Source organism: Erythrobacteraceae bacterium WH01K (assembly GCA_027941995.1).
Taxonomy (GTDB): domain Bacteria; phylum Pseudomonadota; class Alphaproteobacteria; order Sphingomonadales; family Sphingomonadaceae; genus CAJXSN01.
Genome location: CP115966.1, coordinates 1027594 through 1084176, shown reverse-complemented (window position 1 = coordinate 1084176; position 56583 = coordinate 1027594). Strand labels below are relative to the sequence as shown.

The window sequence follows — 56583 nt, the reverse complement described above, 5'->3', positions numbered from 1 at the left end:
TCGCCATGATGTCGTGCGCTTCCACGCCGGCTTCGGTATCGCGCCAGCTGTCGTAATCGGTCACCATCCCCAGCATCGCGTATGGCAGTTCCGCCTCGCGAGCGAGGCGTGCCTCGGGCATGCCGGTCATGCCGATGACATCGCCGCCCCATGCGCGGTACATCCGGCTTTCCGCGCGGGTCGAGAATTGCGGTCCCTCGATCGCGACATAGGTTCCGCTGCGATGGACCGCGCCGCCTGCCGCCTCGACCGCGTCGGCTGCCAAGGCGGAAAGGCGGGCGCAGACGGGATCGGCCAGACCTGCATGGGCCACCAGCCCCTCGCCGAAGAAACTGGCGGGCCGTGAACAGGTCCGGTCGATGAACTGGTCGACAGCCACCATCTGTCCGGGCGCCATTTCCTCTCGCAACGATCCGATGGCACTGATGGCGAGCAGGTCGGTCACGCCGCAGCGTTTCAGCACGTCGATATTGGCGCGGTAGTTCACGCTGTCGGGCGACAATCGGTGGCCCGCACCGTGCCGGGCAAGGAACGTCACCCGCACATCGCCTCCGGCGGTCCTGGCGCGCCCCGTAGTGACGGGGCCCGACGGCGCACCGAAGGGGGAGGCGACTTCGATTTCCTGGCTGTCTTCCAGCGCGATGCCTTCGTACAGGCCGCTGCCGCCCAGTACCCCGATATGCCAGTCGCTCATCCTGCAATGCTCACTTGTATTCCGCTTCTTCCCACCAGGGATAGAAGTCCGGCATATCGCCGCTGACCGTGTCGGGATAGTCGGGCGGACGCTTTTCCAGGAAACTGGCGATGCCTTCCTTCGCATCGCTGCTACGGCTAAGCCGATAGATGCTGCGGCTGTCGATCCTGTGGGCGTCCATCGGATGGTCGGCGGTCGACAGGCGGTATAGCATCGCGCGGGTCATCGCGACCGATACGGCAGAGGTGTTGTCTGCGATCTCGCGCCCCAGTGCGCGAGCCGCGCCCATCAGCTCGCCTGCAGGGTGGAGGGAGCGGACGAAGCCCGCCTCCTTTGCTTCTGCCGCATCGAATATCCTTCCGGTAAAGCACCATTCCAGCGATTGCTGAATGCCGACGATCTTCGGAAGAAACCAGCTGGAGGCCGCTTCGGGCACGATGCCGCGCCGCGCGAAGACGAAGCCGAAACGCGCATTGTCCGCCGCCAGCCGGATATCCATCGCGCACTGCATCGTAGCGCCCACGCCCACCGCGACGCCGTTGCACGCGCTGATCAGGGGCTTCTTCGATTCGAACAGACGCAGGGTCAGCAGGCCCCCGCCATCGCGCACGCGCGGGTCGGACAGGTCATCGACCTGGTTCGGGTCGGAAAAGACGTGCCCGCCGCCTTCGGGCGTCAGGTCGGCCCCGGCGCAAAACGCCCGTTCGCCGGCGCCGGTGAAGATCACCACACGCACGCTGTCGTCGGCATCGGTATCGTCCAGCGCCGCCATGATTTCCGCACCCATCGAGCGGGTATAGGCGTTCATCTTTTCCGGCCGGTTCAGCGTGATGGTTGCGATGCCATCGGCCTTGTCCAGCGTGATCTGCGCAAAATCTGTCATCCGTCTCTCTCCCGAAATGAAAAGGGCGGCTCGATGGCCGCCCTTCCCCTAGCTTTGCCGATCAGCGCGGCGCCATGCGGATGGCCCCGTCGAGGCGGACATCCTCGCCGTTGAAATAGCCCGTCTCGATCATGCACATGGCAAGTTTGGCATACTCGCCCGGATTGCCGAGCCGCTTGGGGAACGGCACGGACTGGGCAAGCGCTTCCTTCACCTGCGGCGGTGCAGCGTTCATCAGCGGGGTTTCGAAAATGCCCGGCAGGATGGTGTTTACGCGGATGCCTTCCTTCATCAGGTCGCGCGCGATGGGCAGGGTCATGCCGACGACGCCCCCCTTGGATGCGGAATAGGCTGCCTGCCCCATCTGGCCGTCTTCGGCCGCGACCGAAGCCGTGTTCACGATTGCGCCGCGGTCCCCTTCGTCGCTCATCGGGTCGAGGCTCATCATGCCTGCCGCCGACTTGGCAATGCAGCGGAACGTGCCGATCAGGTTGACCTGGATGACGAAGTCGAACGCGCTGATCGGGAAGTGCTTGATCTCGCCCGTCTGCTTGTCGCGGCTTGCCGTCTTGATCGCGTTGCCGATACCGGCGCAATTGACCAGGATGCGCTCCTGCCCATGGGCTTCGCGCGCCTTGGCAAAGCCAGCGTCCACGTCCTCGTCGCTGGTCACATTGACCTTGCAGAACACGCCGCCGATGTCCTTGGCGACCGCTTCGCCCTTTTCCTCGTTCATGTCGAAAATGGCGACCTTCGCGCCGTTCGCGGCGAGCGCACGGGCCGTCGCTTCGCCAAGACCCGATGCACCGCCGGTGACGACGGCGGGGGTGTTTGCAGATACTTCCATCACAAAATCCTCTCGTATTGGGGAGTGTTTCCTACAGGGCTTCGACGATGGTGACATTGGCGACGCCGCCGCCTTCGCACATCGTCTGCAGTCCGTATTTCTTGCCGCGCGTGCGCAGCGCGTGAACCAGCGTCGCCATCAGCTTCGTTCCGCTGGCACCCAGCGGATGGCCGAGCGCGATGGCGCCGCCATTGACGTTGAGCCGGTCGGGGTCGGCGCCCGTGTGCTTCAGCCATGCCATCGGCACGGGCGCAAACGCCTCGTTGACCTCGTAAAGGTCGATGTCGTCGATTTTCATGCCCGCCCTCTGAAGTGCGCGGTCGGTGGCGAACAGCGGCTCTTCCAGCATGATGACCGGATCGCCTGCGGTCACGGTCAGGTTGTGGATGCGGGCCATCGGCGTCAGGCCATGCGTTTTCAGCATTTCCTCGCTGACGACCAGGACAGCGCTCGACCCGTCGCAGATCTGGCTGGCGCTGGCGGCGGTAATCCTGCCTTCGGGGCTCAGCAGCTTGACCCCGGCGATGCTTTCCAGCGTTGCGTCGAAGCGGATGCCCTCGTCCACGACGTGCATTTCCGTGCCTTCGGGCGTCTCGATCTCGACCGGCACGATCTCGTCCTTGAACAGACCGGCCTCGGTTGCCTTAATGGCTTTCTGGTGGCTGCCGAGCGAGAAGCTGTCGAGCTGGTCCTTCGAGAAACCGTGCTTCTCCGCGATCATCTCGGCGCCCATGAACTGGGACCACTGGATGCCGGGATATTTCTCCTCGAGGCCCGGCGACTTGTAGTTGCCCAGCCCCTCTTTCATGTGGAACATCGCCGTGCTGCCCATCGGCACGCGGCTCATGCTTTCCACGCCGCTGGCGATGACGACGTCCTGTGTCCCCGACATGACAGCCTGCGCGGCGAACTGGATTGCCTGCTGGCTCGAGCCGCACTGGCGGTCGATGGTGACCGCAGGCGTGCTCTCGCCCAGGTGCTTCGTGGCGAGTACGGCATTGCGTCCGACCTGCATCGCCTGTTCGCCGCCCTGACTGACACAGCCCATGATCACGTCGTCGACGGCTGCGGGATCGATTCCCGAGCGTTCGACGATCGCATCGAGCGATTTGGCGGCGAGATCGACCGGATGCACCCCCGCCAGACGCCCGCCCCGGCGCCCCCCAGCGGTACGAACGGCGTCGACGATATAGGCAGTGGCCATGGCATCTCTCTCCAAAAGGTTTTTCTTCGAGACTGGGTAAGCGGGGCTTACGTTTGCGTCAACCGAGCATCGGCCCCCGAAAGGCACATGACGTGCCGCACGGGGCCCGTGTCAGAGGCGGTTGCGCGATGCCGCTCCCGGACCGGCTTGCCAGATCTCTCGTTTCGCGATTCGGCACGGTTTTCCGCGCAAAAATCCCTTGTGACAAAACTGCCACACAGTGTCATCGAACGTTAAAATCCGCGACAATTGCTTTGCATTGGTCACGCCGCCTCGTGCAAATGGAAGCATCCGCGGGGGGCGTACATCTATTGTCCGCAGCGGTCTTTACAGATCTGAGAGTGTTCGGAGCCGGGCGCGTTTCGGTTTCGAAATTGTACAAAGGACTGATCAAACATGAAAATGCAAAGCAAGCTCAAGCTGGCTACTGCACCGGTGGCGCTCGGCGTCGCACTGGTTGCACAGCCCGCTATGGCTCAGCAGCCCGCGGAAGCGCCGGCCGCTGAAGACGATCTCACCACGGGTGCCCCGATCGTCGTTACCGGTTCGCGCATCGTGCGTCCCGAAGTCGAGAGCGTGTCGCCGGTCACGACCGTCGGTGCAGAAGCAATCGACGAAACCGGTACGGTTCGCGTCGAAGACATCCTGAACGACCTGCCGCAGACCGTTGCCGGCCAGACTGCCTTCGTTTCGAACGGCGCATCGGGTACCGCAACCGTCAACCTGCGTAACCTCGGCTCGACCCGTACGCTGGTCCTGATCGACGGCCGTCGCATGCCGTCGGGTGACCCGTTCGCAACCGCTCCCGACCTCAACCAGATCCCCGCTCAGCTTGTCGAGCGCGTGGAAGTGGTGACCGGTGGTGCATCGTCCGTCTACGGCGCCGACGCCGTTGCCGGTGTTGTGAACTTCATCATGGACCGCGACTACGAAGGTTTCGGCCTCGAAGGCCAGGTCTCGTTCTACAACACGAGCAACAAGAACGACTCGCTGCAGGACCTGCTGCGTCGCAACAACGAGCCTGTTCCGAACGACTCGCAGAACGCCGGTTTCGCCTATGACATCAACGCCACTTTCGGCGCTGGTTTCGACGACGGTCGCGGCCACGTCACCGGTTATGTCGGCTATCGTGAGATCGATGCTATCGTGCAGGCCAATTACGACGAAAGCGCTTGCGCTCTCGCGTTCAGCCCAAGTGATCCGTCGGGCTTCCGCTGTGCCGGTTCGTCGACGACTCCGAACGGTACGTTCATTATCAATCGGGGCGGCGCGAATACCCCTCTGGATGATGATGAATTCCTCGATAATGGTGATCCGAACCCGTTCTTCGGCCTGCCGGATCCGACCCTTCTGCCTTTCGGCGACGTTCTGACGCTGAATGAGAATGGTCCGGGTAATACGTTCCGCAATTCGCCGATCTTCGTGACCGGTGCAGACACGTATAACTACGCACCCACGAACTATTATCAGCGTCCGGACGAGCGTTGGACGGCAGGTTTCTTCGCTGATTACGAAATCAACGACAACCTGAACCCCTACGCTGAATTTCAGTTCATGGACGACCGTTCGGTCGCGCAGATCGCTTTCTCCGGCACATTCTTTAACGGCCCGGGTGAACTTTCGTGCGGCAGCACTTTGCTGAGCGATCAGCAGCGTGGTGCGCTTGGCTGCGGAACCCTGGACGACGGTACCTTTGACCCGGACGATAGTGTCAACATTATTGTTGGTAAGCGTCTGGTAGAAGGTACGCCTCGTCAGAACGACCTGCGTCACACCAGCTACCGCGGTGTACTGGGTATGCGCGGCGACCTGTTCGGCGACTGGAGCTACGATGTCTACGCTCTGCGTGGCACGACGATCTACCAGAACACCTACCTGAACGACCTTTCGGTCAGCCGTATTAACGCGGCGATCAATGGTTGCCCGGGCGAAGGTGAGCCTGTTGGGTGTGTTCCGCTTGACGTTTTCCAGATCGGAGGCGTGACGCAAGAGCAGTTCAACTATATCGCTGTTCCCGCTCTACAGAACGCTGACCTGACCACTACGGTTGCTTCTGGTTACGTCACTGGTCCGCTGTTCGACCTGTTCGGCGCTGGCGATGCAGCCATCGTGCTTGGCACCGAGTACCGCCGAGAAGAATACGATCTTCGTGTCGACGAGAACTTCGCACAGGGTAACCTGTCGGGTCAGGGCGGTCCGCAGCCAGCAACGAATGGTAGCTTCAGCGTTCGCGAATTCTTCACTGAGCTCGTGGTTCCGATCATCGACGGCGGTTTCATCGACCGTTTTGAAATCGAGGGCGGCTTCCGTTACTCCGACTACAACACGTCGGGTGGCAACGAGACCTACAAGATCGGTGCAACGCTTGCTCCGACCCCGTGGCTTTCGTTCCGTGGTGTTTACAGTCGTGCCGTTCGTTCGCCGAACATCACGAGCTTGTTCGCTCCGCAGAGCATTGGTCTATTCTCGGGAACCGATCCCTGTAGCGGTGCTACGCCCGACAGGACGGCGGCTGAGTGTGCAAATACCGGTGTGTCCGCGGCCCAGTACGGCCGCATTCGTGGCAACCCTGCAGGTCAGTACAATCAACTTTCCGGCGGCAATCCTGATCTGGACGTCGAAAAGGCTGATAGTTACACCGCTGGTGTTGTGCTCGAAACTGATGCGCTGGGTCTCCGCGGCTTCGCCCTGACGGTCGACTACTTCAACATCTCTGTCGATGGTACGATCGGCGGTGTTGGTGCCCAGACCGCAATCGACAATTGCCTCGATACCGGTGCTGAAGAATTCTGTAGCTTGATTAATCGTAGCGCTGCTGGCGATCTCTTCCTCGGAAGCGGTCCGGGTGCGGGTTTTGTTACGAACACGCTGCAGAACATCGGTACGCTGGAAACCGAAGGTGTCGACGTCACGGCCGGGTTCAACTACCCGATCGCCGCTGGTGCCGCATACTTCAACTATGCCGGTACCTACACGATCAACAACCGGTTCCAGCCCCTTCCGGGTGAAGACTTCATCGAGTGCACCGGCTTCTACGGTTCCACCTGCGGTTCGCCGCAGCCGGATTACGCACACGTTGCCCGTGTCGGCTACCGTGCGGACAGCGGCTTCTCGGTGAACGTGAGCTGGCGTTACTTCGGTGCCGTCGAAGCAGACGCGCCGATCGCTACCAACGCTCAGGAACTGAACGAGATCGACAGCTACAGCTACTTCGATCTGTCCGGCTCGGTCACGGTCGCAGACACCGTCACCTTCACGGCCGGTGTCAACAACCTGTTCGACAAGGATCCGCCGATCATCGGTTCGGCTTACAGCCCGAGCAACGGCAACACCTTCCCGGGTATCTACGACCCGGTGGGCCGCAACATCTTCGTTCGCGCCGCGCTTGAATTCTAATCTCTGAATTCAAAGCATCGCGATAGCGACAACGGAAACGGCGGGCTTCGGCCCGCCGTTTTTGTTTGTGCGGTCCGCGAATATGCCTGCTTTGAATGCCGCGAGCAGACGCGCAGGTTTGCAGCCCCGTTCGCACGGGGCTTCAATCCATCAAGGGCTCACGAAACTATCGGCTAGAACGCGCTCGCCGCGGGGCCAGGCGCCCTGCCCTCGTTCATTCAGACGTAGGGCTTCAGCACCACGTCGAACGCGCAGGTCACACGTTCGCCATCGTCGAAGGGGCGCGTTCCGTGCCACATGGTCGAAGGGAACAGCGCCAGTCGCGCCTCCTTCGGACGGATCGTTCGAATAGGGCCGAGACCGGTGTCCAGCTCTGCCGCCGGCTCTCCCAGCGCAAGCCAGCCAGCTTCATGGTCGGCCCTGTCCTGGTCCGAAGCCGCTGACTCATCTCCGTCTTGCAACGACGGCGGCAGCGTCACGTAAAACGCCGAACTGATGTCGCCATGCGTATGGATATGGCTCGCATGGAAACCGCCACCAGTCAGCCGGATCGACCAGCTTCCCGAAAAGCGGAAGCCTTCGCGCGGCAGGCGCAGCAGCGGGTGCTTCGCATCGCGCGGTGGCAATCCGTCGATATAGTCGCGCACGCAGTCACGCAGGCTGGCTACCAGGTCCTGGATGACGGGGGACTGGTTGCGGAACAGGATATTGGCCGTCTGCGTCCCGCCCCTGACCGATTGTGCAATGGGCTGGTGGCGAAAGACGTGCAGCGCCTCCAGCTCATCGCGAAGTTCGGGCAGGCGGCTCTTGAAGTCGGTCAGGTCGAACGTCCGGATGAAGCTCTCCTGCCCCTCCAGCCACGCCCATCGTTCGTCGTCCAGCTTGCGCAGGGCTATCGCGCTGTAAGGCCACGTCTCGCCATCGGCGCGCCCTTCATCGCTCAAGGCCATGCCCAGGTCGCGCGCTTCCTCGAACCGCTTCGCCATCGTCAGGAACCGGAGATAGGCCTTTGCGTGGTCGAGATCGCCGCGCGGATCGAGCCGCGCAAAGGCGGCATCCGCTTCCGCAAACCGCCCGAGTTCGGACAGGCTGTTGGCCCTCGCCAGCAGCATGGCATCGGCGGACCCCAGCGCTTTTTCCGCCCGTTCGATAATGGACAGGGCCGCCTCGTGCCCTTCCACCCGCGCGACGAGAGAGGACCAGGTCGCCCACAGCGCCGGATTATCGTCGGCCTGCCGGACTGCATCTTCGTAATGCGCGGCAAAATCGGGATCGCCGGTATGCTGACGCTTCATGTCCGCCAGCGATCGGTGCCCTTCCAGCCATAGTGGATTGGCGGCGACGGCCTTTTCCAGAAGAGCAATACCCTCCTCGGCGCGCCCATCGTCCACGGCGACCTGTGCCAGCGAGGCCTGCAAGGACAGGTCGTCGGGCGCGAGCCTTGCGGCCTGTTGCAGCGCATCGCCCGCATCGCGTCCCGCCTCATGTCGGCACTGCGCAACGATCCGCGCTGCACGCGCATTCCCGGGATCGCGCTCGAGCACATCGGCTGCAACCTGTTCCGCCTCGTCCATTCGGTCATCTGCCCGCAGGAACAGCGCGAGATTATTGGCCGCACGCACCAGACCCGGATTACGCTCCACGAATGCGGCGAGATCAGTCAGCGCTTCATCGCGCCGCGCCGTGTGTGCCAGCGCAACGAGCCTGTCGATCTGCACTTCGGGCAGGTCCTGCCCGCTCGCGAGGATCGCGTCGTATTGTGCGGCAGCCGCCTCGTATTCACCCAGGTCGACAAGCCAGCTGGCATAGGGGCCGCGAATGGCCGGGCCTTCGGGCTGCAACGTGATGGCCTTTTCGAACGCTGCGCGCGCCTCCTCTCCGCGCCCCTGTGCCCGGTAGGTATAGGCCTGCATCAACACCACCATCGGATCGGCGGGCAGCATGGCGTGTAACGTAGCGAGGATGGGATGCGCGTCGTCGAAGCGCCCTTCCTGCATCGCTTGCTGGGCGCGCTGGGCGAGGACCTGCGGCGATTCGGTCATGGCGTCTGCGGCTCCCTATGCTTTCTTCGTGCCGTCCAGTTCCCAGCACAGGATTGCCCCGTCATCGGCGGAGCCGCTTCCCGCGTCGCTGCGAATGACGGCCGGTTCGTGCCAGTCCATGTCCGAGGCAGTTCTGCTGTGCAAGCGATCGATATCGCCAGCATCCATCGCGGCGTGGGCTAGAGCGCGAAGCAGCCCCGCCTCCCGCTGCATCCCGACCTCCAGAGCCTCGCACCGCCCTGCCCGCTCGGCATCGGGCAGGCGCAGGGCGTCACGGCACGCACTGGCAAGTTCGAGCAGCAGCGCGTGCTCCCCGAAATGGCGGACCAGCGGATCGAAAAGCGCCTGCAGGCGCTGCGCGTTGCGGGTGCGGGTGAAGGCGACGGCGTGACCGGACAGCAAGGCGGACAGGATGTCCGCGCGCACTGCATTTGCCGCAACCACCGCGCTGTCTCGATGATGCACCAGCAACCGGCAGGCCCCACCCGGCTTCAATATTCGGGCGAGCTCGCCAGCCGCCGCTTCTCCGGCATATTCGAACCCGAACTGGCTGATAGCGGCATCGATCGAGGTATCCGGCAGGGGAAGATCGGCGAGGTCGACCCCGCCCTCGACGGGGAAGGCGGCTGCACCTTCGTCCGGAATGTCGGCGTAGTCCACGCCTCGCATGGCAAGGTCCTCCCTCTCGGAGAGCATCGCCTCGCCTGCAGCACCGCGGCCGCAGGCGAGGTCCAGGACAGATGCCCCGTCCGACAGACGGGCTGCGAAATCCTGCCACCGGCCTGCGAGAACGCCTGCCGCATGGCCATCGGCACCGGGCAGGCATGCAGAGCCGGTATCCGCAGCGTTCCAGTAGCTGCTCCAGTCCTCGCGCGCGCCCATACCTTCCCTTTCGCCTGGCGCGCTGTCCGGCGACGATGCCGGTCAGCGCAGGCAGCCTGCTGCCATGCGGGCGCGCGCGTGTCGACCGTCAGGCGGCGATGGTCATTTGCAATTCGCCATCACCCTCGTCGATCCTGACCGTAGAACCGTCGGGCACTTCGCCCTGCAACAGCCTGTCGGCAAGCGGGTCCTGCAGGTAGCGCTGGACTGCGCGTTTCAGCGGCCGCGCGCCGTAGACCGGGTCGTAACCCACCCGTCCCAGCCAGCGCAGCGCGGCGTCGGTCAGGTCGAGCGTGATCTTCCGGTCCTTCAGCAGTTTCTGCACGCGGCCGACCTGGATTTCGACGATCGGCGCCATGTGCTCCATGCTCAGGCGGTGGAACAGGATGATCTCGTCCAGCCGGTTCAGGAATTCGGGGCGGAAATGTCCGCGTACCACGTCCATCACCTGCGGTTCGACATCCTCGACCTTCTGGTCGTCCGTCATGTTGGCGAGATGCGTGCTGCCGAGGTTCGAGGTGAGGATGATCAGCGTGTTGCTGAAGTCCACCACGCGGCCCTGCCCGTCGGTCAGGCGCCCGTCGTCCAGCACCTGCAGCAGCACGTTGAAGACGTCGTTATGCGCCTTTTCCACCTCGTCGAACAGCACGACCTGGTAGGGCCTGCGCCGCACCGCCTCGGTCAGCACGCCGCCTTCCTCGTAGCCGACATAGCCCGGAGGCGCGCCGATCAGCCGGGCGACCGCGTGCTTCTCCATGAACTCGCTCATGTCGATGCGGACCATCGCGCTGTCGTCGTCGAACAGGAAGCCGGCGAGCGCCTTGGTCAATTCGGTCTTCCCGACGCCGGTGGGACCGAGGAACAGGAAGCTGCCGAGCGGACGGTTCGGGTCCTTCAGCCCGGCGCGTGCACGGCGCACGGCCTTGCTGACGCTGACCACGGCCTTTTCCTGGCCGATCACTCGCTTGCCGAGGATCTGCTCCATCTGCAGCAGCTTCTCGCGCTCGCCTTCCAGCATGCGGTCGACCGGGATACCGGTCCAGCGGCTGATGACGCCGGCAATGTCGTCTTCGGTAACTTCCTCGCGCAGCAGCGCATTCTCGTTCGCCCCGGCGGCTTCTTCCAGTTGCTTCTCGAGCCCCGGGATCGTGCCGTAGGAAAGCTCGCCTGCCTTGGCGAGATCGCCTGCACGCTGCGCCTGTTCCAGCTCGATGCGCGCTGCATCCAGCTGCTCCTTGATGCGGCTCTCGGCATGGATCTTGTCGCGCTCGTTCTGCCAGCGCGTGGTCAGTTCGCTCGACTGCTGTTCCAGTTCGGCGAGGTCCTTGCGCAGGTTTTCCAGCCGGTCGCGACTGGCTGCGTCGCTTTCCTTGCCCAGCGCCGATTCCTCGATCTTCAGCTGGATGATCCGGCGGTCGAGATTCTCTATTTCCTCCGGCTTCGATTCCACTTCCATGCGGATACGGCTCGCCGCCTCGTCCATCAGGTCGATGGCCTTGTCGGGCAGGAAGCGGTTCTGGATGTAGCGATTGGAAAGCTGCGCCGCGGCGACGATCGCGCCGTCGGTGATGCGCACGCCGTGATGCAGCTCGTACTTGTCCTTGATCCCGCGCAGGATGGACACGGTATCTTCCACGCTGGGCTCGTCAATATAGACCGACTGGAACCGCCGCTGCAACGCGGGGTCCTTCTCGACATATTTCTGGTACTCATCCAGCGTGGTCGCGCCGATGCAGTGGAGTTCCCCGCGGCTGAGCGCAGGCTTCAGCAGGTTGGAGGCATCCATACTGCCCTCACTGGCGCCCGCGCCGATCAACGTGTGCATCTCGTCGATGAACAGGATGATCTGGCCATCGGCGCCCTTCACCTCGTCGAGCACGGCCTTCAGCCGCTCCTCGAATTCGCCGCGATATTTCGCGCCAGCAATCAGTGCGCCCATGTCCAGGCTCATCAATGTGCGGCCCTTCAGGCTGTCGGGCACGTCGCCATTGGCGATACGGAGGGCCAGCCCTTCGGCGATGGCGGTCTTGCCCGTGCCCGGTTCGCCGATCAGAGCGGGATTGTTCTTCGTGCGGCGGGCAAGGATCTGCACCGTGCGGCGGATTTCCTCGTCGCGGCCGATGACCGGATCCAGCTTGCCCTCGCGCGCGGCCTCGGTCAGGTCGCGGGCATATTTCTTCATCGCGTCATAGGCTTCTTCGGCATTCGCGCTGTCCGCCGTGCGTCCGCCGCGCAGTTCGGTGATGGCCGTCTCCAGCGCCTTCGGGTCGGCCCCAGCAGCGTCCAGCGCCTTGCCCGCGGCGGTCGTCGTGGCCAGCGCCAGCGCGACCAGCAGCCGTTCGACCGTGACATAGCTGTCGCCCGATTTTTCGGACACCTGTTCCGCCTGATCGAGCACGCGCACGGCATCATTGTCGAGGCCAGGCGTCGCCTGCGCCCCGCTGCCACTGACGGCCGGGATCTTCGCAAGCGCAGCGTCGACTTCGCTTTCGACCATGCGCGGATTGCCGCCGGCACGCGCAATCAGGCCGCTGGCCATGCCTTCGGAACCCTCGATCATCGCCTTCAGCAGGTGTGACGGCGTGATACGCTGGTGGTTCATGCGGATGGCAACCGTCTGCGCGGCCTGCAGGAAGCCCTTGGCGCGGTCGGTGAATTTTTCGAGATTCATGCGTTCAATTACCCCTCATTCGGTTACCGCCTGCATGTAGTGTTGCATTTTCGCAACACAAGGGCCCGGCGCATATTTGGCTCACGGCAGGTGTGTTAGTCACCTAATGGACCTCGATATAGGACCATTGGCGGTGGCTGCGAGGGGCAGCTTCCAAAAAATGTGACGTCGGCCCAGCCCCGTCCCTTCCCGCCTCCGGTCATGCGCGCTAGGCACCGGGCAGGGAGAGTTGTGAAATGAAATCCATTTGGGTCCGGATCGGCCTGGGCGCGCTCGTGCTGGTCCTGTGCGTATTGGTAGCGGGCATGGTGTGGGAACCCTTCGCCGCGCGCGAAGGGCAAGCGCCGGCATCGAGCCGCGTCTATACTGCCGAGATCATCCGCGACGATTTCGGCGTGCCTCACATCTATGGTGCGACCGATGCCGACGTCGCCTACGGGGTCGCCATCGCCCATGCAGAGGACGACTTCTTCACCCTTCAGGACGTCGCGGCCATGGCCCGCGGACGGTACGGCGCGATCGCCGGTCAGGAAGGCGCGCAGGTCGATTTCATGTATCACCTGCTGGGTAGCCGCGAGACGGCGGCGCGCGAATATCCGCGCCTGCCTGCCGATACGCGTGCGCTGTTCGATGCCTATGCCACCGGACTGAACGACTACGCTGCCGCCAATCCGGGCGAAGTCAAACTGGACCGTCTTTTCCCGCTCGACGGAGAGGACATTGCCGCCGGTTTCGCCCTGCGTCAGCCTTTCTTCTTCGGCCTTGCCAACGTCATAGGCCCGCTCGTCGCTGGCGAGCCGCTGAACCGCGAGCAGGGTCCGGCCATTCCGGGGGCGTCCCCTGACGGTGAAGCCTTGCCTTCCGACGACACTGTATCGCCGGTGGATGCCGCCGATCCGGGTACGGTCGCTTCCCTGCCGATTCCGATGGGCGAAGATGCGGCGCATGCAGGCTCCAACGCCTTTGCCGTCGCACCGGAGAAATCCGGCGGGCCGACCATCCTGATCAGCAATTCGCACCAGCCCTGGCGCGGGGGCGTCGCGTGGTACGAACTCGTCGTCGAGAGCGGTGAGGGATGGCATTATGCGGGGGCCAATTTCCCTGGCAGCCCGTTCCCCTTCCTCGGCCATAACGAGCATCTGGGCTGGACCAATACGGTCAACACGCCCGACATGGTCGACGTCTACCGGCTGGAAATGGACGAAAGCGGCACGCGCTATCGCCTCGACGGCGAATGGAGGGAGCTCGAAACACGCACGGTCACCCTGCCAGTGAAGCTGGGCCCGATCGTCCTGCCCGTCAGGCGCGACGTGCACCGCAGCGTCCATGGCCCGGTCATCGTCAACGATGAAGGCGCGTTCGCGGTCCGCTATGGCGGGATCGGGAATTTGGGCCAGCTCGACGCCTATTACCGGCTGAACAAGGCAACCAGCTTCGACGAGTGGCAGTCCATCCTCGCCCGGATGGATATCCCGTCGACCAATTTCATCTATGGCGACAAGTCCGGCAACATCGCGAACATCTACAACGCCGCGATCCCCGACCGCGTGGCCGAGCTGGACGGGAAACCGGTGAACTGGCGCGGTATCCTGCCGGGCGACGACAGCCGGCTGATCTGGCCCGGCCCGGTCGATTACGAGGCCCTGCCGCGCTACACCAATCCGGCCAGCGGCTGGGTGTTCGAGGCGAACAACAATCCGTTCATGGATGCAGGGCCCGGCAGCGACCTGTCGCAAGACGATTTCGCCCCCGAGCTGGGCATCGAGATCAAGGATACCAATCGCGGCAGTCGCGGCTGGCGCCTGATGAGCGAGGCGGAAAGGCTGGACCGTGCTGCGCTGGAGCGGATCAAGTACGATACCGGCTATGACCGCGGCGGTTATGTCGCGCGAATGCTGATGGAGGTCGCCCGGTCGAAACCGCGCAGTCCCGACGCCAAGAAGGCACGCCGGATGCTGTCGGAATGGGACTTCACCGCCGATGGCATCGGAGAAGCGGACGCGCTGGCCCTGTTGATGATCCGCCCGTTCATGGGGGCCGATTACCAGAACGGCGAATGGCCCGACGCGCAGGAGGAGCTGGAGCGAGCGACCGAGCATCTGATGGACCATTTCGGCCGGCTCGACCCGCCCATGTCCGACCTGCTCCGCCTGCGGCAGGGTGAGGGCGAGAACGGCGTAGACCTACCGCTGGACGGCGGTTCGGACACGCTGCGGGCCTCGACCCTGTGGGACGTGGACGACGATGGTCGCCTATCCGTGCGGCATGGCGACAGCTTCATCCAGTGGGTCGAATGGCTGCCGGGCGAACGCGTCTCCAGCCGTTCCATCCAGCCCTTCGGATCCGCCACCACCCGCCCGGACAGCCCGCATTACACGGACCAAGCCGCGCTGTTCGTCCAGCACAAGCTGAAGCCGGTGCATTTCTGGCGCGAGGACGTGCTGGCCCATGCTGCCAGTCGCAAGACTGTCACCAGCGCGCGCTAGATAAGGATGCCCGATGCGATCCGGCCATGCGGCGGAACATTGCCCACCGTCGCTTGTTGACACGAGTGTAAGCAGCGGCGAAAGCCGCGTTCAGTCAATACCGATACTACCCAAGGAGAATACCATGTCCGTTGCAGGTTCCTACGATACCGTCGTCAAAAGCCCGATGGGTGACCAGAAGGGCACTTTCACCGTCGTTCCCGGCGATGATGGCCAGACCTTCACCGGCTCGATGCAGGGCGGCATGGGTTCGATGGATGTCGAAAACGGCAAGATCGACGGCGACAAGCTGACGTGGGACATGAACATGACCGTCCCGATGCCGATGAAGCTGGAATGCGAAGCCACTGTGGCCGGCGACCAGCTGACCGGCAACGTCAATGCCGGCGCATTCGGCGCGATGCCGCTGACGGGCGAACGCCAGAGCTAAGCGCTCTCGATAGCAGATACGAAAAGGGCCGCCGGAGCGATCCGGCGGCCCTTTTTCATGTGCCTTACTCTGGGGCCCAGCATCCGCGCGGCACGTTCTTTCGGGTCAGGCGCCTTGCAGGGTCTTCACCTGCCCGGTCCATTCGTCGCGCTCGATCCGGCCGGCAAATTTCAGCTTCGTATCGAAGGCTGCGATATCATCCGCATCCCAATCCGCGATCTGGGTAAAGCTGGTAACGAAGTTATCGCGCAGCTTTCCAGCGAGGGCCGGTCCGATGCCGTCGATCCGGGTCAGGTCATCGTCGGGCGTGCCTGCGCCGGGATCGCCGTCATCGCCCGTTCCGGCTTTTTCCGCGCCACGCTGCCATAGAACGAAGGCCGCGCCTGCCGCTGCTGCCAGTATCAGGCTGCCGAGACCCGCGCCCAGTAAAGCGGTCTGGTCCCTGTTACCCGTATCCAGCAAATCGCGCATGGCGTCCCTTCTTCTATCCCAGCTTGTCCTTCAGGATCTGGTTGACGACGGCCGGGTTGGCCTTGCCCTGCATCGCCTTCATCGTCTGGCCGACGAAGAAGCCGAACAGCTTGTCCTTGCCCCCCTTGTACTGCTCGACCTTGTCCTGGTTGTTGGCCAGGATGTCGTCGATCGCGGCTTCGATGGCGCCGGTGTCGCTAACCTGTTTCAGGCCCTCGGCCTCCGCGATCTCGGCAGGCTCGCGGCCTTCCTTCAGGACGATCTCGAAAATTTCCTTCGCCTGTCCGCCGCTGATTTCGCCCGCATCCTGCATCTTCAGGATAGCGGCCTGACGCGCGGCCGTGGCGCGGATCGGATCGGCTTCGTCACCGAGCGACTTCATGACGCCGGGCGCGACGGAAAGCGACCAGTTGGCGACCTGCGTCGCAACCTTGCCTTCCGGTTTGCCGAGCGCGCTGGCGGTTTCGGCCAGCAGCGTCTCGAACCGGGCAAAGGTCTCTACCTCGGCGGTCAGTTCGCGTGCATTGTAGGGCGTCAGGCCCAGTTCGCCCTCGTAACGCTGGCGCTTGGCATCGGGCAGTTCGGGCAGGCTTTCGCGGCATTCGGCCAGGAACGCCTCGTCCAGTTCGACCGGCAGGAGGTCGGGATCGGGGAAGTAGCGGTAATCATGCGCGTCTTCCTTGCTCCGCATGGAGCGCGTCTCGTTGCGGTCGGGATCGTAGAGGCGCGTTTCCTGCACCACCGTGCCGCCATCCTCGATCAGGTCGACCTGCCGGCGCGCTTCGCCCTCGATCACCGCCATGACGAAGCGAACGGAGTTGACGTTCTTCGTTTCCGTGCGCGTACCCAGTTCCTCACCCGGACGGCGGACCGATACGTTGACGTCTGCGCGCATGGAGCCCTGTTCCATATTGCCGTCGCACGACCCGACATAGCGCAGGATCGAGCGCAGCTTGCGCACATACGCCCCAGCCTCTGCGGGACTGCGCATGTCGGCCTTGGAAACGATTTCCATCAGCGCGACGCCGCTGCGGTTGAGGTCGACATAGGACATGGTCGGGTGCTGGTCGTGCATCAGCTTGCCCGCGTCCTGCTCGACATGAATACGCTCGATCCCGATGACCTTATCCTCGGGAATGCCGGCCTTTTCGTCCGCCTCGATCAGCAGCTGCCCCTCGCCCACGATCGGGTGGTAGAGCTGGCTGATCTGGTAGCCCTGCGGCAGATCGGCGTAGAAGTAGTTCTTGCGGTCGAACCGGCTCCACGCATTGATCTGCGCCTCGATCGCCATGCCGGTGCGCACCGCCTGCCGGATGCACTCGCGGTTGGGAACGGGCAGCATGCCCGGCATCGCCGCATCGACCAGCGACACCTGCGTGTTCGGCTCGGCCCCGAATTCGGTGGAGGCGCCGCTGAACAGCTTGGCGTTGCTGGTGACCTGCGCATGAACCTCGAGGCCGATCACGACCTCCCACTCGCCCGTTACGCCCTGAATGCGGTAAGTGCTCATTTCTCGCCTCAGTCTTTTCGCTTCATCGGCACTTTAAACGTGACTCTGCTGACGGTCATATCTTCTTTGGCGACACTAGCGTCAGCATTGCCGCCGATGCCCGCTACAGATATCTTCAAGCCGCCACTTTTCCCCGATTTGCGGTTCATGTGAACGGCAATGTCAAATTCGATCTGCTCAGGTGCACCAAACTCAAACTGGTGAGCGAAGGGGACCCGTACCCCGGCAATGCGATCATCGTCGCCACGAACTGCTTCTAATTCTAGATTTGCATTTTCAGGGCGGGTGAAGCGATCCGCAGTTGAGATTCCAGAAAGCACTGCAGTCAGCGTCTTTGTGACGAAAACTTCAAGCTCGCTCTCATCCAGTTCAGGGAGTGACTTGGCCTTCTTGATAACAATAGTACTGCCACTCACCACCATTTCTCCGGTTTTGCGTCGAAGCCTGCGCGCTGCTCGATCGCCAGGCCTGCATTCAGCACGCCCTGCTCGTCGAATGGCTTGCCGACGATCTGGAGGCCGAGCGGCAACCCTTGCGAGTTCAGCCCCGCGGGCACGCTCATCGCCGGCAGCCCGGCGAGCGACGCGGGCACGGCGAACACGTCGTTCAGATACATCGCCAGCGGATCGGACTGCATCTCGCCGAGGCCGAACGCCGCGTTGGGCGTCGTCGGCGCGAGGATGACGTCGCATTCACCCCAGGCTTTCTCGAAGTCTTGCGCCACCAGCGTGCGGATTTTCTGCGCCTGCGTGTAATAGGCGTCGTAGAACCCAGCGCTCAGCACATAGGTCCCGATCAGGATGCGGCGCTTCACCTCGTCCCCGAAGCCGTCGGCGCGGGTCGCGGCATACATGTCCTGCAGCCCTGCCCCTTCGGGCAGTTCGCGCTGGCCGTAGCGCACGCCGTCATAGCGGGCGAGATTGGAAGAGGCCTCGGCGGGCGCGATGATGTAATAGGCGGGCAGCGCATATTTGGTGTGCGGCAGGCTGATCTCGACGATCTCGGCCCCTGCGTCCTTTAACCATTCCTCGCCGCGCTTCCAGCTGTCGAGGATATCCTGCGGCGTGCCGTCCATGCGGTATTCGCGGGGGATGCCGACTTTCTTCCCCTTGAGGTCTGCATTCAGGGCGTCTTCCCAATCGGGCACGGGCATGTCGAGCGAGGTCGAATCCTTCGGATCGAAACCGGCCATGGCGCCCAGCATGATCGCGCAATCTTCGACGCTGCGCGCCATCGGGCCCGCCTGGTCGAGGCTGCTGGCAAACGCCACCACGCCCCAGCGCGAACAGCGGCCATAGGTCGGCTTGATACCGACCGTGCCGGTAACGGCTGCAGGCTGGCGGATGGAGCCGCCCGTGTCGGTGCCTGTCGCAGCCGGGCACAGGCGCGCGGCAATCGCTGCGCTCGACCCGCCGGAAGAACCGCCTGCGGTCAGTGCCGCGTTGCCGCCGTCATTGCGGCGCCAAGGGCTTTTCACCGGGCCGAAATAGGACGTTTCGTTGGAGGAGCCCATCGCGAACTGGTCGAGATTGAGCTTGCCCAGCATACCTGCGCCCGCTTTCCACAGATTGGCGGAAACGGTGCTTTCATACTGGGGCACGAACCCTTCCAGCATGTGACTGGCAGCGGTGGTCTGCGTGCCGGTGGTGCAGAACAAATCCTTCATACCAATCGGCACGCCGGCCATCTTGCCAAGCGCCTCGCCCTTGGCGCGGGCGGCATCCACGGCATCGGCCGCGTCCAGCGCCTTGTCCGGCGTGGTGACGATGAAGGCATTGAGCTCGCCCGCAGCCTCGACCGCGATGTTGAACCCTTCGGCCACTTCGCGGGCGGTGAAGTCGCCTTTTGCGACACCGTCGCGGATTTCGCGAACACCCAGATCGGTAAAGTCAGTCACTCGAAACTCCGCTCGGCAAGAGCAATATTACATCGTGCAGGGCCAATCGCCGCCCCGCGCCTATTCGATCACCTTGGGGACGCCAAAAAAGCCGTGTTCGGCCGCCGGTGCATTGGCCAGCACCTTGTCGCGCACGCCGCCGCCTGTCAGCGGGTCGGCATCGATCTCGTCGTCGCGCAGGCGCTGGGCCATGGGCATGACGGCAGTCATCGGCTCGACGCCGGAGGTATCGACCTCGCCCAACTGCTCCACCCATTCGAGGATGTTGTTGAGTTCGGGCACCATGCGCTGCAGCTCCGCATCACCCATCTCGATCCGGGCGAGGCTGGCGATCTTCGCGACCTGTTCCTTCGTTACGGACATGGCGTGCCTCAGTTCTGCGGTGCGGGTCCGGCCGCGCCTTCCGCGCCCGGGCCTGCGCCCTGCTGCGCCTGCATCACCTGCTGCAATGCTTGCAGGCGGCGTTCGAAGTCCTGGCGGCTCATGAAATCGACGACCCGGATTTCGAAAGTCAGGTCGGCATCGGCGGGAATGGTTGAGCCGGCCGGCGGTTCGCTGCCATAGGCTTCGTCCGCCGGGATTTCGAAGACGTATTCGCCGCCCTTCTGGACCTGGCGCAGACCCTTCAGGAAGCCGGGAATGGCCGAACCTTCCTCGATCGGGAACGGAACGCCGTCGGGGAAGACGCCCTGCACCGGAGCGGCCTGTCCCTCGTTCTGGTCGAACACCGTGCCGTCGGCCAGCTTGCCGGTATATTCCACGAAGACCACATCGCCATCGCTGGCGACCGGGCCGCTGCCTGCCTCCACGGTGCGGACGGACGTCGTTTGCGGAACGGCCGCCCAGGCCACGCCGACGCCGATCAGGGCGGCGACGATCACGCCCAGCCACAGCTTCGTCAAAGAGCCCTTGGCGACAGGCTTGAGGGGGACACGGGTAATCTCGGTCATGTGGCGGGTATCCTGAGGGTTCGACCTGATAGCAAGAAGGCGCGGAATCGCTTCCACGCCCTCTTGGCTGTTCACGCTGTCTGCTTCAAGCGGCCATTCATCGCCAGCCTGCCCGAAGCCACCGGAATCTTACTTGATCCCGTCGCGCTCCATACGCTTGCGCTCCAGCTTGCGGGCGCGGCGAACGGCAGCAGCCTTTTCACGGGCGCGCTTCTCGCTCGGCTTTTCGTAGTGGCGACGCAGCTTCATTTCGCGATAGACGCCTTCACGCTGCAGCTTTTTCTTGAGCGCGCGGAGAGCCTGATCGACATTGTTATCGCGAACCATGATCTGCATTTAAATCAAAACCTTCCAAGCCATCGGCCAGAGCCCGCGTGCAGCGCGGGATTTGCCGCAAATTCAAATAGAAAAGCGCCGAATCCGCGTACGGACCGGCACACAACACGGCGCTCTATACCCAAAACAGGGTGCGGGGGCAAGGGTGCAGGAATTTCGGCCTAGAGACCTCAGCCACCCTTCCCGCTGGCATGTGACGCGAAATTCCATGGCCAGCAGGCCGCACAGACGTTAAGGGCCGTTGCACAAATGTCGACCCTTCCCACCCTTGCCGCAACTCTGCACGTCGCCCTTGGCGGGGCGGCGGGTGCTGTCCTTCGTTACATGACGGGGCGCTGGATGACCGGCGCGCTCGGTCCGCAGGCGATGGGTGTGTTCCCGTGGGCGACGCTGGCGGTGAACGCCGCCGGCAGCGTGGCGATGGGCCTGCTTGCAGGCTGGCTGGCCCGCAGCGGCGCGGGCGCTGGCGGGACGAATGCCGAGAATTTGCGCCTTTTGCTGGGCGTTGGATTGCTCGGCGGCTTCACGACTTTCAGCGCGTTCAGCCTGGAGATGGTCCTGTTGATAGAGCGCGGGCAGTTCGCCATCGCAGGGCTCTATGCCGTTCTGTCCTTCTCGCTCGGCATCAGCGGCCTGCTGTTCGGGCTGACCGTGATGAGGGCCGTATCGTGACACCCAAATCCTCCGACCAGGTCCGCCAGTTCACCGTTGGCGAAGACGATGACGGCATCCGTCTCGACCGTTGGTTCAAGCGCAACCTGCCGCAGGTCGGCTTCAACACCGTGTCGCGCTGGGCCCGCACCGGGCAGGTCCGCGTCGATGGAGCGCGGGCGAAACCCGACGACCGCCTGACCGCCGGGCAAGTCCTGCGCGTCCCCCCGGGCGGCGAGGATACAGGCCGCAAGCCGCGCGAAAAACGCCCCCTCTCCGCCGCCGACATCGAGCAGGCAAAAGCGATGGTCATCCGCGAGACGAAGACCGCCATCGTCCTGAACAAGCCGCCCGGCCTGGCGACGCAGGGCGGCAGCAAGACGACGCGGCACGTGGACGGCCTGCTGGATGCCTTTGCGCCCGAAGACGACGACATCCGCCCCCGCCTTGTCCACCGGCTGGACAAGGATACCAGCGGCGTCCTTCTGATCGCCCGCACACCGGGCGCGGCGGCGAGCTATTCCAAGCGGTTTTCGGGCCGCAGCGCGAAGAAGGTCTACTGGGCGCTGGTCGTCGGCGTGCCGGAACTCAAAGAAGGCGAGATCGACGCGCCACTGGCAAAGCAGCCGGGCACCGGCGGCGAGAAGATGCATGTGGACGAGGAAAACGGCCAGCCTGCCAAGACCCGGTACCGCGTCGTTGAGAAGGCCGGCAACAAGGCGTGCTGGGTCGAACTGGAACCGCTGACGGGCCGAACCCACCAGCTGCGCGTCCACATGGCGGCCATGGGCCATCCCATCGTGGGCGACGGCAAGTATGGCGGGCAGGATGCTTTCCTGACCGGCAGCGTCAGCCGCAAGATGCATCTCCATGCGCGCCGCCTGATCATTTCCGAACCGGGACAGGGCAGCGGCGGACAGAAGGGCGGACGCGGCGGCAAGCTGGATGTGACTGCCGACCTGCCGGAACATTTCGCCGCCACGATGGAGCAGCTGGGCTTCGACATCGCGCTGAGCGATGCGGCGCCTCTGCGCGAGGACATCACCGAACGCACCCCGGCAGAGAAGAAGCAGGCCGCCAAGGCCCATGCCAAGCAGTACCGCAAGAGCCAGCGCGGGGAACGCCGTGCCCGCAGAACCGGCAAGGATTCGGGCAAAGCAGCACCCCAGCGAAAACTCGGCAAGAAGAGCGGCGGCAGACCGGCGAAAGCGGGCGGCAAGCCCGGCGCGGGCCCGAAAGGTCGCAAGCGGTGAGCAGCGATGCGCCCGTCCGCCTCGCCGTGTTCGATTGCGACGGTACGCTGGTCGACGGGCAGGCCCCTGTCTGCGATGCGATGGAAGCCGCCTTCGGGGCCGCCGGGATCGCCCCGCCTTCCCGCCAGAGCATACGCCAGATCGTCGGGCTGAGCCTGCCCCATGCCGTGCGCCATCTTGCGCCCAGTCTGGCCGACAGCGAAGTCGCGGCCATCGTCGAAAGGTACAAGACGTCTTTCCGCGAAGCGCGCGAACGCGGTGAAGTGGCGGAGCCACTTTTTGCAGGCATCGCCGAACTGGTGGAGCGACTCAGGGCCGAGGGGTGGAGCCTGGCGGTCGCGACCGGCAAGTCCCGGCGCGGCCTGGAGCACTGCCTTCAGACGCACGGCCTGACAGACAGCTTCGACAGCCTGCAGACCGCAGACGGTCATCCGTCCAAGCCCGATCCCACCATGCTGCGCACGGCCATGGAGGAAACGCTTGCCGAGCCGGAAAACACGGTGATGATCGGCGACACGCTCTATGACATGGAGATGGCCTGCGCGGCCGATGTCCGGGCCATAGGCGTATCCTGGGGCTATCACGACACCGCCACTCTGCTGGACGCCGGCGCGTCGGACATCGCGGGGGACGCCGGTCAACTGTACCGACTGATTTGCGGAGCGGGGAAGTGACCGAGGACGAAGCCCGCCGCCGCCATTTCCAGCTGACCGGCATCCGCGTGATTGCGGTCGTCATGGTGCTGCTCGGCGTCACGATCGTATCGGGGCGCCTGATCGACGAACCATTGATCGGTTATGCGCTGGTGGTGCTTGGCGCTGCCGAGTTCTTCGCCCTGCCGTGGTTCCTGACGCGCCAGTGGAAGAAACTGGACTCATGAAACGTTTCTGGAGCGAGACGGATGTGCTGCAGGCCGAGGGCGGCTGGCAGGTCATCCTCGATGGCCGGGCCGTCAAGACACAGGCGCTCAATCCGCAGATCGTTCCGAGCCGGGCGCTGGCGGAGGCTATGGCGGCGGAATGGTCCGCACAGGGCGAGGACATCGACCCTCGCAGCTTTCCCCTTCGCGACCTGACCGATTTTTCCATCGACCGCGTGGCGAGCGGAGAGGAAGACGCCGTCTCGAAAGCACTGGCTTTCGCCGAGACGGATACGCTCTGCTATCGCTCCGCACCGGGCGAAGCGCTGGCCCGGCGGCAGGATACGATCTGGGAACCGCTGGTCACGGCGCTTGAGTCCAGGGAAAATATCGCATTCGAACGCGTGGCCGGCATCGTCCATGCCCGCCAGCCTGATGCGACGATGGCGGCGCTGCGCCGCCGGCTCGATGAACTGGACCCGTTCACGCTGGCTGCCACCCTCACCCTCGCATCGCTGGCCGCATCGCTGTGCGTGGCCCTGAATGCGCTGGAGGACGGGGCCGATCCGGCCGCGCTGTGGAATGCAGCCAATCTTGAAGAAGACATGCAGGCGGAAATCTGGGGCCGCGATGCAGAGGCAGAGGCAGTGCGCGAGGAAAAGAAACAGGCGTTTCTGACCGCCTTCCGCTTCCTCGAACTCCTGAAGGCATAAAGGCGACAAGCCCCGCCCTGTTCGCAGGAACCAGCCCGGCTTACGTCAGCCGATCCAGTCCGCCACCTCTTGTGCAACGCGGTTCGCAGCGCGGTTGAGCGCCGCCCCGGCGACGATGCCTCCCGGCTCCACATTCTGTTCCGTCGCGGTGAAGCGGCGGGTCTGCAGCGTGCCGTCCCGGGTCCGGCGCACTGCGTCGAAGGTAACGGTGACACTGCGGCCAGCGGCATCATATCCGAACTGGCGCAGCGTTCCGCGCAGCGTTTCGCCCGGGACAACAGAGGAATCGTCGCGCTCCATCACCAGCCTGCCCGAGCGTGCGCGCACGGTTTCCGCCAGCAGGCGGCGGAACAGCCGGGCAGGCCGCTCCACCCATTCCGCACCGGTCAGATAGGCGACGCTGGAGCCATCGACCTGCACGGGCACGCGGGTAACCGCGATGCGCTGCTCGGCATCGGGTTCCTCGATCAGGAGAGCGCTGGCCGCCTGCCCGCTGGGGCCGGGGCCCGCGGCAAGCGTGCTTTGCGGCGTCAGGGTCAGCAGCATTTCCGGCGCTTCCCCGCCGATGCTGATGCAGCCGGAGAGCGACAGGGCGGCGAGTCCCGCAAGAAGGGCGCGCGAGCCGCATACTGCCGAGCGCAAACCACGTTGCTGCTGCGTCTGGGTGGATGTCATGGTCACTCTCACGGTTCGTAATCCGGCAATTTGGGCGATCCGATAATGCTGGTCGCGCCTTCGCTTTCGATCCGTTCGGTCACCTGGCGCAGGGCGCGGCTGGTCGACTGGAGATCGCGCAAGGTGGCGTTGGCTGCCGGCAAGGTAGAGCTGTTGAGTTGCTCGATCGCGGGATTGGCCTGTTCCAGCGTGGACGCCAGGCTGTCCGCTGCCGTTCGAGCGCTGCCAAGCGTCGTGCGCAGGTCCTGCGCCAGCGCGGTGCCTTCCTGCCCCAGCAGGCTGTCCGCCGAAGCCAGCGTATTCTCGAACTGGGCGAGCGCGCCTTCCGCCTCCCGCAGCGTGCCCTGCATCTGGCGCAGCGTGCGCTGCAGTTCCGGCGCGCTGTCGGCGAGGTTGTTGGACAGGCGGCTGGTATTGTCGACCAAGCCCATGATCCGGTCCTGGTTCTCCACCGCCAGCAGCTGGTTCAGCCGCTCCACCGTGGTTTCCGTCTTGTCGAGGATGTCGGGCACGCTGGCCAGGATCGCTCCGATACCGCCTTCGCGCGCGATGATCTGCGGCGGTTCCTCGCTCTCTTCCGGGTTCAGGACATAGATCGCCGTAACCCCGGCATCACGCGCTTCCTCACGCGTCAGGCGTTCGAGCTGGATGGTCGATACGCCCGTCAGGCTGGCCCTGAGCGTGGCTGCCGTGTCGGAGAATATCCGCACGCTCTCGTTGATCTCGATCAAGACGCCCACACGGTCCCTGCGGTCGTCGGAGGCCGGTTCGAGATAGATGTCCCGCACCTGTCCCACCGGCACGCCGGCATATGTCACGGTTGAGCCCCTAGCGAGACCCTCGACCGATTGTTCGAACAGGATTTCATATTCCTGCCGGCTGGTTTCGTTCAGCCGCGCGAGCCAGACAATCCCCGCGGCGAGCGCGGCGAGGAGCAGCAAGGTAACCGCCCCGACCCACAGATGATTTGCCCGCGTTTCCATCGTTCCCTGCTATGCCCGTCGCTCGCCGGTCTGGCAATTGTGCTGTTTCATGATGTTAGTCACGATTTCTCGTACCCGCCCGCAGCTGCCCGGCCACGCGGTCCGTTGAAATATTCCTGGATCCACGGATGGTCGAGCGCCATCAGATTGGGGATCGAGTCCACCGCGATCACTTTCTTGTCCGCCAGCACGGCGACCCGGTCGCATATGGCGTGCAGCGTATCGAGGTCGTGGGTGATGAGGAACACCGTCAGGCCAAGCGTATCGGCCAGCTCGCGCGTCAAGCGGTCAAACTTTGCTGCGCCGACAGGATCGAGGCCGGCCGTAGGCTCGTCGAGGAAAAGGAGCTGCGGGTCGAGCGCCAGAGCCCGGGCCAGCCCGGCGCGCTTCTTCATCCCGCCGGACAGCTCGCTGGGATACTTGCTGGTGGCTTCTTCCGGCAATCCCGACAGCAGCACCTTGTAGCGGGCGATCTGCTTGCGAAGTTCGGGCCGCAATTCGGGATAGAACTGCTTCAGAGGAACCTCGACATTCTCGCCTACCGTAAGTGTGCTGAACAGCGCCCCGCCCTGGAACAGGACGCCCCAGCGGCTGCGGATATCGATATCCTCGTCGTCCTCTGCGGCGGTGACATCCGTCCCCAGCACCTCGATCCGCCCGGCGCGCGGGGTCTGCAACCCGATTATCGAGCGCATCAGGACAGACTTGCCCGTGCCCGATCCCCCAACGACGCCAAGGATTTCACCGCGATTGACCTTCAGGTCCAGCTCGTCGTGGATGCGGAAGTCGCCGAACTGGTTGACCAGCCCTTCGACGACGATGGGATGCTCGCCCTGGTAAAGCTCGGGAATGACGTCGAGGGCGGCTTCGTCCATTTCCTCGATGCTGCGTTCGTCCGACATCACGCCCAGCCCAGCTCGGTGAAGAAGACGGCGAAGAATGCATCGAGCACGATGACCGCGAAGATCGCCTGCACCACCGCCTTGGTCGTGCGGGTGCCGACTTCTTCCGAATTCCCTTCGACCTGCATGCCCTGGTAACAGCCTGCCATCGCCACGATCAGGCCGAAGACCGGAGCCTTTATCAGCGCAACCCACAGATCGTAGGTCGGCACGACTTCCTGGATCCTCTCAAGGAAGGTGAAGAACGGAATGCCCAGCGTCACGGAGGAGATGGTTGCACCGCCCACGATCACCAGGACGATGGAGAAGAAGCCCAGCAGCAGCATCATGAACACTGCGGCCAAGATACGCGGAATGACCAGCGCTTCTACCGGGTCGACCCCGATGGTGCGCATGGCGTCGATTTCTTCGGTCAGGTTCATCGTGCCGATCTGCGCGGCAAAGGCGCTGCCCGAGCGGCCCGCAACCATGATCGCGGTCATCAGCACACCCAGTTCGCGGGTGGCGAGGCGGCCCGTGAGGTTGATCGTCAGTGTTTCCGCCCCGAACTGGGCGAGCTGAGCGGCGCCCTGCTGGGCGACGACGATACCGATCAGGAAGCTCATCAACCCGATGATGGGGAGCGAGGATACGCCCACCAGTTCCAGCTGGTGCACCACCGCTTTCGTGCGAAAACGGCTGGGGTGGCGAAGGATGTCCTTCATCGCGATCAGGACCGCGCCAAGGAACCCGACGACCGACTTCGTGCCGGCCCACGCATTGCGCGTCTTGTCGCCCACTTCGACCAGCACCCGCTCCACCACTGGCAGGCGTTCCGGCGCCATGGGGGCGTCGCTGGCGGCGGAAGCCACCGTTTCGATGAGATTGCTTGCCTTGTCGCTGGGTCCGATGATTTCCGTTCCCAGCCGCTTGCACGCGCGGTGCACGGTCCAGGCACCGATCGTGTCCATATCGGTCACGCCGGACAGGTCGATGGAGGCGACGTCGCCTTCCAGAGCGCGGAACTGGCTGTCGATCAGGGCGATGGAGGAAATCGTCAGCGGGCCCGATACGGCCACGCGCTGCGCCCCGTCATCGCCCGTGTCGACCTGAAGTTGTGCCCATTCCCGCATCTTCGGGAATCTATGCTTCCATTCTTTCGCTGCCACAAGGGGAATTGACACAGAAAACCGTTGTGCTTGCACCCGTTATCGGGCGCTGGCAAAGCCGCGCCATCCAATTCCGGTTCCGGTCCCGACAGCGAGCATCAGCGAGCCCGACACACATGACTTCATCCTTGCCCACCACGTTCGATCCCGCCTCCATCGAGGCGCGCTGGTATTCCCATTGGGAAGAAAACGGCCTCTTCCGCCCGGACCGCCCGGACGCGGAACCCTATACGATCGTCAATCCTCCGCCGAACGTGACCGGCTCGCTCCATATCGGCCACGCGCTCGACAATACGTTGCAGGACATCGTGATCCGTTACGAACGGATGCGGGGCAAGGACGCGCTGTGGGTCGTGGGGACCGACCATGCCGGCATCGCCACGCAAATGGTGGTCGAGCGCCAGCTGGAGGCCAAAGGGGACAAGCGCACGAATTACAGCCGCGAAGACTTCGTGAAGAAAGTCTGGGAATGGAAGGAGGAAAGCGGCGGCACGATCACGCGCCAGCTGCGCCGACTGGGTTGTTCGATGGACTGGTCGCGCGAACAGTTCACCATGGACGAGCATTTCTCGAACGCGGTGCTGAAGACCTTCGTCGATCTCTATAATGACGGCCTCATCTACCGCGACAAGCGGCTGGTGAATTGGGACCCCAAGCTGAAGACCGCGATTTCCGACCTGGAAGTCGAGACGCAGACGATCGCCGGCAGTTTCTGGCACTTCCGCTATCCGCTGGAAGACGGCGTCGCGCTGGCAGATGGGCGCGATTACATAGAGGTGGCGACCACCCGGCCCGAGACGATGCTGGCCGACATGGCGGTGGCCGTGCATCCGACAGACGAACGCTATGCCAGCGTCGTGGGCAAGCACGTGATCCTGCCCATCACTGGCCGCCGCGTGCCCATCGTGGCCGACGAACACGCCGATCCCGAACTCGGCAGCGGCGCGGTGAAGATCACGCCGGGCCACGATTTCAACGATTTCGAGGTCGGCAAGCGCGCCGGTATCGCGCCTGCCGACATGCTGAACATGCTCGATAGCGAGGCCAATGTCTGCCAGACCGCCGACGGGCTGGTGCCGGACGAATTCATCGGCCTCCACCGTTTCCGCGCAGAGAAAATCGCCGGCGAAGGCGACGGCGCCCGCGAACTGGTGGTCAAGCGCCTGAAGGAAAGCGGCCACCTCATCCCGCACAAGGCGAAGACGAAGAAGGGCGAAGATGTCGAGATGGACGCCGAGCCGCGCCAGATCGCGACGCCCTTCGGCGACCGCGGCGGCGTGGTGATCGAACCTTGGCTGACCGACCAGTGGTATGTCGATGCCGCGAAGCTCGCCGAGAAACCCATTGCGCAGGTGAAATCGGGCGAGGTCGAGATCGTCCCCAAGACGTGGGAGAAGACGTTCTTCAACTGGATGGAGAACATCCAGCCGTGGTGCGTCAGCCGCCAGCTTTGGTGGGGGCACCGGATCCCCGCATGGTATGGCGACGATGGCGAAGTTTATGTCGCGCTGTCCGAAGCCGACGCGCAGGCTCAGGCAGGCGAAGGCGTCGCTCTTACGCAGGACTCCGACGTGCTCGACACGTGGTTCTCCAGCGCTCTGTGGCCCTCAGCCACGCTCGGCTGGCCGGAGAAGACCGCGCTTGCCGAGAAGCACTATCCCAACAGCCTGCTCGTCTCCGGCTTCGACATCCTGTTCTTCTGGGATGCGCGGATGATGATGATGGGCAATTACAACACGGGGCAGGCGCCGTGGCCGCGGCTGTACCTGCACGGGCTGGTACGCGCGGCAGACGGCTCGAAGATGAGCAAGTCCAAGGGCAATGTCGTCGACCCGCTGGGCCTGATCGACCAGTACGGCGCCGATGCGCTGCGCTTCTTCATGGCGGCGATGGAAAGCCAGGGCCGCGACATCAAGATGGATGACAAGCGGGTCGAGGGCTACCGCAACTTCGCGACGAAATTGTGGAACGCCACCCGCTTCTGCCAGTCCAACGGCATCGGTGCGAGCGACACGCTGGAGGCTCCGCAGGCCCGGCTTGCCGCCAACCAGTGGATCATCGGCGAGGTTTCCGAAACCGTCCGCAAGCTGGACGAGGCCATGGCGGACCTGCGCTTCGATGCCGCTGCCAACACGATCTACCACTTCGTATGGGACCGGTTCTGCGACTGGTACCTGGAACTGATCAAGCCCGTGTTCGCAGAAGGTGCAAGCGAAGATGCGGCCACCGAAACGCGCGCCGTCGCCGGTTGGGCGCTGGACCAGATCCTGGTCATGCTCCACCCCTTCATGCCCTTCATCACCGAAGAGCTGTGGTCGAAACAGGGCGAGGTCAACGGCCGCGACCGCGCGGATTATCCGCTGATTACCGCCAAGTGGCCCGAGCCGAACGCCAGCGTCAGCAAACAGGCGACCGATGCCATCGACTGGGTGATCGACCTGACAACGGCCGTTCGCAGCGCAAAAAATGAACTGGGCATTTCGCCCGGCACGAAACTGCCTGCCTTCATCGACAATCCTTCCGACACTGCGGCAGGCGTTATGGAGCGCAGCAGCGCGGCCATCGAACGGCTTGCCCGCCTGGTGCCTGTCACCGCAGGCCCCGCCCCCGACGGTCCGGCCATGCAGGTGACCGCCGGCAGCGATGTCCTGACCGTGCCGCTGGAAGGCGTCATCGATATCGACGCGGAAAAGGCCCGCATCGCCAAGGCGCTGGAAGCGAGCGAAAAGGAAGTCGCCAGCCTCGACAAGCGGCTGGGCAATCCGAACTTCGTCGACCGCGCGAAACCGGAAGCCGTCGAGAAGGCGCGCGCCGACCATGCCCATCACGCGGGCGAGGTCCAGCGCCTGACGGCCGCGCTGGCGCGGCTGGGGTGAGATGCCGCAGCTAGTCCTTGCCACTGACGATGATGGCGGGCCGGAAATCTTCGCCAGCGTGCAGGGCGAAGGGCCCAGTGCAGGCATGCCTGTCGCGTTCATGCGCCTGTCGCGCTGCAATCTCGCCTGCAAATGGTGCGACACGGCCTATACTTGGCATTTCGAAGGCGACGAGAGGCCGCATCGCGATGGCAGGGTGTTCGACCGGAGGGCCAACCAGCGGACGCTTGCCATCGCAGACGTGGCCGAACGGATCATGGCACTCGGTCAGAAACGGCTGGTCGTAACCGGCGGCGAACCGTTGCTGCAGGCCCCGGCACTGGCCGGGCTGGCCGAAGCGCTGTCGGACATGACGTTCGAGATCGAGACGAACGGCACGATTGCCGCCCCTGCCCGGCTCGACATCCATATCGACCAGTACAATGTCAGCCCCAAGCTCGCCCATTCCGGCAACCCGGCTGAACTTGCCCTGATTGCCGAACGGCTGGATGCCTATGCGCTGGACCCGCGCGCTTTCTTCAAGTTCGTGATCGCGCAGCCGGACGACCTGGACGAGGTGGCAGCCCTCCAGCGTGCCCATGCCATTCCGCCGGGACGCATCTTCCTGATGCCGGAAGGCACGGACAGCCGCACCTTGCGAGAGCGGGAAGAATGGCTCGTGCCGCTATGCCTGAAGCACGGATACAGGCTGAGTGATCGACTGCACATCCACCTGTTCGGCGACACGCGCGGCACGTAGTTTATTTGTCGAACCGACCTCCGTCGGTTCGCCCTCGCGGTGCGCTGATCGCACGCCGAAACAGAGCGTTGGTCCGATGGCCTGGAATTATTCGAGGCAGCAAGGGCTCGAAAGCGCGACCGCGCGTCCACAGAGCTGTGCCCGTCAGGGCGCATGAGCGAGGAAGCCAGGGGCACAGACGTGCCCCGTCCGCAGGGTCACGACAAGGTCAGCTTCCCTGCGAACGCCAGCGATTGACGACGCGGCGCACAGCCTCTTCGCCCTCGCCCCGGTCGCGCCAGAGCTCGACGAAGCTGGGATCTTCCGAAGCGGGTCGCTTGGACTCTTCCAGATTGTCGAAAGCCACGCGGATCGGGATCGCGACGCCTTCACCGCAGATAATGCATTCGCGGTTGCGGAGCGCCGGAATGGAGTCGAGGAAACCACGCGCACCTTCCGGCATGGCGGCTTTCACGAAGGCCTGGTCCCGGTCGTTGTTCAGACGCATCGAGATGATCGTGCCGCACTGCGACAGGACCCCTTCGGCAAGGTCGGAGGGACGCTGGGTAATGAGGCCCAGCGAGATTCCGTATTTCCGGCCCTCTTTCGCGATGCGCGACAGGATGTTGCCGACACTGGAACCATCGGCATTGGCCTCGTTCGGCACGTAGCGATGGGCTTCCTCGCAAACCAGCAGGATAGGCCGGGTCTGTTCCTCGCGGCCCCAGATGGCGAAATCGAACACCAGCCGGCTGAGCACCGCGACCACGGTCGAGGTGATGTCGGACGGAACGCCCGAGACGTCGATGATCGCGATCGGCTTGCCATCGCCGGGCATGCGGAAAATCTTGGAGATGAATTCGGCCATCGTGTCGCCGACCAACATGCCGGAGAACATGAACTGGTAACGCGGATCGCTTTTGAGTTCGTCCAGCTTGGTCCGCAGGCGCATGAACGGCGCGGTGTCGGTGGCCTTGTCCAGCTTGCCCATTTCGTCCGCGATGGCCGCTGAGAGATCGGACAGGAGGTAGGGGATCGGCGAATCGACGGTGATCTTGCCCATCTGTTCGGCCAGGCGGTTCTTGTACCGCGCCTTCAGCAGGCATTTCGCCAGGATGTCGGCATCGACCTGTCGTTCGTTGCCCTGGCTTGTCAGGAGCACTTCGCAGTGTTCCTCGAAATTCAGCAGCCAGTACGGCATCTGCAGGTTCGACACGTCGAGGATGACGCCCGTATTCTTGAACGCCGCCGAATATTCGCCGTGCGGGTCGATCATCAGGACATGACCTTGCGGCGCGGCTTCGCAGATGCGGTGCAGGATCAGCGCGGCACTGGTCGACTTGCCGGTACCGGTCGACCCGAGCAGGGCGAAGTGCTTGCCCAGCATGGCGTCGATATAGATGCCCGCGCGAATATCCTTGGTCGGATAGACCGTACCGATCTGGATGTTGGAACGGCCATCGCTGGCATAGATCTGGCGAAGATCGGCGGTCGTCGCGGGATAGATCAGCGCGCCCGGAACGGGATACCGCGTGACGCCGCGCCGGAACGAATGGATGCGGCCGGTCAGCTTCTCCTCCAGCCCTTCGCCCAGGAAATCGATGTTTGCGAGGACGCCGCCGCCCTGTCGCCGGTCCTGTCGCTGGTTGCGGACGCTGGCCAGCAGCCAGCTGTTACCGACGCGGATCTTGATCTGGCTGCCGACCTGTCCGGCCAGCGCGATGGACGGATCGTCGTCCGCCATGCATTCGTTGAGCCGCTGGAGATCGAGCGCGATCTGCGAGCCGGACCCGGCAATTTCCAGGACGACACCGATCGGCTGCATCGCATTGCCGGGAGAAGGTGCAGCCTCTTTGCCAGAATGTGCGGCCGTATCGTCGCTTGCGAATTCGTGTCTGGCCAAGTCCGTCATCTTTGCGCCCCGTAGTAATGTGCAGGACGAGCTATGACGTTCAGGGTTAAGATCGCGTCAACGAAGGCAAACCGGCCCTAGCTGTTCGAGAACAGTCGCCCGGCCAGCCAGCCCATACCGACCGACAGGAATATGGCCAACAGGCCGTAGAAGAAAGGTTGCGCCTGGGAGAAGGTCTCGACCAGCCGCTCGAAGCCGACCTTGCGAACCTCTACCCGGGCGACCGCCGAGGCAACGACGCGGCCGTCGGTCACTGCGAAGGTTTCCGCGGTATAGATGCCTGTCTGCACGCTCGAGGGCAGGTCGATCCGCGCTTGGTAAAGCACGCCCTCGCGCATCTCGACGCCGCCGCTGTCCTGGCTGAACAGGCCCTGCCGCGTTCGCAGGTCGACCAGCCCGTCGCGGAAACGCATCTGTTCTGCCGGGTCGATGACGCCGGTGGGCGAAAGCTGGATGAAATCCGTTCCGAATTCGAAGATTGCGGCCGTCCGCTCGTCCACGATGGAACCGATGGACGACGAGGATGCCACTGCAAAGTAGCTCGGTGCGGAGCGGAATGCGGTGTCCTCCGCATTGATCCAGATACCGCCGATCTGCTCTTTCTCGCGCACCCGGATGGGGAAGGACGGCCCCTTCAGGACGACCACGATATCGTAATCTCGTGCCGCACGCATGCCGGATGGGTCGAGCACCGCGCCGAACAGCAGCAATTCGGTCCCGGTGAACCCCTGCCGCACCTGCACCTCGTCCTGCGACACTTCGGGGACCAGGATCGGGTCGCGCTGCGCCGAGGCAGGGGCGGCGAATGCGAGAACCGCGAGTATGATCGCCAGCAGGCGCATCACAGCGGCACCACGGAATAGATCTCGTCCGGCTGCACTCCCAGCCCGTAGAGCATTCGCAGCGCAACGAGCAGCACGATGGTCGACAGGACGACGCGCAACAAGTCCGGTTTCAGGCGAAAGGCGATGCGCGTCCCGAACTGCGCGCCCAGCACCGATCCCAGCAGCAGTAATGCGGCCAGCACCAGATCGACCGCCTTGGTCGTCAGCGCGTGGATCATGGTGGTGGCGATGGTAACGAACAGGATGTTGTAGAGGCTGGTGCCAACCACGACCTGCCCGCTCATCCCCAGAATATAGAGCATGGCAGGGACCAGCATGAAACCGCCGCCCACACCCATCAGCATTGTCAGGATGCCGATCAGCGTCCCGAGGATGAGCGGTGCGAGCGGCGAGATATACAGGCCCGAGCGATAGAACCGCCAGCGATAGGGCAAGGCTGCGACCAGCGGGTGATGGCGGCGGCGGCGGGCGACAGGCTTCTGCCCCTGCCTTCTGGCGACGATCGATTCGAGCGATTCCCGCAGCATCAGCCCGCCGATCGTGCCGAGCATGAGGACGTAGAGCACGTTGATGACGACATCGATCTGCCCGACCGACTGGAAGAAGCGGAACAGGAGCGCGCCGAAGACCGCGCCCAGGATACCGCCCCCGACAAGGACCGCGCCCATCCGGTAGTCCACCCCGTCATGCCGCGCATGGGCAAGAACACCCGAAACGCTGGCGCCGGTGACCTGCGTGGCTGCGGAGGCCGCGGCGACCGTTGGCGGAATGCCATAGAAGATCAGCAGCGGCGTCGTCAGGAAGCCTCCGCCGACACCGAACAGGCCCGACAATATTCCCGTCAGCGCGCCAAGCGCGACGATGACAATGCCGTCGACCGAGAGATTGGCGATAGGGAGGTAGACATCCATGAGCTCAGCGACGTGACTAGCTTAGCCACGATGCGGTGGGAAGCGTTCACGCCTTCGTATCCGGGTAATTCGTTCAGCATTCCTGCCCGACCAACCGACGGTCAGAAGCTGGTCGCAAGCGTGACCGCGAGACCTGAATCCGGCTCTGCATCCCCTGCCACCCGTACCCTGTAGTCCAGCGAAAGGCTGGCAGGGACAGGAGCGCTATCGAGCGTTATCGTCGCGGAAGGACCGACGTCGAGCCGCGCCGCCCCCTTCTGGGCGCCTCCCCATGCGCCTGCACCGATCCTCACTTCGCCGGCGCCGACCTTCCCCAGGTCTAAACGAGCGACCGAACGGTCGACCCTTGCCTGTCCATCGGCGAACGGCGTTGCGAAGTCGCCTCCGACATACCCACCCTGGGCATAGAGCGTGGCCTTCGTCTTCCCCGGCAACCTGATGGGCGCAATCTGCGTAGTCAGGAAGACCGCGGGGCGGATTTCCGTGCTTCCTGCGCGAACTGTCGTGCGGATTTCGGCATGGGCCCTCAAGGGCAATCGCGCGGCGGGCTTCGCACTCAGTCCGGCGGCCAATTCGGTCTCGCCTCCGGTGACGAGCGCACGAGTCGCGCGAAGGAAAGCGGCGGGTTCATGGTCGCTGACAGGGGCCACGTTGTAGCGCAGGACCGCTCCCGCCTGGCTCGCGCCGTAGCTGGGACGCGGGCCGGCAATTGTCGCTTCGCTCACCGAATTTCCGCGCCACAGGGCCCATCCGTCCAGGCTCCAACGCTTCCGCGTTGCAGCCGACCGAAGATCTGCGGCGGGTATCCACGCGCGTGGCTCTCCCCCGCTCACCAGCATGCCCGTGGTCGAAGGTATTCGGGAGAGTCCGGCTGCAAACAGGATCTGATGGTTCGCGGATGCCGCGAGCGACGCGGTGTTTGGCCCGCCTCTATACGCTTCGGCCACGTTGCCTGTGTCAGAACCGGCCAATCCATGCGCTTGCCGACACCCGAACACGTTTCTTGCGGTCGCGAAGCCGGAATGCTCAGCGGCGCTTTCGGCAAAAACTTCGATTTTTTTCGCGGAAGTGGGAACAGGGGATTTCGCTGCGATCAGGTCCGGAAGGTGCAGGCCGCGCACAGGCAGGTCCGGCAAGGAGACCGGGAACGGGGACTGCCAGAGAGACGCCCTGACTGCAGCCCACAAACACAGCAGGACCGCCAGCGCCATCAATGGACGACCGCTGCGCGCCGAGGCTGCAGTCCTCATGCTGCGCCTCGTGCGAAGCGGCCTTCGTCATCCATGCTGGGGTGCCCGGCATGGTCCGTCTTGTCCCATACGACCCCTGCGCCGCGAAGAGCGCTCCAGTATGCAAAACATGCTCGCCAGCCCGCCATGATCGCGATGATATTGGATAAAGGAATGCGGCCCACCGCCCTCACCCCTTCCAGCACGCCGTATTCGCGCGCGGTAAACGCGAACCGGAACACCGCGCGCCACGCAAGCGCCGCCGCGTTTACCAGCAGGAGCCATCGCAGCACCGGGGTCAGTTGCAGCGGCTCTCCGTAACCGGCCCACGTCGCTATCTGGCCTGCCGCTACTAAAATCAGAAGGAGATATGCCAGCGCGGTCACGAAAGCGGTCATCGGCCCCCGGCGATCCCGAACGCGCATCCAGATTTCCGACGGGGAACGTCCCCAGCCTGTGCGGTCCCAGCCATGCAGGGCGATACCGTTCACCCACCGCTTCTTCTGCCGGACGGCGGCCGAGAGCTTGGCGGGAAAGCAGGCGCGCGTGGCAACGAGATGACCGCTCGCCGAACGTACGCGCAGGAAACGGCATTCGGCCCCCATCTCGTGCAGGGTCAGACCGAGTTCGTAGTCCTCCGTCAGGCTGTCGGCCGCAAACGGCAGGCTATTTCCGCGCCGCGCCGCCAGTCGGCCAAGCCATTTGCGGTCGATCCCGCATCCCACGCCTGCCGAGGGAATGGACGCTCCGAGAGCATCACGGACGGGCATCGATTTGGCGTGTGCCTCGGCAAATTCCTCGCAATAATGACTGCCGATCCAGCGGGAGACGGGTTGCGGCGCGGGAAGCACGGGCAGTTGCACGAAATCCGCGCCGCCCATCGCAGCCTGGATCAGCGGAAGCGCGGCCCGGTCCACCATGTCTTCGGCATCGTGAAGGATGACGCATGCCACTGGGGCAGCGCCGCGCCTCTCGTCATCCAGCAGCGCGCCGTACAGGCGGTTGAGACACGAAGCCTTCGTGCTGGGGCCCGGCTCTTCCGTCAGCACGAGCCGCACCCGCGGATCGCGCCCGGCGGCCTGCGACGCCGCGGTCAGCGTATCGGGATCGTTGGGATAGCAACCGACGTAAATTCTCAGCGAGGGCTGAGGCCAGACAGCCAGCATGTGCCGGATGGTCAGGCCGATGACGTCTGCCTCCGCCCAGGCGGGAATGAAGACTGCGGCACCGCGATCTGGGTCGGACGATTCTTCGAAACCTTGGGGAAGTCGCGGCGTGTCGAGTTTCCCCGTCGCCTTTTTCCATAACCAGAGGAAGTCGACCGCCCATTCGTCGATCGCTCCGGCAAGGAACATCAGACCCGTGAACAGCAGCAACTCGTGCTGCACCAGCACGAGCCATTGCCCGGCCGTGTAGCCGGCAAGTTCCATAGTGCGACCCCCTTTATATCCCGCAACGACGCTAACCAGACGAGGTCGCCCTTGCAACGCCGGTAACTTTGCGGAAAAGGCAGCAACGATGTTGAGACCGATCCGCAAACCTATCGCTCGTGCCTTCGCACCCGTCCGCGCACTGTTCGTCAGCGACGCCTCTGCGGGTGTTCTCCTGATCATGGTCGCGGCGGCAGCCATGCTGGTGGCGAATTCCCCGCTGGCCGGGGCCTATGAACAGCTTTTCTATGGCAAGCTGTCCTGGACGCCGATCCCGAAGCTCGACGATCTGCACCTGTGGATCAATGACGGCCTGATGGCGATTTTCTTCTTCGTCGTCGGGCTGGAGGTGAAGCGCGAGCTGATCTGCGGACAACTGGCTTCGCCCGAACAGCGGCGCCTGCCGATCATGGCGGCTGCGGCGGGCATGGCCGTGCCGGCGCTCGTCTATGTCGGTTTGATCGGCGGCGACGCGCAGCTACTGCGCGGCTGGGCCATTCCGGCGGCAACGGACATCGCGTTTGCAATGGGCGTCCTGGGCCTCCTGGGAAGCAGGGTGCCGGCCTCGCTCCGCCTGTTCCTGCTGACGGTCGCAATCGTCGACGACATCGGCGCGGTGCTGGTCATCGCTGCTTTCTACACCGCCAATATCAAGGTGATGTGGTTGGCCATCTCGGCGGTCGTTTTCGGGGTAATGGTCGCCATGAACCGCTTCGGCGTCAGCCGGATGTGGCCCTTCGTTCTCGTTTCGCTCGTCCTGTGGGTGGCGGTCCTGTTCTCGGGCGTTCACGCGACCATTGCGGGCGTTGTCGCCGCGCTGACCATCCCCATGCGCGACCAGACCGGGCACTCCATGCTGGAGAAGATGGAGCACGGCCTCGCCCCCTGGAGCGCCTATCTCGTCGTGCCGATCTTCGGTTTCGCCAATGCAGGCGTGAACCTGTCGGGCATGGGCATGGATGAAATCCTCGCCCCGCTACCCATCGCGATTGCAGCCGGCCTTTTCCTGGGCAAGCAGATCGGCATTTTCGGCATCATCTTCGCAGCGGTGAAGCTGAAGATCGCCAAGGCGCCGGAGGGTGCGAACTGGGTGGAAATCTGGGGTATCACCATCCTGTGCGGCATCGGTTTCACCATGTCGCTGTTCATCAGCGGCCTGGCGTTCGACGGGAACAGGACGTTCGTCGACGAGGCGAAGATCGGCATTCTTGGCGGATCGATCATCTCCGCCATCGTGGGCTACACCGTCCTGCGCCTGACCACGACGCATCCGGAAGAGCCGACCGAGTTCGTCGAACCGTAGGCGACAAACCCCGGGGCGAATGCCGCGATACGGTCGGTCTTACCAGCTGCCGGTGTTTTCCATGCTGGACCACGGCTCCTGGGGATCGAGATAGCCTTCCTGCAGCAGTTCGATGGAAATCCCGTCGGGCGAGCGGACAAAGGCCATGTGCCCGTCGCGCGGGGGGCGGTTGATCGTGACCCCCGCATCCATCAGCCGCTGGCAGGTCTCGTAGATATTCTCCACCCGGTAGGCGAGATGGCCGAAATTGCGGCCACCGTCATAGACCTCGGGCTCGCTTCCGTCCTCTGGCGGCCAGTTATAGGTCAGCTCCAGTTCCGCCACGCCTTCCTGCCCCGGGGCAGCCATGAAGATCAGCGTGTAGCGTCCGCCCTCGCTATCGGAACGGCGGGTTTCTTCCAGGCCGATCAGCCGGAAGAATCGGACCGCGGCATCGGGATCGGCGACGCGGATCATGGTGTGGAGATATCTGGCCATGGAAGCGCCATAAAGAAAGGGCGGCCCCTTTCACAAGAGACCGCCCATCCGGAAATAATCGCTGGCTTCGTTTAGAAGCTGGCGCTCAGCGTGACGACGAAGGCATCGTCGACGAAATCATACGCACCTGCCGGAATGTCGCCTTCCGCACCGACATAGGCTGCGCCCACCGTCAGCGGGGTGCCCGCAATCGCGGCTTCGGCACCGATCGACCAGTCGAACGCTTTCCCGTCATTGGTGAAGGTCAGGAAACCGTCGGTATAGCCAAGATGGCCGGTCAGTGTGATCGGCGTGTTCGGGATGCCCACGCCCACATCGCCATAGATGTAGAAATTGTCGTCGCCGCCGAGCGAATCCTGCTCGGGTGCATAGGCGATGCCGACAGTCGTTTCGGCAGGGCCGAGCGTGTAGCCGAGCGAACCGTAGACCTCGATATAATCGAAATCGCCCGGGCCGGCGTCGGGATAGAGGTAACCGATCACACCGACATCCGCGGCAAGGCCGTCGGTCAGGTTGCCCGACCATCCGCCATAGACATCGAGTTCGGTGCTGCCGTAGCCGACCGTCTGCTCGTCGAGGCTGGATGCCCACGTACCGACATAGAAGCCGCTGTCATGGGCGACATCGACGCCGCCCTGGATCGCCAGTTCGCCGCCGGAAAGGTCGACGCCGCGGAACCGGTATTCGCTGGTCAGCGCGACATTAGCCGAGACGGACAGACCGCTGCTGCTGCCTTCATCGACCTCTTCGGCCGGATTGACGACGGACTGCGCCATCGAAGGCGCGGCGAGAAAAAGAGTTGCCGCGATTGCGGACGATGCGGAAAAACCGCGAATGGACGTAAGCATGACTCGCTCCTGGAGCTTGGGGTTGTGCTTCGTCCCACCTGCGTACGAGCGGCCACGCGGTTTATTAGTGCGTGATTCTCACTCGAGACGTTGCTTTTGTGCACAGGTTTGCTGCGCCGCACAAGATTTCGGTGCACAGCTTTTCTCCTCGCTGGCGAACCGTTGCTTTTTTGTGACAGCTGCGTTGTTCAGGCTCCGCACAGCGTTTGCGCTCTAGGGCGCGAATGCCTATCTGCGCCCGCGACCGCGCTGGCATCGAAATTCATGATCAAACCTCTCAAAGCCCTATTCCGCCCCCGCGAACGCGCGAAGGGTGCCAGTGTCCCCGAAGGGACACGCTGGTACGCCATCGGTGACATCCATGGCTGCTACGACCTGTTCGAAGCGCTCGCCGAAGCCATCGAGGAAGACGACAAGGCGAGCGGACCTGCCGAAACCACCGTCGTCCTGCTGGGCGACCTGGTCGATCGCGGACCCGACAGCCGCAAGGTCATAGAGGGCGCACGCCAGTGGCAGAAATCGCGCAATGTCCGCATACTGGCCGGCAATCACGAGGAGATGTTCCTCGAGAGTTTCGAAGACAAGGCTGTCCTGCGCCATTTCCTGAAGCATGGCGGACGCGAGACGATCCTGAGCTACGGCATTCCGAAGAAGGAATATAACGACGCCTCGATCTCCAGTCTGCAGAAGCGGTTGCATGAACTGGTCCCCAAGAAGCATCGCAAATTTATGCAGGGCTTCGAGGAATTCGTGGTCGCGGGCGACTTTGCGTTCGTGCATGCCGGCATTACGCCCGGCGTCCCGCTGGAAGAGCAGAAGCGGCGCGACCTTCTGTGGATCCGGGAACGCTTCCTTGCCCATGACGCACCGCATCCGCACATTATCGTCCACGGGCATACCATTTTCGAAGATGTGGACGAGCGTCCCAACCGGATCGGGATCGATACCGGTGCCTTCCGGTTCGGACGCCTTACCGCTGTCGTCCTGGAAGGCGAAACGCGGCGTTATATCCAGGCTGTCGAACAGGATGGCGAAATTTCCATCGAGCACCGCGACACGCTAACTTAACATCCGCGTGCCAATGGGCCGCGTCATGATCAATCGAAAGACTTCCAGCAAGGGACCCCGGCAATGAAGATCGCTATGGTGGGCAGCGGCTATGTCGGCCTGGTATCGGGCGCATGTTTCGCCGATTTCGGTCACGATGTCGTGTGCATCGACAAGGACCCGGCAAAGATCGCCAAGCTGCATGACGGTATCATGCCGATCTACGAACCCGGGCTGGATGCGCTGGTCGACAGCAATGTGAAGGCGGGCCGCCTCTCCTTCACCACCGATCTTGCAGAGGGCATCGAGGGCGCTTCCGCCATCTTCATCGCAGTGGGCACGCCCAGCCGCCGGGGCGACGGTCATGCGGACCTCACCTACGTCCACGCAGTCGCGCGCGAAGTCGGAGACGCGCTGGCCAACGACGCCGTCGTGGTGACCAAGTCCACCGTGCCTGTCGGCACGGGCGACGAGGTCGAACGCATCCTTGCGGACAGCGCCGCCGTGAAGGAGCGCGGACTGAAGGTGTCCGTCGTTTCCAATCCCGAATTCCTGCGTGAAGGTGCAGCCATCGGCGACTTCAAGCGCCCCGACCGGATCGTGATCGGGGCGGAGGACGATTTCGGCCGCGAGGTGATGACCGAGGTCTACCGTCCGCTGTTCCTCAACGAATCGCCGCTGCTGATCGTCAACCGCCGGTCGAGCGAACTGATCAAATACGCCGCCAACGCCTTCCTCGCGACGAAGATCACCTTCATCAACGAAATGGCGGACCTGTGCGAAAAGGTCGGGGCCAACGTGCAGGACGTGTCGCGCGGTATCGGCATGGACGGCCGGATCGGCCCGAAATTCCTTCACGCGGGCCCCGGCTATGGCGGATCGTGCTTCCCGAAGGACACGCTCGCCCTGCTCAAGACGGCAGAGGACCATGAAAGTCCGACCCGCATCGTTGAAGCCGTGGTCAAGGTGAACGACACGCGAAAACGTGCAATGGGCCGAAAGGTGCTCGACGCGCTGGGCGGCGCCGAAGCAGCACGCGGCAAGAAGGTCGCCCTTCTGGGCCTGACGTTCAAACCGAACACCGACGACATGCGCGATTCCCCGGCCATCGCCATTGCGCAGGCGCTGGGCGATGCGGGCGTCGACGTCGCTGCCTATGATCCCGAAGGCATGGCCATCGCCGCCCCGCTGATGCCGGACGTCACCATGTGCGACGACCCATATTCCGCTATCGAGGGCGCCGATGCCGTCGCTATCGTCACCGAATGGGACGCCTTCCGCGCGCTGGACCTCGACCGGGTAAAATCGCTCGCGAAGACGCCGGTCATGGTCGATTTGCGCAATATCTACACACCCGCAGAAATGCGCGCCGCGGGCTTCGAATACTCCAGCATCGGGCGCAGCTGAGCTTTCGGCTCAGTTTTCGCCTAATCGAGGGGCGGTAATACGAAAGACAGGTGGCCAGTCAGTATCGGACGTAGCCTCGCCTTCTGCGTCGCCGAAGCTGTATTCGAACACGGCAAGCGGCGCGAGAACATACGCGCCGGCATATCCGGAAAGACGAAGCGTGCCTGTGTCACTCAGGACGTACCTCTCTGCATTCGTCAACGCCGACCTTTCGAGAGCGGATGAGGCGGTCCCTTGTAGCACGTGGAATGTGCGGAAGGTCCCTTCCGGATCGAAAAGCGCGCCGATCGCGACCCGGCCGCCCTCGCCCGTGCGTATCGCCCGGGAGGGATAGCTATCGGCGATCCGCTCCATGGCTTTCTCGCCAAGCCGGGGCATGACGAGCGCCTCTGGCCACTCCTCCAGCACCACGACCGTGCTACCCGCTGGAAGTAATCCCTTGACCGGTGGCCCCGGCCGCGCATTGGGGTCGCCTGTGCGCAAGACCAGTTCCGCGCGTCGCTGTATCGCCGGATCGTCGCTGGCGAGGCGGCTCTGCGCGATCCTGTTTTGAAATCGGATTAGCCGCTCACGCATTGGGGCGTCCAAATCCGGAGCGGTGAATTGGGTGAGGCTGCCGAGCGCATCAGAAGCAGCCTCGTAATCGGCAAGCCCCCGCTGGGGATCGGCCAGAGCCTCCGCCACGAGCATGCGCGTCCGCGCACCCTTTCGCATGGCGTGGCGGCTCGGCTGGGTCCGGTCTGCGCGGTGGAATTCGGGAAGCAGGCGCGCCGCTTCGCGCAGGTCGAACTCCGGATTTGCAGAATCCACAAGCGTCTCCAGCACCATGCGGTCGCGTGCCGGGTTGTTGCCGAACTGGCGGATGGCCTCCGCCCAGTATTCGGGCCGCACGAGAAGCGACTGCAGGCGTTCCTGCGGGACGCCATCCGGCAATGCGTCCGCCAGATAGGGCGTTGCACTGCATACGCCGCCATGGAAAGTCGGGGCAGGCGACACGATCCAGCTTCCTGTGATTGCCTCGATCCTTCGCAACTCGGGTAGGCTCTCCGGCGCCCACTTCAGGAAATCTTCGACAGCTGGCGATGCTGCGCCTGCTCTTACCGGCGAACCGAGTGCAGCATCGACGAACGCAAATGCGGTGCCCCTTTGCTGCGGGCATTCATTTGTCCCGTTCCCCAGCGCCCGCACGGCTCCGCCGATGTCCGAATAGGCAAGCGTGCCGGTGCCCAGACGTTGCAAAACGTCCTGTCGGTCCCTCAGCAAAGCGCGGCAATCCGCGCGAAGGCTGACCGGATCCCCCTCCAGTTCGATGACCGGCATGAAGGAACACGCGGCAACCGAAGACGCCGACATCAGGGCCGACAATGCAACCCCCGCCATGGCCGTTCGCATGGGCAGTCCGAGTTGCAAGGCGCCCCCCCCTACCAGCCGGTCCAGAACCGGCGATTGGCAGGATCGGCCAGCCGTAGCATGGAGGTCGCTGCGACCAGTATGGCGGCAGCGATACTGGCACAGGCGACGGCAGGCGCTTCCTGCCCCCCGCGGAAATAGATTGCCAGCAAGGCCCACAGGAACACGAGCGCATAATATGGCGCGCCGCGGCTGCGCGAAATGGCGAGCGAGGCGATGCAGCCGCCCACCACGATGACGGCCGCGCTGATCAGTGCCTCTGCGGCACCGAAATCGGCGCCGTGATATACCAGTGCGGCGGAAATGTTCACGATGCTCGCCGCAGTCAGCCAAGCCGCCAAAGCGGTGAATAGCAGCCCGACCAGCCACCGCTCCGCCGTCGTCATCACCCGGTGCAGCCCGGCGACTGCGCGCATGATGACCAGCAGGCAGACGAGAGAGGCCAGGATGATGAGGGCCGACACCGCGGTCAGCGCAGCGCCCTGCGTGTAAACGGCCCATACCCCTTGCGCGGCCAGTGCCCCGGCGGACCACCAGCCGATCCGGCCCAGCAGCGGGTTGCCCCGCTGGGCCGGCAGCGCCTGCCAGACGGCGTAGCAGGCCGAACCGAAGAACAGCGGCCCCCAGATGGAAAACGCCCATCCGGACGGGGTGATCAGCGTTTCGATATCGTCCGAACGGCTGCCGATATTCTCGCCGAAGCCCAGCGCCGGCAGGAAGGTCGCGCCGATCTGGACGATAACGGCGAGGATGATGGCCACGATCTGGGCCATGCTGCGACGGGCGTGCAAGTCTCTCATTCGAAAAGGGATAGACCCAACACTGCACGGTAGGACAGCGAAAAGTGCCAGGGGGCCTGTAAGCCGGGTCCTGTCCAGCGGGCGGTATGCGCGCCTCGGTTTCCCAAGAACGCACCAGCCCCGCATGGGCAGCCATTCATCTGGTCTGCGGATTGCTCCGCAGCTCTAGCAGCCAACCCGGGCCTCTCGGGGCGAAACACCCCTGCCTGCGAAGGCGCGAGGCCCCTATTTGGCCTTGCTCCGGGTGGGGTTTGCCATGACGGTCGCCGTTGCCGGTTCCCCGGTGCGCTCTTACCGCACCCTTTCACCCTTGCTTCGCCGAAACGAAGCGGTCTGCTCTCTGTGGCACTTTCCCTCGGCTCGCGCCGGGCGGGCGTTACCCGCCACCCTTGTTTCGTGGAGCCCGGACTTTCCTCGCTTCGAAAGAAACGCGGCTGCCCGGCCCCCTGGCACGCCTCTATCTAGTCACGCCCCGGTCCCTGTCCAGCAGCAACTGGAACAGGATCGCCCGAACCTGGCCGTCGATCTCGCCATCGATCTTTTCAGGGCGCCAGCGGCGCTGGAAGGCCTCGACCGCCTTGTACCCGTCCGTCACATCGTATCCGAAGCGTTCGAGCGCGAGGTAGAAGCTGGCGTCGTTGTCGAACGGATCGCCTTTCTCCAGCTTATCCGGCCTCGGCAGGCAGAGGCCGTATTCGGCCAGGCGATCCCACGGGAACAGTTCGCCCGGATCGATCTTGCGCGCAGGCGCCACGTCGGAATGACCGACGACATTGGCGCGCGGAACATCGTAACGCTTCACCAGCCGGGCCACCAGCGGGACAAGCGCCTCGAACTGGGCGTCGTTGAATTCGCGGTAGCCATAGGCATGGCCCGGATGGTCGAGTTCGATCCCGACGCTGATGCCGTTCACGTCCTTGTGCCCGCGCCAGTAGGATACGCCCGCATGCCATGCGCGCTTTTCCTCCGGCACGAGGCGCACGACCTCGCCCTGTTCGCCGATCAGGTAATGCGCGCTGACCTTGGCTTCCGGATCGCACAGACGCTCGATCGCGAACCCCTTGTCCTCCATTTCGGTGTAGTGGATCACCACCATCGAGATGGGATCGGTCCGCTCGTCGAAATTGGGCGAGAGGACCTCGCGGTCGACCAGTTCGTCTTCGCTCGGGGGCAGGCGTTCGCCCGCCCTGCCGAAATCGCTTGCGCTGCTATCGCCGTTGCCCATCAGCCGATCATCCCCTCCCCTTCGGGAATGACGGCGCCCAGGAGCAGCGAATCCTCGCCCCGGTGGTACTGGACGGAGCCGCCCATGTTCTCCGCCATCATCCCGATCATCCATGCAGGCGCGGTGCGGCCCGACAGGTCTGCGGCGGCAAGGTCCCCCTGCAGCGCCTGACCGATCGTGTCGTCGAAGGCGATCTTCGGCCCCGTCGCGCGCACCACGATCTCGCTCGCCCCGTTATTGCGTTCCGCCCCGATATCCAGCGTGCCGCCGCGCACCAGCGATTCCAGCGCGATATGCGCAAGGTTCAGCATGGCCTTCACCGCCGGTTTGGGCAGCGTGTCGACATCCAGCGCCCAGCGCAGTTCGATCCGTTTCGCATCGCCTGCCAGCGCCTCTATCGCGGCGCGCGGTTCGGCCATTTCGACCTTGTCGCCAAAGCCGCCTGCGGCCCCGAAGGCGAGGCGGAAGAATTTCAGCTTGTCCGCGCTGGCCTTCGCGCTCTGGCCCAGCAGTTCCAGGCACCGCTCGCGCATTTCGGGGTCGGTTTCGTCGGCCAGCAATTCCAGCCCGTTGGTCATCGCGCCCACCGGGCTGAGGAGGTCGTGGCACAGGCGGGAGCACAGGAGGCTGGCGAATTCGACGGGATCAGGTTGGGTCATTCAGGAAGTCTGGCCTTTCAATGAACGCGCGAAGTTGACAATGTTGACAGCGCCCATGCCGCATCGAAACCGCTATCTGCCTGTAAGATAATGGCAAATCGCCGATATGCGAAATTGACACTTTTGCCGGGAGCCGGCGAAACTTCGCCCTTTCGTGGCGTTGGACATGGGCGCGACACTAGCCATCTGTTTCGCTGCAGGAAAGCGCCGCGAAGCCCTGCTCGCCATCTCTCCAGAACCGGATGTCCGATTTGGCGACGATGGCCCAGATCCGCCCGTCGCCGGATGCCGAGGCCCGGTCGGTCGCGGAAGGGCTGGCGGGCCCGCGCGGGTGCGAATGGTAATAGCCGGCGACCTCCTGCCCGTGCGCGTCTCCATCCCCTGCCCCATCCCGCGCGGCGCGGTGGGCGTCGATCAGCGCCTGCGGGTCGATCTCGAAATGCGTGGCGGGCATGGGATGGACATTGCGCGCCGGGCGGATCGCGGTAATCGCCCCGCCATGTCCCACCAGGATGCCGCAACATTCCTCCGGGTGCGCCGCCCGGGCCTGTTCCAGCAGGCTTTCGATAACCGCCCTTGTGACTCGTAGTGTCATTGCCCAAGACCGCTAGCATGACTTCGCCCGAAATCATCACCGGAACCATTCACCAGCCGGGCCGGCTGGACAAGACGCTGGCCGAGGCGAGCGGCCTGTCGCGCGAGCGGGTGAAGGCGCTGATGGCGGCGGGCGCGGTCGTCGTAGGCAAGGGGCCGGCGACCAACCCTTCGGCGAAGATGCAGGCGGGCGCGTATTTCGCCATCACCCTGCCACCCGCGCAAGAGCCGGATGCGCGGCCGCAGGACATCCCGCTCGACATCGTGTTCGAGGATGCGCACCTGCTGGTGGTGAACAAGCCCGCCGGCATGGTCGTGCACCCGGCTGCGGGCAATCCCGACGGCACGCTGGTCAACGCCCTGCTCCACCACTGCGCGAAGGATGGCCGGACCACGCTGTCGGGTATCAACGGCGTCGCGCGGCCCGGCATCGTCCACCGGATCGACAAGGATACGTCCGGCCTTCTGGTCGTCGCCAAGACCGATGCCGCGCATGAAGGGCTGGCCGCGCAGTTTGCCGAGCATTCGATCGACCGGCACTACCTCGCGGTATGCGCAGGGCGGCCCGATCCCCGGTCCGGCACCATCGCCACGCGGCTGGGCCGCAGCGACGCGAATCGCAAGAAGATGGCCGTACTCCCCGATACCTCCAGGAGGGGCAAGCACGCGGTCACCCATTACGAGACGATAGAATTGCTTCGCGGCTGCACATTGATCCGATGCACGCTGGAAACCGGGCGAACCCACCAGGTCCGCGTTCACTGTGCGTCAATTGGTCATGCGCTATTAGGGGATCCGCAATATGGACGCGATCCCAAGGATTTGCGACCTCTTCTCAAGCGGTTGGGTTTTGCCCGCCAGGCGCTGCACGCAAGCACGCTGGGCTTCACCCACCCCGTCACCGGCGAACGGGTCGATTTCCGGGCCGAACTGCCGGCCGACATGGCGGAACTTATCGACGAAACCGCTCGTTGAAATCGACGAAGAGGACTGCAAACCGAAGGGTTTTGCACCTATATGTAACCAAGTGGCCCGTTTGACCGGATGCCTGTTGCAGGGTCCGGTTACGAGAGGTCGACGCTAGAAAGGTCAGGGACTACGTGAGCAATAGCAAGGCAGTGGCCATACCGGCCCTCGGCGGGGAGCAGAGCCTCAACCGCTATCTTTCCGAAATCAAGAAATACCCCGTGCTGACGGCGGAGCAGGAATACATGCTCGCCAAGAGGTACGAAGAGCATGACGATCCCGACGCGGCGGCCCAGCTCGTCACGTCGCACCTGCGGCTGGTTGCGAAAATCGCCATGGGCTACCGCGGCTACGGCCTGCCGGTCAGCGATCTCATCTCCGAAGGCAATGTCGGCCTGATGCAGGGCGTCAAGAAGTTCGAAGCCGATCGCGGCTTCCGCCTCGCGACCTATGCGATGTGGTGGATCAAGGCGAGCATGCAGGAATTCATCCTGCGCAGCTGGTCCCTCGTGAAGATGGGCACCACCGCCGCGCAGAAGAAGCTGTTCTTCAACCTTCGCCGGATGAAGAAGCAGCTGGAAGCCTACGAGGATTCCGACCTGCACCCCGACGATGTGGCGCAGATCGCCTCCGACCTCGGCGTGCCCGAGCAGGAAGTGATCAACATGAACCGCCGGATGATGATGGGCGGCGACGGATCGCTCAATGTCAGCATGCGCAATGGCGAGGAAGGCTCGGGCGAATGGCTCGACTGGCTGACCGACGATCGCCCGCTGCAGGACGAAACGGTCGCCGACGCGCAGGAAGCGGAGGTCCGGCACGAAATGCTGACCGAGGCGATGGATGCGCTGAACGACCGCGAGAAGCACATCCTGACCGAACGCCGCCTGACGGAAAAGCCGCAGACGCTGGAGGAACTCTCCAAGGTTTATGATGTCAGCCGCGAACGCATCCGCCAGGTCGAAGTCCGCGCGTTCGAGAAGCTGCAGAAGGCGATGAAGACGATTGCCGGCGAGCGGCTGCTGGGTTCGCCTGTGGCGGCTTAGGTCGAAGCGATATAAGAGATTTGAAGGGCCGGACGCGAGAGCATTCGGCCCTTTTCCATTGGTTATTCCGGTATAAGATCTGGAATATAAATTTGCCGAAGTGGGATCATCGTCCGATATCTCGGTGACAGCTTGGGGTAGTGTTCCTGAAGCAACTCAACGAAGTCCTCCCCATCCAAGAGGCGCAGTCGCGGAGCGGTCCTTTCACGCAAGCGGGCCGGTCGGGAGTAGGAACTCAAAGTAACAAACAATCCGAACTCGCCTTCACCAAGCGTTCCAATGAGCTGGTGTATTTCAGGCTCGCCGACTGTGTCGCTTTGCAGCTTGCACTGGACCTTAATGATCGGAGGTTGAAATCCGAGTTCATCGGTGTGTGCAATCACGTCCACGCCGCCGTCGCCCGACTTCTCGGTTACGCGTGCGGAGTAACCCATACATTCTAGCAAATGCGCAACGAGATGCTCAAAATCATGGCCTGACAACCCGTTGGAGAGCCTGCGAATTACGAAGTCCTGAGTGCTTTCTTCAGCGATGCGAGAGACTCCCTGCGTCGCCAGATCGTCCGGGACTACGTCATCTTCGTCATGGGCGGCCTCCTGCCCATCAGTTAGGCACGCTCGGAATTGGTTGGCGTGGTTCCTGATTCTGAATAGGGTAATAAAGGATCCGATCTCATTGAGCGCGGCCTGACTGAACTTCTCTCGCGGAACGTCTGTTTGCCAGTTGACCCCAAGAAAATTCGGAAAATCTTCTCCATCAACCTCGTTTCCAGCGGCGTGCCATTTTTTCCCGTTTGCGACACCGATATTGACTCGCCGATTGTGCTTTGAAGGCCAAACGACGATGTCACCTTCGGCGACGTCATGAGCGAAACGGAACAACGTCCCCGCGTCTACCGGGATCGCGCCTGCTTTCTTGTCTGGATAAGCTGACTTTAAGCGGGCTTTGAACACCTCGCGGTCTTCGGGAAGTTCAAAGATATTTCCCACGCTTGGCCAACCGACGCAAACGTAGCCTCCAAGTGTCGGCTTATCGTCGACGACGGAGGGCATGTGCACGCCCCATACTTTCGATGTCATTTGTCAAACCCAGCCAGATCCATCACAGCCGCCACCATCGCCTGCGTGCCCAGCGTCACGCTTTCGCGTGGGGCGATCTTGAACAGGGGGCTGTGGTGGCTAGGCACGGGCGGCCCGCCGGCCTCGGCGGCGGCGAAGGCTTCGGGGGGCGTACCGCCGACGGCGAAGTAGTAGCCGGGGACGCCCGTGTCTTCCTCGACGAAATAGGAGAAGTCCTCCGCGCCCATCGTGGTCTGCTCGAAATCGCGGAACGTGCCCTCGCCGAATGCCTCGCGGAACACGCCGTTCAGCCGCTTGGCCAGCGCGGGGTCGTTATTGGTGACGGGCGTGCCTTCGCTCACCGTCACCTGCACCGGCAGCTCGTCGGGCAGGCCGTGGGCCTTGCCGATGCCGACCGCGACCCGCTCGATGGCGGATAGCAGCTGCGCGCGCGTCTCCTCGTCGTTCGCCCGCACCGTCACCTGCAGGTTCGCGCGGTCGGAAATGATGTTGTGCTTCGAGCCTGCCTGGAACGAGCCGACCGTGATGACAGCGGGCGACAACGGCCCGACCTCGCGGCTGACGATGGACTGCATCGCGGTGACGATCTGCGAGCCGATATAGACGGGGTCCTTCCCCATATGCGGCGCCGCGCCATGCGCGCCGATGCCGGGCACCATGATGTCGACGCTGTCCGCGCTGGAATACTGGATGCCCTCGGATGCCGAGAGCTGCCCCGTCGGCAGCAGCGAGGTGACGTGGAAGGCGAGCGCGTAGTCCGGCGTGCCGAAGCGGTCGTACAGCCCGTCCGCCATCATCGCCTTGGCCCCGCCGACACGCTCCTCCGCCGGCTGGACGACGAACATCAGCGTGCCCGACCAGTCGTCCTTCGCCGCCGCCAGCGCGCGCGCCGTGCCGACCATCGAGGTGATGTGGACGTCGTGCCCGCAGGCATGCATTACCGGGTATTCCTTGCCGTCCTGCCCGATCTGCGTGGCGGTGGAGGCGTAATCGAGGCCCGATTTCTCTTCCACCGGCAGCCCATCCATGTCGGCGCGCAGCAGGATCAGCGGGCCATCGCCGTTCTCCAGCATGCCGACCACGCCGGTGCCGCCGACGCCCTCGGTGACGGTGAGGCCGGCCGCGCGCAGCTCGCTCGCCATGCGCTTCGCGGTATCGCTCTCCAGGAAGGACAGCTCCGGGTTCTGGTGGAAATGGACGAACAGGTCTTCCAGGTGCGCGTCATAATCGGCCTCCACCTCTGCGGCGAAGGGCCCCTGCTGCGCCTGCAGCGATGTCGCCGCCAGCAATGCGCCCATGCCCAGCGCTGCCTTCCATGCTGCCCGCTTGCCCTGTCCCGTCATTACCTGTTCCCCTGCTCGAAAAATCTCTCCTGCCGCAGAAAGCACGCGCCGCGCCGGGCCGCAAGCTCTCCGATTGCCTGTGCCCGGGCCGGAGGGTAGAGCATGGCCGCAATGTTCCGGGTCCTCTCCTTCCTCGCAAAGCTGGTCGTCGGCTTCCTCGCGCTCAGCCTGTTCCTCGTCTTCCTGTTCAAGTTCGTGCCCGTGCCGGTCACCGCGACGATGCTGCTGGACGACAACGGCTATACCAAGGACTGGGAGCCGCTGTCGGAAATCGACCGCGACCTGGTGCGCGCCGCCATCGCGGCGGAGGACGGCAAGTTCTGCACACATAACGGCTTCGACGAGGAAGCGATTGCCAGCGCCATGCGCAGCAATGCGGAAGGCGGGCGGATCAGGGGCGGCTCCACCATCAGCCAGCAGACGGCCAAGAACGTCTTCCTGTGGCAGGATGGCGGCTATGTCCGCAAAGGGTTCGAGGCGTGGTTCACCGTCCTGATCGAACAGATCTGGGGCAAGCGGCGGATCATGGAAGTCTATTTGAATGTCGCGGAAACCGGCATCGGGACCTACGGCGTGGAAGCGGGCGCGGAACGCTATTTCCAGAAGGGCGCTGCGCAATTGAGCCCGTCGGAAGCGGCGCGGATGGTCGTCGCCCTGCCCCTGCCCAAGAAACGCAGCGTCGTGAACCCGACCGGCTGGCTGCGCCGCCATGGTAACACGATCGCCGCCCGGATCGGCGTGGTGCAGCGGGACGGGCTGGACGCCTGCATTTACGAATAGCGCGATGCACGGTAGTCACGGCCACTCCCATTCCCACGCGCACGGCAACGGGCATTCGCACGCGTCTGCCGATTTCGGGCGCGCGTTCCTTGTCGGGATTGTTCTCAACACCGGCTTCGTGGTGGTGGAGGCGGTCTACGGCATCCTCTCAGGCTCCATGGCGCTGGTGGCCGATGCAGGGCACAACCTCTCCGACGTGCTGGCCCTGCTGCTGGCATGGGGCGCGAGCGTCGCGGCAAAGAAACCGCCGACCGCGCGGTTTACCTACGGGTTCAAGAGCTCGACCATCCTCGCCGCGCTGGCCAATGCCGCGCTGCTGCTGGTCGCCATAGGCGCGATCCTGTTCGAGACGATCCACCGGCTGGGCAATCCCCAGCCCGTGCAGGGCATGACCGTGGTGGTGGTCGCGGGGATCGGCATCGTCATAAACGCCTTCACGGCATGGATGTTCATGCGCGGGCGGGAGCACGATTTGAACATTCGCGGGGCCTACCTGCACATGGCGGCCGATGCGCTGGTGTCGCTGGGCGTGGTGCTGGCGGGCCTCGCCATCCTTGCCACCGGCCATGTGTGGATCGACCCGCTGTTCTCGCTGGTCATCGTGGCGGTCATCGCATGGGGCACGTGGGGGCTGGCAAAGGACAGCGTGAAGATGGGCCTCGCCGCCGTGCCGGAGGGGATCGACGAGGCGGATGTCGACGCGTTCCTGAACGGCCTTTCCGGGGTGGAAGCGGTCCACGACCTGCATATCTGGCCGATTAGTACGACGGAAACCGCGCTGACCGCCCACCTGGTCATGCCGGGCGGCCACGAAGGAGACCCATTCCTCGCCGCCTTGTCGGAAGAGCTGAGACACCGCTTCGGCATCAGCCATGCAACGGTGCAGATCGAACAGACGCCCTATTGCGCGGGGGCGTGCGGCGGGCATTCCTGACCGGCAGCGATTTTTCGCAGCGACGCTTTTCCGGCACATTTGACCCGCTTCGCGCGTTTGGGGGACGAACCTGGCCGATTACCGGGCAGGACGCCGCAGAACATCGGGCCCGAAGCACGGGCCAAATGAACAGGCCAAAAAAACAGGCCAAAGAAACAGGGATGCCCCATGAAGAAATTGATCCGTAACTCGCTCGCCATTTCGCTCGCCGCCGTTCTGGCCTCGGGCTGTGCCTACAACACCGCCGACGGCATGGTCAGCACCAATGCCGCGACCTCCACCATGGTCGGAGGCGTCGCGATGCTGCCGTCGCGCACGATCGTGGAGAACGCCTCGATGGCGCCGAACCTGTCGACGCTGGTCACCGCGGTAAAGGCTGCAGACCTTGTCAGCATGCTGTCGAGCCCCGGCCCGATCACCGTTTTCGCGCCGACCAACGAAGCCTTCGACGCGCTTCCGGACGGCCTGCTGGAAACCGCGCTGGAGCCGGCGAACAAGATACTGCTGACCAATGTCCTGACCTATCACACGGTTGCAGGCGAAGTGACGGCAAGCGACCTGATGGACATGATCGAGGCAGGCAATGGCAGCGCGCAGATCACCACCCTGTCGGGCGGCACGCTGACGGCGCGCATGGTCGATGGCCGCGTGGCAATCACCGATGCATCGAACCGCACCGCCTATGTGACACAGGCCGATGTGATGCAGTCGAACGGCGTCGTCCACGTGACCAACGCCGTGTTCCTGCCGCAGATGTAAATCTTCCCGCCCGATCGGGACAAGCGAAGCCCGCCCTGCGCGCAGCCGCGCCGGGGCGGGCTTTTCTATGATACGCGGTAGAGCGTGGCCGGGGGATGTCGGTAACGCAGTTTCTGCCACAGGCCCTGCGGCAGGCTTTGCGAAATGCCGCTTCCCTCCAGCAGGCGGGCGAGGATGCCCGGTTCCGGCGCGTAGGTGCCGATCACCTGCCAGTCCGGCTGCGGACGATAGGCAGGCGCGGCGTCCTCGCTCATGAACGCATTGGGCACATCCGCGCGGGCGGGATTGTGGAAATAGAGGTCGCCTGCACGTGGCGGCGCATCGCTTACCCTTTCGGCCGCTTCGATCCAGCGCAGGGGTATGCGCGCACGAAAGCGGGTCATGGGATCGGTGACGATTGGCCCTTCGCTTTCCTCCAGCACCGCGACCAGCGCCTCTTCGCCGAATGCCGGCTCCTTGTTCTCCACCATGATCGCGACGAAGTTCGCGCCGATCAGGGCCAGAAGGACGACGAGCGCGCCCCAGCGCAGCCTCGCCGCGCCGCCTTGCAGCAGCAGACCGATCGCCGTGCCCGCCAGGATGGCGAGCAGCGTGCTGGTGATCATGAAATAGCGGGGGTTGAGCGGAAGCAGGCTCTGCGCCGCGCCGACGCAGACGAACCACACCGCCGCCAGCAGGCTCATCAATCGGGCCATGCGGCGAATGCGCGGGCCGACCGACTGCGTGGTGCACAGCCACGCGGCGGCGGGCACGGCCACGAAGGTCAGCAACATGAATTCCTGGTTCGCCAGCAGGACCAGCAGCGGGTCGATTACCGGGTGGACGATCACGTTCCCGGCCAGATCCACCGTCCGGTCGATCGTGGAATCGTGGTTCATCGCGATGTTGAAGCGGTAGAGCGGGTCGCCCGTCATCACGGTCAGATACAGGATCTCCAGCGACCACACCGCGAGGAAGCCTGCCGCCACCCACAGATAATGCCAGCGCGCAAAACCGTAGCTGGCGAGGAACAGCAGCGCATAGAACACGGCGACGAACACCGCCGTTTCCCGCGTCAGGAAGGCGACGCCGCACAGCGCACCGGCGGCCAGCAGCTTGCCACGCTCAGGCCCGTTCTCGATGCAATCCAGCGTCAGGGCGAAGGCTGCGAACAGCAGCGCCATCTCGATAATGTCGACGCTGGCAATGCTTGCCTGCACCGCGATCAGGGGGCAGGTGACGACCGCTACCAGCGCGGTGAAGGCGGGTATCGCGCCCGCCAGGTCATTCAATACGCGCCATGCGAGGCAGAGGAACCCGACGAGGAACAGCAGCGACGGCAGGACGAAAGCGAACTCGTTATCGCCCAGCAGCGTGAAGCTGAGCGCCATCGGGATGGTGATCGGATAACGGATCGTCCCGTGTCCGCCGACATAGGGAAAGTCGTCGATCCAGCCATAGGCTCCCACGGCATAGGTCGTGTCGTCCGATGCGATGAAGCCGACCCATGACAGGGCGACCAGCACGGCGAGCAAGGCCAGCCCGGCCCACAATCCGCGGCGCCCCGTGCCGAGGAATTGCAACGCGCCCTGCATCAGTCCGTCCTGAAGACGAGCGTGCGCGACAGCAGGAAGGCGATGGCGATTACCGCCACCTCTGTCACCAGTTTTGCAGCGAATGCGTCCAGGCCCTCCTGCTCGACCAGGGCCCAAAGCAGTGCGGAGGACAGTGCCATGTTGAAACCCAGCAGCGCGACATAGCCTGCGCCCTGACGCGTTCGCGATCCGGCACTGGCCCCGCGAAAGGTCACATTGCGGTGGAGCACAAAACCTGTCGCCGCCCCCGCCGCCTTGCCCGCGATATTGGCCGGTAGCCATGCCCCGGGCAGGACCAGCAGCGAACCTGCATAGACCGCGATATCGGCAGCCAGGACGATCAGTCCCACCGCGCCGTAACGCAGCGTTTGCGGCAAGACGTGATTGCTCTCCAGAAGGCTTTTCATCGCTCTGCCGTGCCCGGCCTGGCCGGCTGCGGCGCGGCGCTGGCCAGCAGTTCCGCCAGCGACGGTGCGGGCTGGATCGGTGTGCGCGGCTCGTTCGACATGTCGAGCGCCAGGAAATTGA

At 63.9% G+C, this 56583-nt stretch carries 53 protein-coding genes and 1 other RNA gene (2 of these 54 cut by a window edge); 18 read left to right on the top strand and 36 right to left on the bottom strand.

Features of this window, described 5'->3' with window-relative positions; genetic code table 11:
- From PF049_05340 to PF049_05325, 4 genes are all read right to left on the bottom strand, one after another.
- Positions 1–694: the 5' portion of an S-methyl-5'-thioadenosine phosphorylase gene (locus PF049_05340; protein WBY17571.1), read on the bottom strand. Its footprint begins 185 nt before the window's first position; only the first 694 of its 879 coding nucleotides appear in the window; it begins with the start codon at positions 692–694; its stop codon lies off the left edge, out of view.
- A 10-nt stretch (positions 695–704) separates the two neighbouring features.
- On the bottom strand, positions 705–1577 hold the full coding sequence (locus tag PF049_05335) for a crotonase/enoyl-CoA hydratase family protein (GenBank protein WBY17570.1): 873 nt from the start codon (positions 1575–1577) through the stop codon (positions 705–707).
- Positions 1578–1638: 61 nt separating this feature from the next.
- Complete coding sequence (locus PF049_05330; protein ID WBY17569.1) at positions 1639–2424, bottom strand: SDR family NAD(P)-dependent oxidoreductase; 786 nt, start codon at positions 2422–2424, stop codon at positions 1639–1641.
- Positions 2425–2455: 31 nt separating this feature from the next.
- Positions 2456–3628 (bottom strand): acetyl-CoA C-acetyltransferase, encoded by a 1173-nt coding sequence (locus PF049_05325; GenBank protein ID WBY17568.1) that lies wholly within the window; start codon positions 3626–3628, stop codon positions 2456–2458.
- Between the two features lie 396 nt (positions 3629–4024).
- Here PF049_05325 and PF049_05320 point away from each other — a divergent pair, with 396 nt between their 5' ends.
- Complete coding sequence (locus tag PF049_05320; protein WBY17567.1) at positions 4025–7024, top strand: TonB-dependent receptor; 3000 nt, start codon at positions 4025–4027, stop codon at positions 7022–7024.
- 218 nt (positions 7025–7242) lie between these two features.
- Here PF049_05320 and PF049_05315 read toward each other — a convergent pair whose 3' ends face one another.
- The 3 genes from PF049_05315 to clpB all read right to left on the bottom strand — a co-directional run bounded on the left by PF049_05315 (position 7243) and on the right by clpB (position 12619).
- Complete coding sequence (locus PF049_05315) at positions 7243–9066, bottom strand: putative 2OG-Fe(II) oxygenase (GenBank protein WBY17566.1); 1824 nt, start codon at positions 9064–9066, stop codon at positions 7243–7245.
- 15 nt (positions 9067–9081) lie between these two features.
- Positions 9082–9948 carry a class I SAM-dependent methyltransferase gene (locus PF049_05310; GenBank protein WBY17565.1) on the bottom strand — a complete coding sequence of 289 codons (867 nt, stop codon included), beginning with the start codon at positions 9946–9948 and terminating at the stop codon, positions 9082–9084.
- A gap of 88 nt (positions 9949–10036) precedes the next feature.
- Entirely contained in the window at positions 10037–12619 is a 2583-nt protein-coding gene (gene clpB / locus PF049_05305) for an ATP-dependent chaperone ClpB (GenBank protein WBY17564.1), read from the bottom strand.
- Positions 12620–12855: 236 nt separating this feature from the next.
- Between clpB and PF049_05300 the strand changes: the two genes are divergently transcribed.
- Together PF049_05300 and PF049_05295 are read left to right on the top strand one after the other, a co-directional pair.
- The gene (locus tag PF049_05300; GenBank protein ID WBY17563.1) at positions 12856–15105 is read left to right on the top strand and encodes an acylase; all 2250 of its coding nucleotides are present in this window, start codon (positions 12856–12858) and stop codon (positions 15103–15105) included.
- A gap of 124 nt (positions 15106–15229) precedes the next feature.
- A complete protein-coding gene (locus PF049_05295; GenBank protein WBY17562.1) occupies positions 15230–15535 on the top strand; it encodes a hypothetical protein in 306 nt (101 codons plus the stop codon).
- Between the two features lie 105 nt (positions 15536–15640).
- On the opposite strand, the gene PF049_05290 is transcribed toward PF049_05295, so the two are convergent.
- From PF049_05290 to rpsU, 7 genes are all read right to left on the bottom strand, one after another.
- On the bottom strand, positions 15641–16006 hold the full coding sequence (locus tag PF049_05290) for a hypothetical protein (protein ID WBY17561.1): 366 nt from the start codon (positions 16004–16006) through the stop codon (positions 15641–15643).
- A gap of 13 nt (positions 16007–16019) precedes the next feature.
- Complete coding sequence (gene gatB / locus PF049_05285) at positions 16020–17516, bottom strand: Asp-tRNA(Asn)/Glu-tRNA(Gln) amidotransferase subunit GatB (protein ID WBY17560.1); 1497 nt, start codon at positions 17514–17516, stop codon at positions 16020–16022.
- Positions 17517–17524: 8 nt separating this feature from the next.
- Positions 17525–17932: a hypothetical protein gene (locus PF049_05280; GenBank protein WBY17559.1), complete on the bottom strand. Its 408-nt coding sequence runs from the start codon at positions 17930–17932 to the stop codon at positions 17525–17527.
- A complete protein-coding gene (gene gatA, locus PF049_05275; protein WBY17558.1) occupies positions 17929–19413 on the bottom strand; it encodes an Asp-tRNA(Asn)/Glu-tRNA(Gln) amidotransferase subunit GatA in 1485 nt (494 codons plus the stop codon). Before gatA ends, PF049_05280 begins: the two co-directional genes overlap by 4 nt.
- 60 nt (positions 19414–19473) lie before the next feature.
- A complete protein-coding gene (gatC, locus tag PF049_05270) occupies positions 19474–19776 on the bottom strand; it encodes an Asp-tRNA(Asn)/Glu-tRNA(Gln) amidotransferase subunit GatC (GenBank protein ID WBY17557.1) in 303 nt (100 codons plus the stop codon).
- Between the two features lie 8 nt (positions 19777–19784).
- Entirely contained in the window at positions 19785–20363 is a 579-nt protein-coding gene (locus PF049_05265; protein WBY17556.1) for an FKBP-type peptidyl-prolyl cis-trans isomerase, read from the bottom strand.
- Between the two features lie 129 nt (positions 20364–20492).
- Positions 20493–20699 (bottom strand): 30S ribosomal protein S21, encoded by a 207-nt coding sequence (gene rpsU / locus PF049_05260; GenBank protein WBY17555.1) that lies wholly within the window; start codon positions 20697–20699, stop codon positions 20493–20495.
- 249 nt (positions 20700–20948) lie between these two features.
- Here rpsU and PF049_05255 point away from each other — a divergent pair, with 249 nt between their 5' ends.
- From PF049_05255 to PF049_05235, 5 genes are read left to right on the top strand one after another with little or no spacing between them, the layout of a single operon-like run.
- Positions 20949–21371, top strand: coding sequence for a CrcB family protein (locus PF049_05255; protein ID WBY17554.1), 423 nt, complete (start codon positions 20949–20951; stop codon positions 21369–21371).
- Positions 21365–22603, top strand: a complete 1239-nt coding sequence (locus tag PF049_05250) for an RluA family pseudouridine synthase (GenBank protein WBY17852.1) — start codon at positions 21365–21367, stop codon at positions 22601–22603. Before PF049_05255 ends, PF049_05250 begins: the two co-directional genes overlap by 7 nt.
- Positions 22600–23277: an HAD-IA family hydrolase gene (locus tag PF049_05245; GenBank protein ID WBY17553.1), complete on the top strand. Its 678-nt coding sequence runs from the start codon at positions 22600–22602 to the stop codon at positions 23275–23277. Before PF049_05250 ends, PF049_05245 begins: the two co-directional genes overlap by 4 nt.
- Positions 23274–23483: a hypothetical protein gene (locus tag PF049_05240; GenBank protein ID WBY17552.1), complete on the top strand. Its 210-nt coding sequence runs from the start codon at positions 23274–23276 to the stop codon at positions 23481–23483. The genes PF049_05245 and PF049_05240 overlap by 4 nt, the downstream gene beginning before the upstream one ends.
- A complete protein-coding gene (locus tag PF049_05235) occupies positions 23480–24175 on the top strand; it encodes a molecular chaperone (GenBank protein ID WBY17551.1) in 696 nt (231 codons plus the stop codon). The genes PF049_05240 and PF049_05235 overlap by 4 nt, the downstream gene beginning before the upstream one ends.
- A 45-nt stretch (positions 24176–24220) precedes the next feature.
- On the opposite strand, the gene PF049_05230 is transcribed toward PF049_05235, so the two are convergent.
- From PF049_05230 to PF049_05215, 4 genes are read right to left on the bottom strand one after another with little or no spacing between them, the layout of a single operon-like run.
- The gene (locus PF049_05230) at positions 24221–24850 is read right to left on the bottom strand and encodes an ABC-type transport auxiliary lipoprotein family protein (protein WBY17851.1); all 630 of its coding nucleotides are present in this window, start codon (positions 24848–24850) and stop codon (positions 24221–24223) included.
- Between the two features lie 8 nt (positions 24851–24858).
- Positions 24859–25833: an MlaD family protein gene (locus PF049_05225; protein ID WBY17550.1), complete on the bottom strand. Its 975-nt coding sequence runs from the start codon at positions 25831–25833 to the stop codon at positions 24859–24861.
- A gap of 59 nt (positions 25834–25892) precedes the next feature.
- Entirely contained in the window at positions 25893–26708 is an 816-nt protein-coding gene (locus PF049_05220) for an ATP-binding cassette domain-containing protein (protein WBY17850.1), read from the bottom strand.
- A 26-nt stretch (positions 26709–26734) separates the two neighbouring features.
- The gene (locus tag PF049_05215; protein WBY17549.1) at positions 26735–27847 is read right to left on the bottom strand and encodes an ABC transporter permease; all 1113 of its coding nucleotides are present in this window, start codon (positions 27845–27847) and stop codon (positions 26735–26737) included.
- 152 nt (positions 27848–27999) lie between these two features.
- Between PF049_05215 and PF049_05210 the strand changes: the two genes are divergently transcribed.
- Both PF049_05210 and PF049_05205 read left to right on the top strand, forming a co-directional pair.
- Positions 28000–30759, top strand: a complete 2760-nt coding sequence (locus tag PF049_05210; protein ID WBY17548.1) for a valine--tRNA ligase — start codon at positions 28000–28002, stop codon at positions 30757–30759.
- A 1-nt stretch (position 30760) separates the two neighbouring features.
- The gene (locus PF049_05205; GenBank protein WBY17547.1) at positions 30761–31498 is read left to right on the top strand and encodes a 7-carboxy-7-deazaguanine synthase QueE; all 738 of its coding nucleotides are present in this window, start codon (positions 30761–30763) and stop codon (positions 31496–31498) included.
- 208 nt (positions 31499–31706) lie between these two features.
- Here the strand turns inward: PF049_05205 and PF049_05200 are convergent, their stop codons facing one another.
- The 5 genes from PF049_05200 to PF049_05180 form a co-directional block, all read right to left on the bottom strand.
- Complete coding sequence (locus PF049_05200; GenBank protein ID WBY17546.1) at positions 31707–33389, bottom strand: DUF87 domain-containing protein; 1683 nt, start codon at positions 33387–33389, stop codon at positions 31707–31709.
- A 77-nt stretch (positions 33390–33466) separates the two neighbouring features.
- On the bottom strand, positions 33467–34231 hold the full coding sequence (locus PF049_05195; GenBank protein WBY17849.1) for a TIGR02186 family protein: 765 nt from the start codon (positions 34229–34231) through the stop codon (positions 33467–33469).
- Positions 34231–35145, bottom strand: a complete 915-nt coding sequence (locus PF049_05190) for a sulfite exporter TauE/SafE family protein (GenBank protein ID WBY17545.1) — start codon at positions 35143–35145, stop codon at positions 34231–34233. The genes PF049_05195 and PF049_05190 overlap by 1 nt, the downstream gene beginning before the upstream one ends.
- Positions 35146–35246: 101 nt before the next feature.
- A complete protein-coding gene (locus PF049_05185; GenBank protein WBY17544.1) occupies positions 35247–35870 on the bottom strand; it encodes a hypothetical protein in 624 nt (207 codons plus the stop codon).
- Positions 35871–36391: 521 nt separating this feature from the next.
- Positions 36392–37804 carry a glycosyl transferase family protein gene (locus PF049_05180; GenBank protein WBY17543.1) on the bottom strand — a complete coding sequence of 471 codons (1413 nt, stop codon included), beginning with the start codon at positions 37802–37804 and terminating at the stop codon, positions 36392–36394.
- Positions 37805–37892: 88 nt separating this feature from the next.
- Here PF049_05180 and nhaA point away from each other — a divergent pair, with 88 nt between their 5' ends.
- Positions 37893–39107 carry a Na+/H+ antiporter NhaA gene (gene nhaA, locus PF049_05175; protein WBY17542.1) on the top strand — a complete coding sequence of 405 codons (1215 nt, stop codon included), beginning with the start codon at positions 37893–37895 and terminating at the stop codon, positions 39105–39107.
- 39 nt (positions 39108–39146) lie between these two features.
- On the opposite strand, the gene PF049_05170 is transcribed toward nhaA, so the two are convergent.
- Together PF049_05170 and PF049_05165 are read right to left on the bottom strand one after the other, a co-directional pair.
- Entirely contained in the window at positions 39147–39584 is a 438-nt protein-coding gene (locus PF049_05170) for a VOC family protein (GenBank protein ID WBY17541.1), read from the bottom strand.
- Positions 39585–39655: 71 nt separating this feature from the next.
- Entirely contained in the window at positions 39656–40432 is a 777-nt protein-coding gene (locus PF049_05165) for a TorF family putative porin (protein ID WBY17540.1), read from the bottom strand.
- A 264-nt stretch (positions 40433–40696) separates the two neighbouring features.
- Between PF049_05165 and PF049_05160 the strand changes: the two genes are divergently transcribed.
- A complete protein-coding gene (locus PF049_05160) occupies positions 40697–41500 on the top strand; it encodes a metallophosphoesterase family protein (protein ID WBY17539.1) in 804 nt (267 codons plus the stop codon).
- 63 nt (positions 41501–41563) lie between these two features.
- Positions 41564–42886, top strand: a complete 1323-nt coding sequence (locus tag PF049_05155) for a UDP-glucose/GDP-mannose dehydrogenase family protein (GenBank protein ID WBY17538.1) — start codon at positions 41564–41566, stop codon at positions 42884–42886.
- A 9-nt stretch (positions 42887–42895) separates the two neighbouring features.
- Here the strand turns inward: PF049_05155 and PF049_05150 are convergent, their stop codons facing one another.
- The 6 genes from PF049_05150 to PF049_05125 all read right to left on the bottom strand — a co-directional run bounded on the left by PF049_05150 (position 42896) and on the right by PF049_05125 (position 47575).
- Positions 42896–44266 carry an energy transducer TonB gene (locus tag PF049_05150; GenBank protein WBY17537.1) on the bottom strand — a complete coding sequence of 457 codons (1371 nt, stop codon included), beginning with the start codon at positions 44264–44266 and terminating at the stop codon, positions 42896–42898.
- 41 nt (positions 44267–44307) lie between these two features.
- A complete protein-coding gene (locus tag PF049_05145) occupies positions 44308–45069 on the bottom strand; it encodes a hypothetical protein (protein WBY17536.1) in 762 nt (253 codons plus the stop codon).
- 70 nt (positions 45070–45139) lie between these two features.
- Positions 45140–45546, bottom strand: an RNA gene (rnpB, locus tag PF049_05140) — RNase P RNA component class A.
- Between the two features lie 7 nt (positions 45547–45553).
- Positions 45554–46192: an N-acetylmuramoyl-L-alanine amidase gene (locus PF049_05135; GenBank protein ID WBY17848.1), complete on the bottom strand. Its 639-nt coding sequence runs from the start codon at positions 46190–46192 to the stop codon at positions 45554–45556.
- A 128-nt stretch (positions 46193–46320) separates the two neighbouring features.
- Complete coding sequence (locus tag PF049_05130) at positions 46321–46980, bottom strand: histidine phosphotransferase family protein (GenBank protein ID WBY17535.1); 660 nt, start codon at positions 46978–46980, stop codon at positions 46321–46323.
- Between the two features lie 178 nt (positions 46981–47158).
- On the bottom strand, positions 47159–47575 hold the full coding sequence (locus tag PF049_05125) for a M67 family metallopeptidase (GenBank protein WBY17534.1): 417 nt from the start codon (positions 47573–47575) through the stop codon (positions 47159–47161).
- Between the two features lie 17 nt (positions 47576–47592).
- On the opposite strand from PF049_05125, the gene PF049_05120 reads away from it, so the two are divergent.
- Both PF049_05120 and rpoH read left to right on the top strand, forming a co-directional pair.
- Entirely contained in the window at positions 47593–48549 is a 957-nt protein-coding gene (locus PF049_05120; GenBank protein ID WBY17533.1) for an RluA family pseudouridine synthase, read from the top strand.
- 125 nt (positions 48550–48674) lie between these two features.
- A complete protein-coding gene (gene rpoH, locus PF049_05115) occupies positions 48675–49586 on the top strand; it encodes an RNA polymerase sigma factor RpoH (GenBank protein ID WBY17532.1) in 912 nt (303 codons plus the stop codon).
- Positions 49587–49648: 62 nt separating this feature from the next.
- Here rpoH and PF049_05110 read toward each other — a convergent pair whose 3' ends face one another.
- Positions 49649–50638 carry a restriction endonuclease gene (locus PF049_05110; protein WBY17531.1) on the bottom strand — a complete coding sequence of 330 codons (990 nt, stop codon included), beginning with the start codon at positions 50636–50638 and terminating at the stop codon, positions 49649–49651.
- 23 nt (positions 50639–50661) lie between these two features.
- On the bottom strand, positions 50662–52008 hold the full coding sequence (locus PF049_05105; protein WBY17530.1) for an amidohydrolase: 1347 nt from the start codon (positions 52006–52008) through the stop codon (positions 50662–50664).
- Between the two features lie 111 nt (positions 52009–52119).
- Between PF049_05105 and mtgA the strand changes: the two genes are divergently transcribed.
- From mtgA to PF049_05090, 3 genes are all read left to right on the top strand, one after another.
- Complete coding sequence (mtgA, locus tag PF049_05100; GenBank protein ID WBY17847.1) at positions 52120–52788, top strand: monofunctional biosynthetic peptidoglycan transglycosylase; 669 nt, start codon at positions 52120–52122, stop codon at positions 52786–52788.
- A 4-nt stretch (positions 52789–52792) separates the two neighbouring features.
- Positions 52793–53722, top strand: a complete 930-nt coding sequence (locus tag PF049_05095) for a cation diffusion facilitator family transporter (protein WBY17529.1) — start codon at positions 52793–52795, stop codon at positions 53720–53722.
- A gap of 168 nt (positions 53723–53890) precedes the next feature.
- On the top strand, positions 53891–54481 hold the full coding sequence (locus PF049_05090; protein ID WBY17528.1) for a fasciclin domain-containing protein: 591 nt from the start codon (positions 53891–53893) through the stop codon (positions 54479–54481).
- Between the two features lie 65 nt (positions 54482–54546).
- Here the strand turns inward: PF049_05090 and PF049_05085 are convergent, their stop codons facing one another.
- The 3 genes in view from PF049_05085 to PF049_05075 are tightly spaced (each overlapping or abutting the next) and all read right to left on the bottom strand, a layout consistent with a single transcriptional unit that may run on beyond the window.
- Positions 54547–56055 carry a glycosyltransferase family 39 protein gene (locus PF049_05085; protein ID WBY17527.1) on the bottom strand — a complete coding sequence of 503 codons (1509 nt, stop codon included), beginning with the start codon at positions 56053–56055 and terminating at the stop codon, positions 54547–54549.
- Positions 56055–56462, bottom strand: a complete 408-nt coding sequence (locus tag PF049_05080) for a GtrA family protein (GenBank protein ID WBY17526.1) — start codon at positions 56460–56462, stop codon at positions 56055–56057. The genes PF049_05085 and PF049_05080 overlap by 1 nt, the downstream gene beginning before the upstream one ends.
- On the bottom strand, positions 56459–56583 hold the end of the coding sequence (locus PF049_05075; GenBank protein WBY17525.1) for a glycosyltransferase family 2 protein. The gene runs 916 nt beyond the window's last position; only the last 125 of its 1041 coding nucleotides appear in the window; the start codon falls outside the window, past its right edge; it ends in the stop codon at positions 56459–56461. The genes PF049_05080 and PF049_05075 overlap by 4 nt, the downstream gene beginning before the upstream one ends.

Excerpts from the sequence above, each read along its gene's own strand:
- PF049_05190 (WBY17545.1), bottom strand. The coding sequence starts at position 35,145 with ATGGATGTCTACCTCCCTATCGCCAATCTCTCGGTCGACGGCATTGTC.
- gatB (WBY17560.1), bottom strand. The coding sequence starts at position 17,516 with ATGAGCACTTACCGCATTCAGGGCGTAACGGGCGAGTGGGAGGTCGTG.
- PF049_05150 (WBY17537.1), bottom strand. The coding sequence starts at position 44,266 with ATGGCGGGGGTTGCATTGTCGGCCCTGATGTCGGCGTCTTCGGTTGCC.
- PF049_05310 (WBY17565.1), bottom strand. The coding sequence starts at position 9,948 with ATGGGCGCGCGCGAGGACTGGAGCAGCTACTGGAACGCTGCGGATACC.
- gatC (WBY17557.1), bottom strand. The coding sequence starts at position 19,776 with ATGTCCGTAACGAAGGAACAGGTCGCGAAGATCGCCAGCCTCGCCCGG.
- PF049_05300 (WBY17563.1), top strand. The coding sequence starts at position 12,856 with ATGAAATCCATTTGGGTCCGGATCGGCCTGGGCGCGCTCGTGCTGGTC.
- PF049_05125 (WBY17534.1), bottom strand. The coding sequence starts at position 47,575 with ATGACACTACGAGTCACAAGGGCGGTTATCGAAAGCCTGCTGGAACAG.
- mtgA (WBY17847.1), top strand. The coding sequence starts at position 52,120 with ATGTTCCGGGTCCTCTCCTTCCTCGCAAAGCTGGTCGTCGGCTTCCTC.
- PF049_05180 (WBY17543.1), bottom strand. The coding sequence starts at position 37,804 with ATGGAACTTGCCGGCTACACGGCCGGGCAATGGCTCGTGCTGGTGCAG.
- PF049_05290 (WBY17561.1), bottom strand. The coding sequence starts at position 16,006 with ATGCGCGATTTGCTGGATACGGGTAACAGGGACCAGACCGCTTTACTG.
- PF049_05155 (WBY17538.1), top strand. The coding sequence starts at position 41,564 with ATGAAGATCGCTATGGTGGGCAGCGGCTATGTCGGCCTGGTATCGGGC.
- PF049_05215 (WBY17549.1), bottom strand. The coding sequence starts at position 27,847 with ATGCGGGAATGGGCACAACTTCAGGTCGACACGGGCGATGACGGGGCG.
- PF049_05200 (WBY17546.1), bottom strand. The coding sequence starts at position 33,389 with ATGACGGACTTGGCCAGACACGAATTCGCAAGCGACGATACGGCCGCA.
- PF049_05315 (WBY17566.1), bottom strand. The coding sequence starts at position 9,066 with ATGACCGAATCGCCGCAGGTCCTCGCCCAGCGCGCCCAGCAAGCGATG.
- PF049_05330 (WBY17569.1), bottom strand. The coding sequence starts at position 2,424 with ATGGAAGTATCTGCAAACACCCCCGCCGTCGTCACCGGCGGTGCATCG.
- PF049_05120 (WBY17533.1), top strand. The coding sequence starts at position 47,593 with ATGACTTCGCCCGAAATCATCACCGGAACCATTCACCAGCCGGGCCGG.
- PF049_05085 (WBY17527.1), bottom strand. The coding sequence starts at position 56,055 with ATGCAGGGCGCGTTGCAATTCCTCGGCACGGGGCGCCGCGGATTGTGG.
- PF049_05225 (WBY17550.1), bottom strand. The coding sequence starts at position 25,833 with ATGGAAACGCGGGCAAATCATCTGTGGGTCGGGGCGGTTACCTTGCTG.
- PF049_05135 (WBY17848.1), bottom strand. The coding sequence starts at position 46,192 with ATGGTGGTGATCCACTACACCGAAATGGAGGACAAGGGGTTCGCGATC.
- rpsU (WBY17555.1), bottom strand. The coding sequence starts at position 20,699 with ATGCAGATCATGGTTCGCGATAACAATGTCGATCAGGCTCTCCGCGCG.
- PF049_05165 (WBY17540.1), bottom strand. The coding sequence starts at position 40,432 with ATGCTTACGTCCATTCGCGGTTTTTCCGCATCGTCCGCAATCGCGGCA.
- PF049_05105 (WBY17530.1), bottom strand. The coding sequence starts at position 52,008 with ATGACGGGACAGGGCAAGCGGGCAGCATGGAAGGCAGCGCTGGGCATG.
- PF049_05130 (WBY17535.1), bottom strand. The coding sequence starts at position 46,980 with ATGACCCAACCTGATCCCGTCGAATTCGCCAGCCTCCTGTGCTCCCGC.
- PF049_05080 (WBY17526.1), bottom strand. The coding sequence starts at position 56,462 with ATGAAAAGCCTTCTGGAGAGCAATCACGTCTTGCCGCAAACGCTGCGT.
- PF049_05295 (WBY17562.1), top strand. The coding sequence starts at position 15,230 with ATGTCCGTTGCAGGTTCCTACGATACCGTCGTCAAAAGCCCGATGGGT.
- clpB (WBY17564.1), bottom strand. The coding sequence starts at position 12,619 with ATGAATCTCGAAAAATTCACCGACCGCGCCAAGGGCTTCCTGCAGGCC.
- nhaA (WBY17542.1), top strand. The coding sequence starts at position 37,893 with ATGTTGAGACCGATCCGCAAACCTATCGCTCGTGCCTTCGCACCCGTC.
- PF049_05095 (WBY17529.1), top strand. The coding sequence starts at position 52,793 with ATGCACGGTAGTCACGGCCACTCCCATTCCCACGCGCACGGCAACGGG.
- PF049_05230 (WBY17851.1), bottom strand. The coding sequence starts at position 24,850 with ATGACATCCACCCAGACGCAGCAGCAACGTGGTTTGCGCTCGGCAGTA.
- PF049_05265 (WBY17556.1), bottom strand. The coding sequence starts at position 20,363 with ATGACCGAGATTACCCGTGTCCCCCTCAAGCCTGTCGCCAAGGGCTCT.
- PF049_05320 (WBY17567.1), top strand. The coding sequence starts at position 4,025 with ATGAAAATGCAAAGCAAGCTCAAGCTGGCTACTGCACCGGTGGCGCTC.
- PF049_05205 (WBY17547.1), top strand. The coding sequence starts at position 30,761 with ATGCCGCAGCTAGTCCTTGCCACTGACGATGATGGCGGGCCGGAAATC.
- PF049_05335 (WBY17570.1), bottom strand. The coding sequence starts at position 1,577 with ATGACAGATTTTGCGCAGATCACGCTGGACAAGGCCGATGGCATCGCA.
- PF049_05235 (WBY17551.1), top strand. The coding sequence starts at position 23,480 with ATGAAACGTTTCTGGAGCGAGACGGATGTGCTGCAGGCCGAGGGCGGC.
- PF049_05255 (WBY17554.1), top strand. The coding sequence starts at position 20,949 with ATGTCGACCCTTCCCACCCTTGCCGCAACTCTGCACGTCGCCCTTGGC.
- PF049_05110 (WBY17531.1), bottom strand. The coding sequence starts at position 50,638 with ATGCCCTCCGTCGTCGACGATAAGCCGACACTTGGAGGCTACGTTTGC.
- PF049_05210 (WBY17548.1), top strand. The coding sequence starts at position 28,000 with ATGACTTCATCCTTGCCCACCACGTTCGATCCCGCCTCCATCGAGGCG.
- PF049_05170 (WBY17541.1), bottom strand. The coding sequence starts at position 39,584 with ATGGCCAGATATCTCCACACCATGATCCGCGTCGCCGATCCCGATGCC.
- PF049_05090 (WBY17528.1), top strand. The coding sequence starts at position 53,891 with ATGAAGAAATTGATCCGTAACTCGCTCGCCATTTCGCTCGCCGCCGTT.
- PF049_05145 (WBY17536.1), bottom strand. The coding sequence starts at position 45,069 with ATGGCCCAGATCGTGGCCATCATCCTCGCCGTTATCGTCCAGATCGGC.
- PF049_05160 (WBY17539.1), top strand. The coding sequence starts at position 40,697 with ATGATCAAACCTCTCAAAGCCCTATTCCGCCCCCGCGAACGCGCGAAG.
- PF049_05195 (WBY17849.1), bottom strand. The coding sequence starts at position 34,231 with ATGCGCCTGCTGGCGATCATACTCGCGGTTCTCGCATTCGCCGCCCCT.
- PF049_05220 (WBY17850.1), bottom strand. The coding sequence starts at position 26,708 with ATGGACGAAGCCGCCCTCGACGTCATTCCCGAGCTTTACCAGGGCGAG.
- PF049_05325 (WBY17568.1), bottom strand. The coding sequence starts at position 3,628 with ATGGCCACTGCCTATATCGTCGACGCCGTTCGTACCGCTGGGGGGCGC.